42 protein-coding genes, 1 tRNA gene, 1 pseudogene and 1 CRISPR repeat array (1 of these 45 only partly in view) are annotated in these 55,062 nt (G+C 61.2%); of the genes and pseudogenes, 15 read left to right on the top strand and 29 right to left on the bottom strand.

What is annotated here, in order from left to right; genetic code table 11:
• Nucleotides 1-55: 55 nt before the first annotated feature.
• The 3 genes from NUW12_02750 to NUW12_02740 all read right to left on the bottom strand — a co-directional run bounded on the left by NUW12_02750 (nucleotide 56) and on the right by NUW12_02740 (nucleotide 3,410).
• Entirely contained in the window at nucleotides 56-712 is a 657-nt protein-coding gene (locus tag NUW12_02750; GenBank protein ID MCR4401692.1) for a DEAD/DEAH box helicase, read from the bottom strand.
• 101 nt (nucleotides 713-813) lie between these two features.
• Nucleotides 814-2,379, bottom strand: coding sequence for a CRISPR system precrRNA processing endoribonuclease RAMP protein Cas6 (cas6, locus tag NUW12_02745; GenBank protein ID MCR4401691.1), 1,566 nt, complete (start codon nucleotides 2,377-2,379; stop codon nucleotides 814-816).
• Between the two features lie 434 nt (nucleotides 2,380-2,813).
• Nucleotides 2,814-3,410 (bottom strand): Uma2 family endonuclease, encoded by a 597-nt coding sequence (locus tag NUW12_02740; protein MCR4401690.1) that lies wholly within the window; start codon nucleotides 3,408-3,410, stop codon nucleotides 2,814-2,816.
• Between the two features lie 567 nt (nucleotides 3,411-3,977).
• Between NUW12_02740 and NUW12_02735 the strand changes: the two genes are divergently transcribed.
• Nucleotides 3,978-4,460: a hypothetical protein gene (locus NUW12_02735; protein ID MCR4401689.1), complete on the top strand. Its 483-nt coding sequence runs from the start codon at nucleotides 3,978-3,980 to the stop codon at nucleotides 4,458-4,460.
• Nucleotides 4,461-4,533: 73 nt separating this feature from the next.
• On the opposite strand, the pseudogene NUW12_02730 reads toward NUW12_02735, so the two are convergent.
• Nucleotides 4,534-4,736 (bottom strand): annotated as a pseudogene (locus tag NUW12_02730) (hypothetical protein).
• Nucleotides 4,737-5,293: 557 nt separating this feature from the next.
• Here NUW12_02730 and NUW12_02725 point away from each other — a divergent pair.
• A complete protein-coding gene (locus NUW12_02725) occupies nucleotides 5,294-5,977 on the top strand; it encodes a hypothetical protein (protein ID MCR4401688.1) in 684 nt (227 codons plus the stop codon).
• A gap of 141 nt (nucleotides 5,978-6,118) precedes the next feature.
• Here the strand turns inward: NUW12_02725 and NUW12_02720 are convergent, their stop codons facing one another.
• The 7 genes from NUW12_02720 to cas1 form a co-directional block, all read right to left on the bottom strand.
• Nucleotides 6,119-6,838 (bottom strand): hypothetical protein, encoded by a 720-nt coding sequence (locus NUW12_02720; GenBank protein ID MCR4401687.1) that lies wholly within the window; start codon nucleotides 6,836-6,838, stop codon nucleotides 6,119-6,121.
• Nucleotides 6,822-8,045 (bottom strand): WYL domain-containing protein, encoded by a 1,224-nt coding sequence (locus NUW12_02715; GenBank protein MCR4401686.1) that lies wholly within the window; start codon nucleotides 8,043-8,045, stop codon nucleotides 6,822-6,824. Before NUW12_02715 ends, NUW12_02720 begins: the two co-directional genes overlap by 17 nt.
• Before the next feature lie 47 nt (nucleotides 8,046-8,092).
• Nucleotides 8,093-9,502 carry a WYL domain-containing protein gene (locus tag NUW12_02710; GenBank protein MCR4401685.1) on the bottom strand — a complete coding sequence of 470 codons (1,410 nt, stop codon included), beginning with the start codon at nucleotides 9,500-9,502 and terminating at the stop codon, nucleotides 8,093-8,095.
• A gap of 476 nt (nucleotides 9,503-9,978) precedes the next feature.
• Nucleotides 9,979-10,872 (bottom strand): hypothetical protein, encoded by an 894-nt coding sequence (locus NUW12_02705; GenBank protein ID MCR4401684.1) that lies wholly within the window; start codon nucleotides 10,870-10,872, stop codon nucleotides 9,979-9,981.
• 87 nt (nucleotides 10,873-10,959) lie between these two features.
• The gene (locus NUW12_02700; GenBank protein MCR4401683.1) at nucleotides 10,960-11,850 is read right to left on the bottom strand and encodes a hypothetical protein; all 891 of its coding nucleotides are present in this window, start codon (nucleotides 11,848-11,850) and stop codon (nucleotides 10,960-10,962) included.
• Between the two features lie 142 nt (nucleotides 11,851-11,992).
• On the bottom strand, nucleotides 11,993-12,286 hold the full coding sequence (gene cas2, locus NUW12_02695; protein ID MCR4401682.1) for a CRISPR-associated endonuclease Cas2: 294 nt from the start codon (nucleotides 12,284-12,286) through the stop codon (nucleotides 11,993-11,995).
• Between the two features lie 120 nt (nucleotides 12,287-12,406).
• Nucleotides 12,407-14,410 (bottom strand): CRISPR-associated endonuclease Cas1, encoded by a 2,004-nt coding sequence (gene cas1, locus NUW12_02690; protein ID MCR4401681.1) that lies wholly within the window; start codon nucleotides 14,408-14,410, stop codon nucleotides 12,407-12,409.
• Between the two features lie 238 nt (nucleotides 14,411-14,648).
• Between cas1 and NUW12_02685 the strand changes: the two genes are divergently transcribed.
• Nucleotides 14,649-14,777: a hypothetical protein gene (locus tag NUW12_02685; GenBank protein ID MCR4401680.1), complete on the top strand. Its 129-nt coding sequence runs from the start codon at nucleotides 14,649-14,651 to the stop codon at nucleotides 14,775-14,777.
• Between the two features lie 621 nt (nucleotides 14,778-15,398).
• A CRISPR array of direct repeats spans nucleotides 15,399-16,496; the repeat unit is 37 nt; unit sequence GTTTCAATTCCCGATGGGAATTAGACGGAGTTGCTAC.
• A gap of 253 nt (nucleotides 16,497-16,749) precedes the next feature.
• On the opposite strand, the gene cas6 (NUW12_02680) is transcribed toward NUW12_02685, so the two are convergent.
• Entirely contained in the window at nucleotides 16,750-17,628 is an 879-nt protein-coding gene (gene cas6 / locus NUW12_02680; GenBank protein ID MCR4401679.1) for a CRISPR system precrRNA processing endoribonuclease RAMP protein Cas6, read from the bottom strand.
• Between the two features lie 1,020 nt (nucleotides 17,629-18,648).
• Between cas6 (NUW12_02680) and csx2 the strand changes: the two genes are divergently transcribed.
• The 10 genes from csx2 to NUW12_02630 all read left to right on the top strand — a co-directional run bounded on the left by csx2 (nucleotide 18,649) and on the right by NUW12_02630 (nucleotide 34,062).
• Nucleotides 18,649-20,505 carry a TIGR02221 family CRISPR-associated protein gene (gene csx2, locus NUW12_02675; protein MCR4401678.1) on the top strand — a complete coding sequence of 619 codons (1,857 nt, stop codon included), beginning with the start codon at nucleotides 18,649-18,651 and terminating at the stop codon, nucleotides 20,503-20,505.
• A 31-nt stretch (nucleotides 20,506-20,536) separates the two neighbouring features.
• A complete protein-coding gene (locus tag NUW12_02670) occupies nucleotides 20,537-21,763 on the top strand; it encodes a hypothetical protein (GenBank protein MCR4401677.1) in 1,227 nt (408 codons plus the stop codon).
• Nucleotides 21,764-22,020: 257 nt separating this feature from the next.
• A complete protein-coding gene (gene cas10 / locus NUW12_02665; protein ID MCR4401676.1) occupies nucleotides 22,021-23,682 on the top strand; it encodes a type III-B CRISPR-associated protein Cas10/Cmr2 in 1,662 nt (553 codons plus the stop codon).
• A gap of 1,513 nt (nucleotides 23,683-25,195) precedes the next feature.
• Nucleotides 25,196-26,194, top strand: coding sequence for a type III-B CRISPR module RAMP protein Cmr4 (gene cmr4 / locus NUW12_02660; protein ID MCR4401675.1), 999 nt, complete (start codon nucleotides 25,196-25,198; stop codon nucleotides 26,192-26,194).
• A 5-nt stretch (nucleotides 26,195-26,199) separates the two neighbouring features.
• Complete coding sequence (cmr5, locus tag NUW12_02655; GenBank protein MCR4401674.1) at nucleotides 26,200-26,583, top strand: type III-B CRISPR module-associated protein Cmr5; 384 nt, start codon at nucleotides 26,200-26,202, stop codon at nucleotides 26,581-26,583.
• 179 nt (nucleotides 26,584-26,762) lie between these two features.
• Nucleotides 26,763-27,890: a type III-B CRISPR module RAMP protein Cmr6 gene (gene cmr6, locus NUW12_02650; GenBank protein MCR4401673.1), complete on the top strand. Its 1,128-nt coding sequence runs from the start codon at nucleotides 26,763-26,765 to the stop codon at nucleotides 27,888-27,890.
• Between the two features lie 115 nt (nucleotides 27,891-28,005).
• Nucleotides 28,006-29,130: a putative CRISPR-associated protein gene (locus tag NUW12_02645; protein ID MCR4401672.1), complete on the top strand. Its 1,125-nt coding sequence runs from the start codon at nucleotides 28,006-28,008 to the stop codon at nucleotides 29,128-29,130.
• A gap of 61 nt (nucleotides 29,131-29,191) precedes the next feature.
• Complete coding sequence (locus NUW12_02640) at nucleotides 29,192-30,133, top strand: hypothetical protein (protein MCR4401671.1); 942 nt, start codon at nucleotides 29,192-29,194, stop codon at nucleotides 30,131-30,133.
• Nucleotides 30,134-30,272: 139 nt separating this feature from the next.
• A complete protein-coding gene (locus NUW12_02635; protein MCR4401670.1) occupies nucleotides 30,273-32,243 on the top strand; it encodes a dynamin family protein in 1,971 nt (656 codons plus the stop codon).
• Complete coding sequence (locus NUW12_02630) at nucleotides 32,218-34,062, top strand: dynamin family protein (protein ID MCR4401669.1); 1,845 nt, start codon at nucleotides 32,218-32,220, stop codon at nucleotides 34,060-34,062. Before NUW12_02635 ends, NUW12_02630 begins: the two co-directional genes overlap by 26 nt.
• Nucleotides 34,063-34,113: 51 nt before the next feature.
• On the opposite strand, the gene NUW12_02625 is transcribed toward NUW12_02630, so the two are convergent.
• The 11 genes from NUW12_02625 to NUW12_02575 form a co-directional block, all read right to left on the bottom strand.
• Nucleotides 34,114-34,698, bottom strand: coding sequence for a DUF697 domain-containing protein (locus tag NUW12_02625; GenBank protein MCR4401668.1), 585 nt, complete (start codon nucleotides 34,696-34,698; stop codon nucleotides 34,114-34,116).
• Nucleotides 34,695-36,611, bottom strand: a complete 1,917-nt coding sequence (locus NUW12_02620) for a hypothetical protein (GenBank protein ID MCR4401667.1) — start codon at nucleotides 36,609-36,611, stop codon at nucleotides 34,695-34,697. Before NUW12_02620 ends, NUW12_02625 begins: the two co-directional genes overlap by 4 nt.
• Before the next feature lie 1,042 nt (nucleotides 36,612-37,653).
• Nucleotides 37,654-38,121, bottom strand: a complete 468-nt coding sequence (locus tag NUW12_02615; protein ID MCR4401666.1) for a LysM peptidoglycan-binding domain-containing protein — start codon at nucleotides 38,119-38,121, stop codon at nucleotides 37,654-37,656.
• Nucleotides 38,122-38,136: 15 nt separating this feature from the next.
• On the bottom strand, nucleotides 38,137-39,195 hold the full coding sequence (locus tag NUW12_02610) for a hypothetical protein (GenBank protein ID MCR4401665.1): 1,059 nt from the start codon (nucleotides 39,193-39,195) through the stop codon (nucleotides 38,137-38,139).
• On the bottom strand, nucleotides 39,192-40,388 hold the full coding sequence (locus NUW12_02605; GenBank protein ID MCR4401664.1) for a ThiF family adenylyltransferase: 1,197 nt from the start codon (nucleotides 40,386-40,388) through the stop codon (nucleotides 39,192-39,194). The genes NUW12_02610 and NUW12_02605 overlap by 4 nt, the downstream gene beginning before the upstream one ends.
• Before the next feature lie 230 nt (nucleotides 40,389-40,618).
• Nucleotides 40,619-40,888 carry an EsaB/YukD family protein gene (locus NUW12_02600; protein MCR4401663.1) on the bottom strand — a complete coding sequence of 90 codons (270 nt, stop codon included), beginning with the start codon at nucleotides 40,886-40,888 and terminating at the stop codon, nucleotides 40,619-40,621.
• Complete coding sequence (locus NUW12_02595; protein MCR4401662.1) at nucleotides 40,821-42,257, bottom strand: S1C family serine protease; 1,437 nt, start codon at nucleotides 42,255-42,257, stop codon at nucleotides 40,821-40,823. The genes NUW12_02600 and NUW12_02595 overlap by 68 nt, the downstream gene beginning before the upstream one ends.
• 248 nt (nucleotides 42,258-42,505) lie before the next feature.
• Nucleotides 42,506-43,342: a hypothetical protein gene (locus NUW12_02590; GenBank protein MCR4401661.1), complete on the bottom strand. Its 837-nt coding sequence runs from the start codon at nucleotides 43,340-43,342 to the stop codon at nucleotides 42,506-42,508.
• 570 nt (nucleotides 43,343-43,912) lie between these two features.
• On the bottom strand, nucleotides 43,913-44,893 hold the full coding sequence (locus NUW12_02585) for a creatininase family protein (protein ID MCR4401660.1): 981 nt from the start codon (nucleotides 44,891-44,893) through the stop codon (nucleotides 43,913-43,915).
• Between the two features lie 19 nt (nucleotides 44,894-44,912).
• On the bottom strand, nucleotides 44,913-45,209 hold the full coding sequence (locus NUW12_02580; protein ID MCR4401659.1) for a hypothetical protein: 297 nt from the start codon (nucleotides 45,207-45,209) through the stop codon (nucleotides 44,913-44,915).
• On the bottom strand, nucleotides 45,184-45,495 hold the full coding sequence (locus tag NUW12_02575) for a hypothetical protein (protein ID MCR4401658.1): 312 nt from the start codon (nucleotides 45,493-45,495) through the stop codon (nucleotides 45,184-45,186). Before NUW12_02575 ends, NUW12_02580 begins: the two co-directional genes overlap by 26 nt.
• A 390-nt stretch (nucleotides 45,496-45,885) precedes the next feature.
• On the opposite strand from NUW12_02575, the gene NUW12_02570 reads away from it, so the two are divergent.
• Nucleotides 45,886-46,626 carry a superoxide dismutase gene (locus NUW12_02570; protein ID MCR4401657.1) on the top strand — a complete coding sequence of 247 codons (741 nt, stop codon included), beginning with the start codon at nucleotides 45,886-45,888 and terminating at the stop codon, nucleotides 46,624-46,626.
• A 137-nt stretch (nucleotides 46,627-46,763) separates the two neighbouring features.
• Here the strand turns inward: NUW12_02570 and NUW12_02565 are convergent, their stop codons facing one another.
• The gene (locus NUW12_02565) at nucleotides 46,764-48,350 is read right to left on the bottom strand and encodes a P1 family peptidase (protein MCR4401656.1); all 1,587 of its coding nucleotides are present in this window, start codon (nucleotides 48,348-48,350) and stop codon (nucleotides 46,764-46,766) included.
• 662 nt (nucleotides 48,351-49,012) lie between these two features.
• On the opposite strand from NUW12_02565, the gene NUW12_02560 reads away from it, so the two are divergent.
• Nucleotides 49,013-49,088, top strand: a tRNA-Lys gene (locus NUW12_02560).
• 704 nt (nucleotides 49,089-49,792) lie between these two features.
• Here the strand turns inward: NUW12_02560 and NUW12_02555 are convergent.
• From NUW12_02555 to NUW12_02535, 5 genes are all read right to left on the bottom strand, one after another.
• Complete coding sequence (locus NUW12_02555; protein MCR4401655.1) at nucleotides 49,793-50,935, bottom strand: hypothetical protein; 1,143 nt, start codon at nucleotides 50,933-50,935, stop codon at nucleotides 49,793-49,795.
• Between the two features lie 386 nt (nucleotides 50,936-51,321).
• Nucleotides 51,322-52,170, bottom strand: coding sequence for a carbohydrate ABC transporter permease (locus NUW12_02550; protein ID MCR4401654.1), 849 nt, complete (start codon nucleotides 52,168-52,170; stop codon nucleotides 51,322-51,324).
• A gap of 17 nt (nucleotides 52,171-52,187) precedes the next feature.
• Complete coding sequence (locus NUW12_02545) at nucleotides 52,188-53,123, bottom strand: sugar ABC transporter permease (GenBank protein MCR4401653.1); 936 nt, start codon at nucleotides 53,121-53,123, stop codon at nucleotides 52,188-52,190.
• 285 nt (nucleotides 53,124-53,408) lie between these two features.
• On the bottom strand, nucleotides 53,409-54,743 hold the full coding sequence (locus NUW12_02540) for an extracellular solute-binding protein (protein MCR4401652.1): 1,335 nt from the start codon (nucleotides 54,741-54,743) through the stop codon (nucleotides 53,409-53,411).
• A gap of 107 nt (nucleotides 54,744-54,850) precedes the next feature.
• On the bottom strand, nucleotides 54,851-55,062 hold the final stretch of the coding sequence (locus NUW12_02535; GenBank protein ID MCR4401651.1) for a glycoside hydrolase family 3 protein. The gene runs 1,447 nt beyond the window's last position; only the last 212 of its 1,659 coding nucleotides appear in the window; its start codon lies beyond the right edge, outside the window — the gene reads right to left on this strand; the stop codon is at nucleotides 54,851-54,853.

Raw genomic sequence — 55,062 nt, 5'->3', positions numbered from 1 at the left:
CCGTATACCTACTGCGCGTCACCTCTACGCTACCCCCCGCTCCTACTCTACCACCCTAAGGCTCCCCTGTCCAAACCAGTTGGGGGGCTTGTAGGAGGACATGTAGCCTTGGAGATCTGCCTAAGCTACGTCCCAAGAATCTTATACGTTCCCACAGACACTCGAGGTTCCTCAGCATCAGGCCGTTGAAAAGGTGCGCCTCATCCAGCACGAACTCATCTACCTGGCAGAGACCATATATCAGCAGCCCGCTATACTTGACGTTTCTGCGGAAAAACCAGTAAAGCTCATCAGGCGTAGCCAGGATGACGGGCTTCGTAAGCGCCGCTATTAGCTGCGGCCGCGTCATGCCGCCGTGTAGTTCGTCTACCTCCAGTTCCGACAACTTCGCAAGCTCATCGAGCACTCGTCGCTGGTCCTCGAGCAACGCAACTGTAGGGTACATGAAAAGCACACGCCGGATGTCACCCTTTACGAGCTTGGCGAATAGGGGTGCAGCCACGGCAAGTGTTTTCCCCGAGGCCGTCCCTGCAATGAGACGGACCTCTTGTCCTTTCTCGATTAGCTCAAACGCGGCTGCCTGGTGCTCAAAAGGATATACAACTTGCCCGTATTCCTCGGCAGCGTATCTTTGAAATAGCGAAAGAGACCTGGGCGGAGCATGCTCGGCCGACTTAGGCGCCACGTTGGTGACACACAGTGTTAAGAGCATTTGGAATCTCTCCTGTTGGCCTCCCCGCTGATCATATCACCAGATTGCGACATACTGGCGTCCTATGACGCACGACATCGCCCAAGGTCATCTGCCCCCGGCTACCGCGAGTCAAGAGCCACGGTGAAGCGCCCCAGTCCGAAGGTGCATCCCTTCCCCACGTGGACGCACTCTCCCAGGACCAACCACGGCAAGAAGAATGCGGCGAGGCGGGCGTCGTTGAATTCGTATGTCGCGGTGCCCACAAGTCCACCCAGCTTCATCCGGGTATCCTGGCGGCTCGAGTACCTCTCCCAGTCGACCCACCGCGTATTGAGGGCGGCAAGGCGCACTCTCTCGGCCTCGGAGATGAACCCGCGGAAGTCCATGTCGAGCCGCGTCCCGTGATGGAAGTAGAGAAGCGACGAAACCCGCCGAAGCAAGCTACGGGCCAGAACGTGGAACTCGGGCCGGTCCTCGAGACCGCCCTGAAACTTGAGGCGCGTCATGGTGCGAAACGCCACCGTTACTCGTGGGACGAGAGGGCAGCCGGCGCGGCCCACGCGGCCCGTAATTTGGGAAAATGCCAAGGCGCTACCCGAGTCGAGGGCTGCGGAACAGGCGGAAGGACCAGGAGAGTCGCAAGAGGCTGCGCAGGCGGAGCTAGAGAGGGCAGCAGATCCGCGCGCAGCCGATGGTCGGCCACCTTCCGGATCTTGGCCATCTGCCGGGCAAACGCACGCCAGGATTCTAGCCGCGCTTTCCAGGATGTCGTCCCATGTGACAACCGCATCATGCATGTGTACCTTGTTCTCCTTGCCATCGAACACGAGCGCGCGGGCAGCCCGGCTGTCACCGTCCCTCGCACCGGGGGCAGGGGCAGGGTAAGGACTAGAGGCCGGAGTGGAAGCTGTGCCATAGGTAGGAACAGCAGTGGAGGCAGCTGGCGACGACGGTAAGGACGAGCCTGCAACGCCGCGGCCCTTGGAGAGTCCTTCCCGCCCGGGCGGGGTGATGGAAGTCGTAGTGACGGGAGAACGGTCTACGGTGTCATACTGTAGAAGAGAACTCTCGGGCTCTTGCGAGGCGCAAGCCGGAGGCGCTGCCATGCCCCCTGCGATGCCCTCTGCCCCGCCAAGGTGGCCTCGGTAGGGCCCTCTGCTGAACTGCTCTGCACCGGCCGGCTGCGCGCGACGCTCATCCCCACGGGATTCGCCTTGTTCGCGGAAAGCCCCAACCGAAGCATAGACGCTCTTCAAGCGGAACCTCCCGCGGCCGCGTCCGATCCCCATCCTCCCGAATTCCTGGAACGCCACGATGAAGTACGGTAGGAACTCAATCCCCCGGCCTATGAGGACAAGACCCACGGGGAGCTCGTCGCCCGGCGCGAATTCACGCCTTTCGGTGAGAGGCGGTTCGAGCACGAACGGGTGAGGCACGTGCTCGAACTTGGTCAGCGCCTCCGACCCATCCGGGGGCGCGGTCTCGAAGACGTATGCGTATGGGCAGGCGTGTTTCAGCATGCAGTCGCGGCAGTCGGTCCTGCGGGTCGAGCATGCGATGTTCCTGAAAGCCGTCCCGAAGCCGCCCCGAAAGGTGGACCCCTTGTAGGGAGGCAAGAAGAGGTTGTCCACGGCTTCCAAGATGAATTCATAGCGGGCAATGCGGAGTTTCTCGATGCCCCTCACCTGGGTGCCTCCTCTTGCGTGTCTGTGCAGATGCTCAAGCTCGAAGCTGCACCTAGCTCAGCCCGCCATCACGGACCGGACATGGCGTGCAGACACGCGCACTGACTGCACAAGCGACGGCCGCCTCGACCTGGGGGTTGCTCGCGAATGACGGACGCATTGAGGGGCCTTGTGTTCACGCACGCCTCTAGCGCTGCGACCTCGTTTCGCGGGCCCTGCCTGCGACTTGTCGTACGACACCGGTGCGGATGCGAGAAGATCAAAGCGTTTTCGTTAGCGCAGCATATTCGTGGTTCATGTTGCGGCGGTCATCGAGCGGGTATCGACATGTACGGGCGTACCAACGGCGGTGAACTGTTTCCTGCGGTGTCTACGTATATCGGTTGCACACTTCGACACGATGCCCGTTCTTCCTGCCTGTTCCGACCAGAGGGTCAGGGGAAGACCATGTCTACACTCAAGCTAAACCCAGGCAGGATAGGACTTCTCAGCGTCGACCCAGGACCGTACGTGCCCGCGGTTGACAGACTCCCATCTCTGAGTGTTATTACCTCGATGCTTCGGCTTTCGAGATCTGCCAGCCACAGCTCTCGTATCCCGAAGCGAGCGTACGTCTGGAGTTTGATTTTGCGGTCCCATCCGACGGTTCCGGGAGAGAGCACCTCCACCACCAAGTCGGGAGGGCCCAAGATGTTTGCCTCCTTGACGATCTGCATGCGGTCCTTCGACACATAGAGGAGATCTGGCTGTACCACGTCGTATTCGCTGAGAACGACATCGAGAGGTGCAAAGTACACCTTGCCGAGTCCACGGTCCTCGATCCACTCCACGAGGGCCCTGTAGAGCCGCTTCGAGATCTCCTGATGAACCACGCTCGGCGATGGTACCACCCTGAGCGCCCCCCCGATCAGCTCGTACCGCTGCTGCCCAGGTGGAATCTTGCAGTAGTCAGAGTATGTAAGGCGCATAAAAGGCGCAACGGGCGAGACATGGTCCGCCGCGACCTCGCGTACGTTGTCTGGTTTCGCCACGCTTCCCCCTCCAGACGAACCTAGTGGTGTGGCGTCGACCTGGCCCCGGCTTGATTGTATCATGCTGGGGGTTGCGCCGCCATCCCCCGTCTTGGTGATCTCAGCTCCAAGGTCCCGATCCGGACGCAATCGGGACCTTCGAGTGAGATGAAGCAGGGGAAGCGACGCGAGATAGCGAAATCATTGGTTCATCAGGAGTCGCTATAAGGCTAACGGTAAGGCTAACGGTGGATTCGGGTGGTGCGCCACTCACCGTGATGGACGGACGGACGGACGACCGCGCCCGCAACGCCGACGACGCGCCCACACGCACCCCTGGTCAGCTTCGACCCGTAGCTAAGCTCTAGCGGGAGTTCAACCCTTGACAAGGTCTTGTCCCTCTCTCCCCTGTTACGTGCGTCCCGTGAGTCGCGTTCCGGTGCTCATCCGACCGCGCAAGTCTGGCCGCGGCCGCCCTGTCGCGGCCTGTCGCAAGAAAGGGCCGCCTCGTGCGTTCCCTGAGTGAGCCGGCGGGCCTAACCGCAAGGGAGCCGGGGGAGAACCCAGACGGGGCAGGTCCTCGAATGAATGATCCTGTCCGTGAACGACGGCCTCTGCGACAATGCGTGTCGCGAGCCCCATACCAAGTCTCACGGCAAGTCTCGTCGTAAACCCAACCTTCTTGGCATCGACGGCACCCACGTCGGAACGACTCACACCAAGGCCGTGGCGCCCGATGAGATGGGAGTGGAGGCGGTGAGGTGCGTCGCGGGCGCTCCTTCCCTGCCCGGCGACGGACCTGGCCGGGTCGTGTGGGATCCGGACGCGATCTGGGAGACGGCTGACAGCGGTGATCTCGGTCACCCGTGGCGCGGTGGAAATGCTTCATCGCGGGCCCACGAGGTGCTCGGGGCGTCCCTGCGCTTCCGCTGCGGCTCCGGCCTCTGTTTTGGCCTCAAGTTGTGGCGTTACCCGCCGCAATGGGAATCCGCGCGTAGGGGTCGCCCCACAACCGGGGTTGACCGGCTCTGCCGCCGGATGGCCTGCGACGGCCGGCGGCTGGCCAAGTAGGCGGGATCGAGCAACTGTCCGGGCGTCTCCCGCATGAGAGCGGGGTCCGCGACGAACGGACGAACGAGTACCCGTCGGCGAATGCCAGCTTGAGCCCCTCGATGACTACACGCAGTTCCTCCGCTGAAGCGCGCCCCATGGGCGGCATGTCGAAATCTTCTGGTGTCCCGAGGGCGATAAGCCCCACGACGCGATGTGATGCCCTGGCCATTCGGCGGGATGTCCCAGCGGGATCTCCCATATGTCCTAGCCTCGATAGGTGCCGCTGATGGGCTCCGTCTACTGTGCGCGGTACCCCACGCGAATGGGACACCGCTCATAGGCCCGTCCCGCGGGACCTGGTCGTGGCCCGCGCCACGTCCCATGCGGCAAGCCTCCGCCCGCCTTTGTGCCCCCGCCCGTCATCATCGCGCGGGGAGCGGCGGCAACGCGGCCGCGAGGCGACATGGGCGAAGGCGCACTGGCGGATGGACGCAGGCGCACTGGCGCGGGGACCTCTGCTGCAGGGAGACCCCTTGTAGTGCGCCGCAGTGGCAGCCGGAACGGGTCATCGGCCCCACTGGCTCACGGGGGCTCAGGGGTGGCTTGAAAGGAGGATTCACACAGAAGACCTCGAAGTCGTGAGCGATCGGATCGGCAACGGATGACGGCGAGCGGCGCACGGCGCGTCGGCGCTGGACCTCATCGCTCGTCGAGATGGCGAGCGCACGCGAGACACGCGAGACGGCCAAGGGCCGCGTCCGCCGCGTCCTGCCCGTGTCATCCTGCCCTGCGAGCGTCGGCAACCCTGGCGTCGTCAAGCGTCGTCAAGTCTGGAGGGAAGGGATCGGCCGATGGCCAATGCAAACGTGGAAACGGTGACGCGAACGACCGTGTACTTCGGGTGCTGCGGTGAAGCGAACACGGAGAGCGTTGTGCGCCGAGTGCGGGAAGGGTGCCTGGAGCTCGGCATCCGAACCGTCGTGGTCGCCTCGGAAACCGGCAGGAGCGCGCTCGCTGCGCTGGAGGGGCTCCGCGGCACCGGCGCGCAGCTCGTCGTCGTCACTCACTATCCCGCGACAACCTGGGGGCCGAGGGGCGATATACCTATAGGGCTGATGCGCCGCGAGTACTCCGAGATCCGCGAAACCCTTCTGAAGAACGGGGCAAGGATCGTTCAAGGTTCGAGGCCCTTGGCGCCGCCGTCGCGCTCCATAAGGTGGGACTATCCCACACCCGAGGCGATCATGGACAAGACCCTCGAGGTTTTCGGGGCCGGGACCAAGATCGCCATCGAGGCCGCGATCATAGCCACCGATGCCGGTGCGGTGGCCGAGGGTGACGAGATCATCTCCTGTGCCGGCACCTATAAGGGCCTCGACACAGCCCTCGTGGTCAAGACCACATACAGCATGCACTTCTTTACCTCCTTCGAGGTGAGGGAGGCGCTGGCCAAACCCAGGTGCCGCATAGACAGGTTGCCGGAGTACGAGCACGAGAGTTGGAAAGGCGACCTCGAGAAGTACTATAGCCCCTGAGGCTGCCGGTGTCGGCGAGGAAGACGGTGAGGGCGGTGAAGACGACGAGTTGCCGCGGATGGCCTCGCGAACACGGGTGGCTTTCCGGTCAAGGAGCTCCGCGCACTCGTCGAGCCCAAGCTCGCGCGCGCACATCTCGTTTCACCTCAGCACTATGTCAACGTCAGAGTCGCCATCGCGCACGGGGTTAAAGCTGATATCAGGCTCTCTCGGGTAGAGGTCCAGCTTCCCGATGGGAAGGCGGTGCCGGTTGGCCACGGCCCATTGGGCAGCCTGCAGGTTCAGCGCGCTGCGCGGGTTGTAGTCACGGTATTGGATCATATTCCCTATCTTCACTATGACATCGACCAGGGTCTCACCGGCCGCCCAGTGGTCGCCGATGCAGACCCACGAGCCGAAATTCGGGTGGAATATGGGCGTTAGCACCTTACACATCGGCTTCCCGCGAGGATAGTCCGCCCCGAGGTAGATCTCCACTCTGTGGAGGTTTGCGCGAACCGGCCGGCGCAAGAGTCCTTCTGGCCTGAGACCAGGAACGCGGTAGGTCACCTCGTATCGTTCGGGAGGATTGCCGGACACCGGCTTCACCTCGATGTACGGGTGGCCGGTGAAGCTGTCGCGGATTCTCTCGTAGTCTGCAGCCAGCCTCCGCAAGCGTGCGTTCATAGGACTTTGGCGGTGGCCGCCCCTCCCTTCTACAAAGAGTCTCTGGTTGAGCCATTCGGAACCATCGCCGAGGTCGGCCCTGAAGCTGGGCCCGGCGCCGCCCGCAGATGCGCAGATGACCCTGCAACCGAAGAATACACCACAATTGCGACACGACACCGCAGGAACGACACCGCAGTTACGAATCCTCAACATGATCCCATGGCCGGCCGCGACCGTCATAGAGGGAAAGCATGGCCTCTGCCGTCTGCCTCATGGCGTTCCGCAGCTCGAGTGGCTCTAGAACCTCTGCGGAGCTGCCGAATGACCGCAGCCATCGCCTGAACTCGTCGAGGCCAGCGATGACGTCAGTGTACAGATAAGTGCTCTCGGTCTCCTTCTCCAGCCGCGCTTCGGGACGCGAGGCCATGCGGTTCTCGACTTTCTCGATCACGTTGAATTCGTCGTAGAACCTCACCTTGACCGAAACAGGTTCGTCATCTGCACGGACTCCCCAAGCAGGCGAGAAGTACTCCGTCATCCTGAACGTCAGACGTTTGAACGTGGTCTGGAGCGTCTCGAGCGCAGAGACGCGCTCACTCGCCAGCGTCACCACCTGCCTGTCCACGCAGGCCCCTAGGGACTCGGAGCGCTCTGCAAGATAACGCCCGACGAGGTACCAATTGCCCTTGTAGTTCTCGAACACCACGCAAAGTGGTTCGACCACCACAGTCACGGAGGGCCGCGCAGGCGCAAATGTTCGAGTTCCGGCCTCCGTGCCTGTGCCGGTCACGTTCGCGACAGCGCGTCCTATGCTGGTGCGCCTCGGGTGGTAGACTACTCTCACGTGTCGGCAAGTCTTCGCCGCGTCCTCGAAGGCCCTTGTGAATCTCTCGATCTCGGGGGTCGGGTAGAACGAACGCAGCCCCTTGACGAGGCGATACCGTCCCACGTCCGTCCTCTCGCCCGGCGCTTGCCCCCCATCCTCGCCGGCCTCGGAGCCAATGGGAAAGAACGCGTGCCGTACCCGCTCCAGCGCGGCCTTCACCACGGGGTCCCTGGTCCCCTCACACGCCTCCAGAAAGGCCCTAGCTTCCTCGGGCGTGAACCTAAGCGGCGGCACAAGGGGCACCTCACCGCCCGGGGTCAGGGCCCATCGCGCCGCGGGAGACCACATATGCTGCAAGGGCCGGGCACTGGCTGAGGCGATGGCGTCGTCGTCCTCACCATCGGGACGGTAGAGGGGGACCAGCCATTCCTCCAGCTTTGCGAGATCGCGGCAGATAACCTCCTCCGAAACCTCGCACTGCCTGGCAAGCTCGGCGATGGTAAGCCCGTCCCCGTGTTTGCTCAAGAGAAAGAGAACCCGGCCGAGTCGTTCGATGGCTCGTAGCTCAGGAGCTTCCGTCCTCACCCGTGACACCCTGGCTCTCCCCTTCCGCCCTGTCAGCCGCTCTATCAGGCGCTCTGTCAGCCTCCGGCCCCGGCTTCGTCCGCCTCGGACCGCCCGGCGCCAGCGCCGCCAGGTGCGCTATACCGCTCAAGCATCTTCAGCGCGCTCTCGCGCATGGCCGCCCGCAGACGCTCCGGCCCGAGCACTTCGGCCGAAGCCCCGAAGCTCCGCAGCCACATCCGAAAGTCGTCGAACCCAACGATGTCGTCCTCGTAGATCCAGGTTCCATCGGGCTCCTCGCGTAGAACCCTGTTTCGGCGGTGCGCTGTCTCAGCGCGCATCCGGCTCACCACGTTGAAGTCATTGTAGAAGCGCACGCGTACGTGCATCCTGTCGCCGCCCTGGAGCCCCCACCTGTCGGCAAACAACGCGTGGAGGTCAAAGTCCTGCGGGTAAGTAAACGGGATGTCAGTGACCGAGAGAGATTTTATGCGGTCGAGCCTCCATAGCTGCAGGTTCCTGTGGGGCCCCTCGCCGCACGACGGAAGCGGGAGGGCACGCCGCATCCACCTGCTCTCGGAGTCCGCTACGGACACGAGGTACCACGCATCGAGCACCCAGTAGTAGATGATGCCGAGCGGGGACACGATCTCGGGTTCTCCGGCATCGGCCCCGGCGTCGGCGTTGGCGGGGGCGTTGCCGTTGCCGTTGTCGTTGGCGGCGGGGTCGGGCCCCGGCTCCAGCCCGCCAGGCGTGTCCGGCGGCTCCCACCTCACCATGCTCTGCCTCCTCCGAGGCTCGTATACAAAGGACAACTTGCGTCTCTCCCGGATGGCGGTCTCCACGTCTCGCAAGAGCTTCGTCTCCTGAACGTCCATTTGGGGCAGCCGTCCCTGAATGATGCAGTACTCGGATTGGGCCTCCACCATGGACACCAGCTTGTCGTACATGCTCCGGTCGCGGCGAAGCGCCGAGTTCCAATCGATCCTGGCATATGCCGATCGCAGGAACGTGCGGTGCGGGCTCGTTTGCATCCTGACTTCGAGGTACCCCAGAAGACGCGCCAGTTCCTCGCATGACAGGCCGGAATCAGACGCGATGCGCGGGCCCAGCCTGTAGTAAGTCTGGTCCGCGTCCTCCCCGGACTCCTCAAGAATACCCTCCCGCACGAGCCAGTTCAGGTCGCGTTCGATGGTGCGCCGGGAGAGCGTGCCACCCCGGTCTCTCCTCGTTCTGAGACCCAGACTAATGAGCTCTTCTCTGCTCACGACGCCGCGGACCCAGACACGACACATGTAGGTTACGGCCCGCCAGACCTTGTCTGTGGCGCGGCTGGCCTGATCGTCAGCGTCGGAGCGGTAGTAACCCGCCAGCCTTTCGGCTCCTGCAGCGCGACACCCCAAAGAAGACGCCGGGCGCAGGTCCCGGCCTGAGACAGCTGGTCTGATGCTGATTGCGTTCCCAATGCGCTTTCTGGCAGCCTTCACGCGGCGCTGCGCCGTCCGCTGGCTCACCCCGTACTTTACGGCAAGAGCAGCCGTATCCGGCCGCCTTCCACTCCGGAGAAACCACTCACACTCTTCGTCCAGCGACGAAAGGACCGGTTCTTCGGGCCGAGGTACGGTGCTGCGGAATGAGTCGTGGGCGGGATCGGGGGGCATACCATCGGCCTGTGCGTCTTTCGGCGTACGACCCGCGCTTCTCGTACTGAGAGCTCTCCCCTTGCCGGCTCCCCCCTGGTATGAGCCGGTGTCGGCGCGTTCGACACTATCGGCCATTGCCTATTCACCGTCGCTTCGCGCTCGTTCTATTGGGCATGAGGCAGTCATCGGACGATGCAACCCGCGGCTACCCCGTACGGAGATTCGACATATGACGAGGGATACCTTCAGGTTCCGTGGCCGGACTTATGAGAGGGCAGCGATGGGGGGCGGGAGGAGAGCTAGCCTGCGATGTCACTCCTTCACCGCCCTGAAGGTGAGGCCCGGTAGCCGGAAAACAAGGCGCTGACGAGGTGCCGACGGGCCCACGCGAACGCCCGGTCGAGGTCGTCCGCAAGAACGAGGGCGAACACGTCGTGCGCAATCCGGAAGCACCACAGCGCATTGCCCAGGAGCCAAATGTTGTCGTCCACCAGCGTTCCGTCAAGGAGCGAGCCGATCACTGGGAAGATGACGGCCTTGGGTTGGAAGACATCCACGACCAGGTGGATCCCTACGCCGACCGCCGCTGCGCCCAGGAGCCCTCCCGCAACCTTCATGAGCACCCGACGAGCGTGGCTGCGATAAGCGGCGATGGGCTGGCCGGCCATGGGCGGGCCGCTGGGGGCATCAAGTTCCATCTGTCGGTAGTATCGGAGATATAGCTGCTCTAGGCCCCACACCACGAGGCCGCTGTGAAAGAGAAAGAACCTATGGGCGCCGATCCCCACAAGACTGATGTCCAGGTCTGGCATGACGATGCCCTGGGCGAGGCCGACGAGGCCGGCTGGCACGATGAGCGTTGCCTGTCCCACGTCTCGGAAGCGCTGCTGCCACTCGGCCCACTGCGCCTGCACCCGGGAAAGGCTGGACGGATCGGCCGCGAGGTACGTAAGATCCCAGCACGGCTGCACGGACGGGCTGCGGCGGCCGGAGCCTAGCTCGGCCTGTCTCTGTCCCAGTGCCAGTCGCAGTCCCTGTCGCCTGCTTGCAACATATGAACCTGCGCACGTCAACGCCGCCTGCACTTGCTGTGCTCCGGCAGCGACCTGCCTCAGCGCAACGTCTCGAAAGCTTCTGTCGACAAATAGCTGCGCCGGCAGACGGGCCCGCGCCGCCTCCGCTTCGATGATGAGCCTTCTCTCCTGGCTATCCATTGACCTCTCCTCCTCCAGCTCCTGTCTTGTGTGACTCTTCCAACGCGGTTGGCTCGACCGGCTCGCCCTGGCGCGAGACCTCCCGGCTCAGGCTCTTTGAGGGGGCCGCGCACCTTCCTCAACGAGGATGACGATGAGCCACGCCAGCACCCGCTGGCCAAGGGAGCACCTGAGTCGCCAGTATCCCAGGGCGCCGAGCCCGCCGACAACAGCGAGCGCGCCCAAAGGGCACAGCAGAAAGGCCAGCCCCCCGGTCAGGGTCGTGTATGCAACGAACGGCAACGTTACTCCCAGGACCGTCGTGAAGAGGGCGTGCGCAACAGTGGTAGCCGCCAGGTACACTCCGAATCCAGCGGCCGTGGCACCGCCTAGGAGCAAGGTGGCGAGGCCTCCACGGGCGACAAAGGCACGCAGAGTGCGTCCGGTGAGTTCCTGCAGGCCGAGATCTTCCTGAATGGCGCGCCGTTCGGCCTTCGAGAGCGCAAGAAGCCGCCGCTCTATGGCGTCCTCGAGCCCAGCTGCGTCGTTCGGGTGCTGGTTTGCGAGGCTGGTGGTGAGACGGTTGACCATCTCGCGGACAAAGCCCTCATATACGAGACGCTCCAGGGTCTCGACGGGGAGGCGGTCTGCATGGCGCACGCCATAGAGCGGCGCGGCCTTCATAAGGGCCGCCCGGGCAAGGAGGGCATCCTCGCGCCCAGTCGCGAACGCGCGCCCAAGGCCGCTGCGAACGGCGATCTCCTCACGAATGAGGGTACGTAGCTCACGATCCCCGACCGCACACAGGCTTTTTTCCACGTCTACTATCTCGCGCGCGAGCGCCGCATTGAAGCTAGCAGCCGCACCGCCGCCACCGCTGCGCGAAAGCGCCGCCTCAGCGCTTAGGCGAACGAGTTGCGCCGGCTTCAGTACCCTGAGGGTGGCAGCAATCGGGCGCAACCCGCGTGCGTCCATATGGTTCAGATTGGCGATGAACACAATTCTTCCCCCCGCCCCCCAGCGTCCTCACATCATGGTATCGCGCGACGGTATCCTGCCGTGACGGTGGTGGTGCCGGCCGTCTCACCTCTACCTCCTGCACACGGCCGTGTTACGTTACCATGTTACCATGTCGCCGCGATCAGTCCGCGACAACCATGCGAGCCGCTGCAGCAAATGGGTCAAAGGTGTTGCCCACTCGCTTGACCTTCTCGCGGCACCGTTCGCAGAGCGGATAGTAGATGAGACTGTCCTCGGCGGCCAGCTTGCCGGTAAGCTCGAATTGCAGCCGAACGAGCTCTGACGGACGCAGCTGTGCTTCAAAGACGCTGAACTGCACCGGATAGCCATAGGCTTCGAGGGTCTTGTGGACGCGCCTTCGCCGCTTGTCGTCGCGGACATCGTAGCTGATGATGTACAATGCCGGTCCTTCCATGAACCCCAGCCCCTCTCAACCCAACCTTGGGAATGGCGTGGTTACGTCCTCACCCGATGACATGTCGTGTGGCGGCGATGGCGACCCGCCGCTGCGCGCCATGATGCCGCCGTAGGCGAACTATCTGACAAGGAAGGGGTAGTACCGTTCAAGTTCGCCGGATACGTGCTTCGCCAGTAGTCTTGCCTGAAGCTCGATTATGCGACGGTACGAAACGCGATAGTCGAAGATGGGGTGCGTGATCTCCTGCTGCATCCGTGCCTGGTATGCAGCGACGAAGATTGCACGGCCACGTCGAGCAAGATAGCACGCTCCTTGGTCGACGTCGAAATCCTCGCCCGTCACCATCCCCTTATTGACAAGGGTTAGAACGAGTGTATCCACGAGGCATGCACGGAACTCCTCCATCAGGTCGAGGGCGAGACTGGGCCGCGCATACTTCGCGATGTGATAGAACCCGATGTAAGGGTCGAGCCCAACCGCATCGATGGAACACAGGACCGTGTTACAGAGCATTGCGTAGCCGAAGCTGAGCATGGCATTGACCGGATCCCGCGGCGGGCGGCGGTTCCGGCAGGTGAACGTGAAGGCCCTGACCGCGTCCGACACGGGAAGCTTGCGGTCGTCTTGCTGATTGGGCTGATGGGGCGGCCGGAGAAACGCCGCCAGGCCGTGAAAGTAAACACGGGCAGCGTTGCCTTCGACGCCGCGAAGACTATCCAGGGACTCTGCCGCCTCGGCATCGGAACTGGCGTTGCGCAGCCTGTCTATGCATTGATCAACGTCTGCAAGCAGCGCGGCCACAGGTATTGATGCCTGCGTGAATGCTGATGTTGCGGACACGGCCTTATCGGCACCTGCCGTGAACGACTCAGCTCGGGCTACGGCGTGGGGCCCGTCCTTGGTCTCCGCATCGGTCTTCAGGGGTATACGGGGCACCCCGAGGACCGTCCGCGCAGTGGCTTCCCCTTCATGCGGTGCGTCCGGAGCAATAGGTGACCTGCCGACCATCGACCGCCTGTAGCGCATCAGGACGGTTCTCATGTTGGCAATCTTCGCCGCAACGATCTGGCGCGCAAGAGCAAGTTGAACGCGGTCATTGCTGAGGTGCTGGTATTGCGCATACCGCAGAGCACCGTTCTTCGAGAGAGGCGGAACCGTTCGGCCCAGAAGGCGCCCGGTTCTGGTCATGATGGTAATGGGCACACCCCGGCTCAACGCGAGGTGCATGGCGGGCGCAGTCCAGTTCACACGGCCACACATGAGAATCTCGTCTACGTTGATCGCTGGGACTTCTCTCAGGACCTTGTCTCCTGCGCAGACCGCAAACCGCTGACCGTCGCAGCGAAGGTGCGCGCCTGGGACATCTATGTAGAGGATTCTACCGAGATTCCCTGAGGGGACGGGATGAGCCAGGGTCGCCGAGCGGGCGACGTCATCCAGGCGATCCGCTAGGTGATGATCCGCATGGTCCGGCGATGGGGTATCCGGTAACCTGGACCGCCGACTCAGATGCGACGTTTCAAGAGGCAGGCACCGATCTCTCAGGCTGCATCCGTCGCAGCGGGCGCCCGGTGCCGGAAGCGGTATCTCTCTGCTCTCAAGGATGCGGCGTGCGTCTTCGACAGCACGGATGGCCAGGGCACGAAGGTCGTCATCGATGATCACCTCGCGGCGCGTGCGCGACCCGGCATAGTAGACATAGCCGATTGGCACCACGATATCATGCATTTCCTCCAGTGCCATGGCTTGAAGGCACACCTGAATGTCATGCGAAAGGTGGTGACCCATGTTCCCCTTCTTGAACTCCACAGGAGCGATGCGATCGCCCTCGTCAACAGCATCCGCTATCCCCACAAGGCCAAGGCGCCTTGACACCAGGCGGACCGAGCGCACCTGGGTTCGGCCTTCGGCAAGCACCTGGCGACGCCCAGCGCGCTTCTCCTCCTGTAACCTGCCTTCGATGAGAGCAGCATTCTCGTCCACAGCGCCCTGAACCATGCGATAGTAAAAGCTGCGCGGACAGTAGACTAGCTCGGCAACGGCCGAGATCGGCAGGTAGTCAGAAGTGTCTTCCTCGTTGTCGTCAGCGCTTTGCGGCTTCACAGCCTTGTGTCTTGTCACTCTGTCCCTTGTCACTCCGTCACACCGTGACTCGCTTGGCACTGCATGTGCTTCTGTAGGACGTTCGCCTGAGCCGTCCGAGTCCAGTTCCACTACAAGGCGCTGCTTGCCTCGTCCGTCCCCTTTGGTCTCCCCCTCGTGCACCCCCTCCCCCTGCCCTTCACCATCCCCTTCCCCGCCAGGTTCGCATTCGCGCTCTATGTCGCCCAGAATGTCGGCGATTTCGGAGGGATCGACGATGGGCGAGGTACCAGAGACGGACGACGAGGTAGAGGTAGTGTGGGAAGCGGGCGACCGCCCCTTGGACGAAGCCCGACGCGAAGGCTTGCTACCTGTCGCACCCGTGATCGCGGTTGACTCAGCCTGAAGCTCATCGGGGCGCTGGGCTGCTGGGACATTGTTCGCCTGAGTTACACCTGCGGGCAAACCGAGTCGGTCAAGGACCGCGTTTACTGCGGCGGAGACCAGCGCGTAGCCGATCGACCCTGGTACGAACGCACCCGCACGGCTAGCCTCTGTCTCTGGCGTGACGAACGGCGACTTCCGGCTTGCGGACGTAGCCGCGGCTCGCCCGCCTGTGCGCCTTCCTGCCTTCAATTGTGTCGACTCAAGTGTGCGTCTCCGTCGCATCACAATCGCCACCTCAACTCCACGCCAGATCAGCCACGGTCGGTGCGCAGCGATGCTGCCGGGCACTCTGCAGCCCGAGTCGATGCTAGCATACGGGAGCGACATAGCGGAGGGAAGGAGAGGCGACATCGATGCGAATGCGCGGCCGTAACCCTGGCCGGGGCCGGGGCCGGGGCGGGACAATAGCCAAGCAACGTGTTGTGTTCCGGGGTGTAGTCGATAACCCGAAAAACCCACCATGTGGAGCGACAGCCGTCTCTTGCGGAGCCGTTGTCGGAGACAGGCACAGACTCTCTATGGGAATTGCACGGGGTTGGTACCAGCTCGACATCAGGAAGGACCTGGTCTCAGGCAGAAAGTCTCAATTCCTGACGGGAATCAGACGGAGTTGTTACCTTCACCGGGCACCGTCCCGACAAGCTGGGGGCTATGCGTTTCAATTCCCGATGGGAATTAGACGGAGTTGCTACCGCTCGGTCGGTCATCATGGGAGCTGCGGGACATCGGCAGCAGTTTCAATTCCCGATGGGAATTAGACGGAGTTGCTACCCGCAAAGGCGGCTGCCTGCGCACGGAAGGAGGCTCTCTGTTTCAATTCCCGATGGGAATTAGACGGAGTTGCTACGGCCATCGGAGTCCTCGTCGGCACCGTTGCCGTGTCGTTTCAATTCCCGATGGGAATTAGACGGAGTTGCTACACCTGATGTCCGGGCAGCGCTGCTCCTGGCCTGGGGAAAGGGTTTCAATTCCCGATGGGAATTAGACGGAGTTGCTACGGACTCAGGGGCCTCAAGGTAGTCAAGCCCGTGGATGGTTTCAATTCCCGATGGGAATTAGACGGAGTTGCTACGTCAAGATGACGACACAGCTCCTTCTCGAGGAAGGTCCTAAGTTTCAATTCCCGATGGGAATTAGACGGAGTTGCTACCAGGTCGCGGCATATATTACAGCCTCCCCTACTTCCCATGTTTCAATTCCCGATGGGAATTAGACGGAGTTGCTACCCCATATTACCAAGGAGGCAAAGGTGTATAGCCGGTAACACGTTTCAATTCCCGATGGGAATTAGACGGAGTTGCTACTCGGAACCTTGGGACACGGTATGTGGACTCCACTGCTATGTTTCAATTCCCGATGGGAATTAGACGGAGTTGCTACAGGGCGGCAGAGAAGGCCGGCGCGAACAAGCAGTAGTTTCAATTCCCGATGGGAATTAGACGGAGTTGCTACCATATCGAGGAACCGGCAACACCGAGCGCGCTAACCGTGTTTCAATTCCCGATGGGAATTAGACGGAGTTGCTACACAAAGTGTTTCAGTTCTCCTTTTCTGTCTTCAGGGACGTTTCAATTCCCGATGGGAATTAGACGGAGTTGCTACGTGGAAGGAGGTTTACCTCCCGCGCCCGGGCTGCGGGAAGTTTCAATTCCCGATGGGAATTAGACGGAGTTGCTACCCCAGGCCCCGGAAGCCGCTCGTGGCGCGGGGTCTAGACACGAAGATCGCACATCCCTCGATCCCTGAAGACGTGTTACCAGATCCTGTCTCGTCCGCAGGGTCCATTTTCCTGTCTAGCTGCGGATCTGCCTGATCGCGCATCCCCAGGGTTTCTTGCCATTGCACGATGTTCGCGGTCCCTCCTTCACGTATTCTGTCTTTCGCCACCGAGCAAGGATTTCCTCCCTCTCAGATTTCGACTTCTTGATCGTTCATTGCGGTCCGCCCCGTGCCCTGCCCATCCCCATGGTAGTCCGGTACCCGATACCAGCATAGAAAGAGTAGCGACTAAGCGTAGCAAGTGCCCACAGCAACTCTGCTGGCACACCCGGTCTGACGGTGTAGGATACGTCTCCGACGAAACCGAGCAACATGAACTCAGCGAACCTGACCGCCTCGGTACGTAACCGATAGCGGGTAACAAACATGCTCGACTGGAGGTCCGCTTCCCTTACAAGGTCCCGCGGCCACGGCTCCGGCGCGAGGGCGTTCCACCGGGTAAGGAGACTTCCCAGCACCAGCTCAGGTAAGGGAAAGAGCACTTGCTCGCCGCGTCGGCGAAAGCTGGTCGGGGTGACAAACGAGAACGCGATCCTGCGGTTCCACCTCTCGATTGCGTCAGCGGCAAGCTTCATCAGGCGGGCGTAGTCGGTGGTGAGACGAGTATTCTCGCAGGCTGTCGTTCCGTCGAAGCGTGCCATCCCAATCTGCACCGCGCGGCCGGACCATCGTCGCGTGATTTCCTGGAGCGCACGGTACATGGGGTAGGAAAGCGAGAAGACATGGAAGCAGTAGTCCCTGCCCTCCACGAGCGTGTCTGTCCCGAGCCCTATACGCCGTACCTGGTTGCCATCCCTTACCTCCCCGGACAAGTTCGACGCTTCTCCTGCGGTGCTCGCATCCCCATCAGCCAAGCACCGTAGCCAGTCTATGCTGAACGGCTTGATGTGGAACGCGTGCAATTCACCCGCCCACCCTGCGTCGACCTCACGAAGGAGGTCGAAAACGAGCCCGTGCAACTGCTCTCCGCCTGGGCCTGGGAAAACCCCGAACCTCACGCACCGCATCGAAAACTCAAAGCATGCAAGCATCCTGTTATGCCCCGCAAACTAATGGTCAGCCTTCACGCAGTATCTCACACCAGACATGACCTGACAAATGAGCCTCAGTTCAGTAGCCCGCAAGGGCCCGCGTTGGGAACCAAGACCAATCGGGACAGAGTAAAAGTGACGGGACTGAGATGTTGTGTTCGACACCATTTCTCCATAACCTGCACGATCCACCCAACCATTCGCCCGTGACTTCAACACATTGCTTCTTGTACGGGGACGGCGGGTTGCTGCAAGTGCCAGCTCCAGTAGCAACCCGAGGCCCAGCAATCATGCCCAGGACATCCTCTGCATAGCAGGAATTGTCGCTGTATTGTCGAAACGAATCGTGCCGTCTATTTCTCGGGAGGCCCGAGGAAGCCGTCCAAAGCATACAGGTGACACGAATCGACTCCACTTGAACGCAGCGTTCTTTATGCCGGTGGGCGCCTGCGTCATATCGCAAGACTACTCGCACGATGATACACAGCGATTCTCGTCCTACCTACCACACGACTCCACAAGCACTGTTGGTCAAGGCTGTTGAGCCAGTGCTGCACCTGTCAGCCTCCTTTCGTGTAATGGACGTTTCCGAGGACCGGGCTCGACCGGGCTACCAGAGTCTAGCTAGAGTCAGTTGCCCTCTTCTGATCAAGGGACGGATGGCTACATGGCCATCAGCGGCCTAGCTGAGAGGCTTGGACGGGCCGCACGGGAACGAAATGAAGTGTGGGCTACGGGTCTTGGTGCACACGCTGCTGCTTGAAGATTCCCGGTTGGGGCCTCCCGGACGGAATGGTTCAAGCGGTGGGCTACTGGCTCTGACGCCCATAGGGACTCCTGACACACCAGCGATGTCGCTACGGCGAGTTGATGTCGCGGTCGTGAAGTATGATTCACGTAAAGGAGGAATGCCCATCTACTATACCACCCAGAATGTCTCACTGAATGGGCAATGGCCTTGCTCGTGCGGAACAGTAGGTGCACTGGCATGCAGCACCGCACGGGAGGACTTCTCTGGAGGTGGCGCTCTTGAGCGATGTTCTCCTTTTCTCAATCGGAATCGGAGGGTACAACCAAACCCAGTATCGCATCGGTAATGGCCTTTACCAAACCCGTTTTTCGTCGTTAGCCTTATATCAAGCAAAGCGACCAGACGTAGTACTAGTGTTGGCTACAAAACGTGCGTACGAGGAAACGTTTCCGACGCTGTGCCAGTGTGCGTCTGAGATCGGTCTTTCGTTAAGCGACAGCAACCTCGTCCTTATCCCGGATGGCCGAACGGAAGAGGAGATCCAGCAGGTCCTAGATACCATCATTAACTGCATAAGCCCGTGTGACAAGGTTTACCTGGACATAACCAATTCGTTTCGCCATCTTCCCTTTACCTACTTTAGTGCAATTGGTTTCCTAACCAGCTTGAAACAGGTAGATGTGGAAGTCTATTACGCCGCCTTCGAACAAGGGAAACCTGAAGCCCCCGTTCTCAATCTAACCTCTCTTATACAACTAAACGACTGGTACCACGCACTGCGCGATTTACAGGAGGCCGGCGACATTCACCGGTTAGCTGGGAGGATTTGCAGTGAGGCCAGGCACGGACGCCAAACCGCCAGAGAACTGCGCCATTTCGCGGGGCAGTTAGCACAGCTGGATAAGAGCCTCTCTTCGGGCCTTCCCCTCGAGGCTGGGCTCAATGCAGAGGCAGCATTGACTGCCCTGGAGAAAGTCCCTGCCGAGCAGTTGCGCTCGTTCCTGAAGGTAGGCGCAGAAGCTCTCCGCCCGCTTGCTAAAGAGCTCGAGAACTTTGCGATATATCCGGGGGTGTCTCACAAGACCCAGGTAGGGTTGAGCCTATCCGAGCTCGAAAGGGAGCTTGGCATGATTAGATGGTATGTTGAACATGGGCAGGTGGACAATGCCCTTAGGCTAATGCGCGAGTGGGTTGTCAACCGAGTCATGCTCAGCCATCAGGAGGTTGACTGGCTCGATCTCCGTACACGTGACCGTTACGAATGGGCTATCAATGCGCTCCGCAGGCGCCGTACCAAGGGTATGGTCAGTGGCCCTCCCGCCTCTGACAGCTCTCGAGCGTCCGGCCTTTCAGCCTCTCCGACTGATTCTTCGACCCTTGACTCATTGTGGGCTACGCTGGCGAAAGCTCGCAACGCGATTGCCCACTGCGGATTCACGAGAGCCACGGTCAAAGGAAGCAGCGGAGCTGCTGGAAAGACGTTACGCCAGATAATGAAGCACTGGCAGGACGACAGCTTTTGGAGATTGAGACGTCCGCTGAAGTGCGGTCGGATGCTATTGACTCCCCTGGGAACCAGCCCGGGGCAGCTGTACACAGCGATCTTGCGTGTTGAACCGGAGATCCTATTCGTGCTTACGTCGGAGCGTGCTCTACCAGGCCTGCGCGAAGCGCTTCAGGCAGCCGACAGACTTGACCTCCTGCCGGTGGAACTCGGGGGCAGCGAACCCAATCATGTGTTTATCATGGCTGACCCCTATGCAGGCTACCTAGAATGGCGGAAGATTGACAAGGATCCTCGATGGAGTGTCGTTGCGCCATATTCCGAGCGCATTGTCTGCAATGTCACGGGAGGCACCACGGTCCTATGGTGGTGCGCAAACGCACTCGCAGATTCGGCATACCGCCTTGGGGTCCCCGTGCAGAAGATAGCCGTTGTGGATCGGAGATCCCACGACGACCAGCAGCAGGACCCGTTCGTGCTGGGAGAGATGGTTACCCTCAGTGAGCCCCAGACGATAGCGGCCGTGGACGAGTGTGTGGAATGTGAGGAGATGGTATCAGACGAAGACCGGAAAGCCAACAAGAACCCGGGGGAAGAGGATGAGGCAAGGAAGCAAGCATAAGAGACCAAACCTCAATAAAGGTGGGTGAAACATGCCGGCGAGAATCATCCGAGTCAAGCTCCGCGTGGTGACCCCTCTGTTCATGGGCGGGGCCAGCCAGGAAGTCTCGGAGTGGCGGCTATCTAGCATCAAAGGTTTGCTCAGGTACTGGTATCGCGCCTCCCATTACCTCCTATGGGCACGGCCCAAGCGTTCGGTAGATAGTGGGGGGCTGGCGGACGACGCTGACCTCCGCACAGAGGAAGCTCGGATCTTCGGAGGGGTGGACGGGGAGGAGGGGCAGGGCGTATTCCTCTTGCGTACCGGTCGGTACCCCGACCAAGTGATCATCACCTCAAGACTAGAAGACGTTATCGGAAAGCCGGGCCAGCCGCTCAGTTACCTTGCGTACGGACCGATTGACAAAGGGAAGGCGCGCAGTTCAGCGCTCATGGGCGACGCAGAACTGGTTTTCTGCTTCAAACCGGGCGCTGGCTCCAACCAGGATAAGGACATCGAGGCGGTGCTAGGATCCCTGTGGCTGCTGTGCCATTTGGGTGGAATGGGCTCGCGTAGCCGGCGAGGACTAGGCTCGGTGGTGTGGCTCGACATGGAGGGAGACACATCTGCTTTGAGCTTTCGGTTTCCGCGCCAGGCTTCGAGCGTCGATGAACTACGGGAGCACCTCCGCTCGACAATCTCAAGGCTCTGCCCACAATTGCCGCCCGAAGGAACAGAATATACAGCTCTATCGGCCAAGACCCGCATCGTTTTGGGTTCACCCAGGCCGTCGTGGGCCCAGGCATTGCACGATGTCGGACGCGCGTTACAGCTTCACAGAACCTACCGATGTAAGTCGCCCAGGTATCGCGGAGATCATGACCTGGTGCATGACTTCGCCCATACAGGAAGAATAAGCACCGCCCCCAAGCGGGTCGTTTTTGGGCTGCCGCACAACTATTTCTTCAGTCATGACAAGAGCTCCGTCCAGATTGACGCATCGAGCCCCGATAATAGCGTGAATCGGCGTGCCAGCCCTCTCTTCATCCACATCGAAGAGTTAGCAGGAAGGCAGCCATCCTATGTACCCGTAGTGACCCTTTTTCCCGCCCGGTTCTTGCCCCCTAACATCCGCCTCAAGGTCGGGACGACGAGGTGCAGGCAGCCTGTAACCGTACCGGCCCCTACTGCGCCGAGGCCTCCGCTCGACTACACCCCCATCCATGACTTTCTGGACAACTTCCGGCAAGCCACCGGAGGCCGGGAGGTGGTGTTGTGAGTTCGCTTCTGCTTACTTTTGGGCCAGTACAGGGCTTTGTAGCTCAGGCCCGGACCACGCGGGACTTTTGGGCTGGCTCCTATCTCCTGTCCTACCTCGCGGGCTCGGCGATTGCCGCAGCGCTAGACAATGTACAGGCCTCGCAGCTAATAACCCCGTCCGAAAACGACCTTCTGCTGCGGACCATACAGGGGCGATCTTCCCCGTCTGAGCGTGACCAGGCGTCCAGATTTGGGACGCTACCCAACCGCTTTCGAATGGACGGACCGGAGGAAGAATTAAAGGCAGCGGCCGACGCAGCTAGGGAAGGGCTCCAACGCGCGTGGGGACGGCTTGCTGGTGGAGTCTGGTCCTTCCTTTCGGGCTTGCACATTCCTCAATGGGGGACACCCGACCTGCATCACCAATGGAACATACAAGTCGAGCGTCAGTGGGAAATCTCGTGGGTCATATCAGATGATCCAGTCGACCTGGACCGACGCAAGAATTGGCGAGTCTTCAATGGATTTGAAGACCCGGGGTCGCGCTGTTCACAATGCGGCGAACGCTCTGCGCTGTCGAAAAGCCGCGGCGGACGCTACGGTGAGGTCAGAGCCTTCTGGGAAGGTATCGCTGAGCATGCGAACGATGCCGACCGCGGAGTGCTGTTTCAGGAAGGGGAGCGCCTGTGCGCAGTCTGTACGATCAAACGCATCTACCCGCTCTTGCCTGAAACGCTCGGGCACGGCCTCCGGCCACTGACGCACTTTGCGTCAACTCCTACGATAGCAGCGACGGAGTGGGTACAAAGCGTGCTTGAGGCGATCCGCAGTGCAAGCGCATCGTCACCGTCACAGCCGAAGGGATGTAAACTCCGGGACGCGTGGGAACGCCTGCTGACCATAGCTGACCAGGCTGGGGTCCAGTGCCCCGCTTGCCACCCAGACGAGCGCCCGTTCGAATGCGACGGCAACCTGTACTACATAGACGAACTAGTGGGGCAATCTGGGCGGTTCACCCAGGAACGGAGCAGTAAGGGGCTGCCGCTGAAGAAGGAGTCCTTGCGCCCGGAAATCACGAAGGCCGTTCGTGAGTTGAAACGAACACTCGGAAAAGGTCCCATTCCAGTCTACGCCTTGCTAGCCATGGACGGAGACCACATGGGCGCCATTGTGCGATCCGTCAAAGACCCCTCACAACTCTCTCTTGCACTTGCCAACTTCGGCAGTGCTGTGCATGACATTGTAGACGAGCACCATGGACGGCCCGTGTACGTTGGGGGCGACGACGTACTTGCTTTCTTCCCGGCCATGCAGGCCATGAGAGCGGCAGACAGGATCCGCAAGGCGTACCGCGACTGTTTCCGGCAGATTGGCGTAAGCCACGCGACCATCTCGGCAGGAATAGTCTTCGCTGATATGCGCGAGCCGCTCCGAGATGTCATTGCCGCAGCGCACCGCGTACTGGATGACATGGCCAAGGCTCATGCCGGACGCAATGCCTTCGCCATCCTCTTGATGAAACATAGCGGAAGCTCAGCAGTCATGGCAAAGAAATGGGAGGAAGAAAAACAAGACGGGTCGATCATAGAGTGGGTCGACGAGATATACAGCCTTGCCGACGACATTCGACGCGAGGACATATCTACAAGCCTGCTTTATGCACTGAAGAACCTACTCGATGCGTTCGTGCCGGAACGAGGTCTCGCGCCCTCGTGTAACGATGAACACTCGCTTGTGCAGTTCGTTGCCAGCGAGTACCTTCGTAACCGTCTGCTGCCATGGCCCGAGGGAACCACACCTGAAGCGAAGCGGCAGCGGGCCGAGCAACAAGCGCGACGTCTCCTTGCCGTCGCTGCAGTGCCGGGCAGTACGATGCGTCTTAACATGGATGGCCCCATCATTGCTCGATTCCTGAGCGGAAGGCGGGAGGTCTCATAGGCATATGAGTGCACACGCTATGGAAGTATGTAAGTCTCCAGGGAATAGGAACCACGTGGCCACGCATGGGAAAGCGGAGGCGCTGTGGCTATTTGCCCCTCGGGATAGCCTCTTCTTTGGCACGGGCCAGCCGTTCAACGCTGGAGAGGTGGGAACGCAGCGGTCGCACTTCCCTCCAAACCCGGCAACTATGCAAGGAGCTATCCGAGGCATTTTCCTTCAAGCGCATGGTGCAGATTTCGATGCCTTCGCCCGCGGTCGGTGCAGTGTCTGCGACTGTCCGTGGGATCAGTGTCTGGTCACTCGCTCCGTGGGTGCCGCCGATGACCCCGAAAGCATGGAACTCTCCCTGCGCGGACCGTTCGTGGCGGTCCGGACCGAGGCCACATCCAGGGCGTACGACTTGCTCTATCCTACCCCTCTTGACGTGGCCAGCGCCCACCGAAAAGGGACGGGCGCATCCGGCCCAAACGAAATGGTGCGACTGACGCCCTCGTCACGCGCTGTGGCCACTGATCTCGGCTATCAGCACCTTCCCACCGCGCCTGAAGGCTATGAGAACGTCTCTGTCCCAGAGCAGAGTTTCCTCTCGGCACACGATTTCTACAGATATCTGTTGGGCGAGACCCCCCAACCAGAGAGTCTTCTCGACTTCCGTCCCGGATCCGCATCCCAGCATACGCCTGTACTAGAGGAGACGCGTGTAGGCATCGGTCGGAAGTCGAGGACACATACGGTGGAAGAGGGTATGCTCTATGTGACCTGCCACGTGCGGCTTGCCGATAGGTACGTTCTGGCCGAGCGCGTTGCGAACATTCCGGATATCTTGCTTGACACCAAAACATCTGAGCACCAAAAAGGGGTCCCGCTCAACCTTCCACCGGTTGTCCGACTCGGCGGGGAATCGCGGCTGAGCTACCTTGAGATACATCCTTCTTCGCATGAGGGTTCACGTCCACCAGATGGGCTACCGGAAGGTGCGATGTCACAGATCGCAAACACCCTGGATTCTCAGCGCACCCAACATGGCGTGCTCAGATTCCGGCTTGTCTTGCTACAACCTGCTCGCTTCAAGGAAGGGTGGATCCCGGATGGCATTGACCCCCGAGGCTGGTCAGGCACTCTTTGTGGTATTCCCGTGCGACTGGTCTCGGCGTGTATCGGAAAGCCGGTCCTGCTTGGCGGGTGGGATATGGCAAGAAGGCAGCCGAAGCCCACGGCCGCGTATGTGCCCGCTGGAAGCGTGTACTTCTTGGAGAGCACCGATCCTGGCTGTAAAGGCCGACAGGTGGTAGAGGGTCTTCATGACCATAAGATCGGCCTGCAGACAAAGGCTGGCTATGGCCACGTAATGGTTGGTTGTGGGTGGTAAAGATCTGGGGGATCGATGGCCCGGTGCAGGTCGCCCGCCCGAGCTTTAGACCCTGGCGACGGCGCGTGCACACCTTCAGGGCGAAGCATTAGATTCAGGGCGGAGCATTAGAAAGGAGGACGCCAAATGCTGGAGAAACACATGCTTATCCTCTATGCGCAGACCTATCTTCATCCCGGTGCCGGATCTGCTACAGGTGTTGTAGATCTGCCCATCCAGCGCGAGGTGAACACCCAGTTTCCTTACATCGCCGGTAGCGGGATCAAAGGAAGTCTGCGAGACAAGGCCGAAGCGCTGGAGGGAATCTTAGAAGATGTCGACCTTAGCGATGTTGGCGAGGGCGACGATAGTGGCACCGCCCCAGCTTCACACGGGCATGATCAAGAGAGGTCGGGAGCTCAAGAGAGACTACAGAGACTACGTGCCGGACGCGCTCGAGTAAGCGCTGTTTTCGGCCCCGAGCCACGAGCCAGCGATGACTATGCGAGCTGCATCGCAGTCGGGGACGCGAAGATTCTGGCCATGCCGGTGCGATCGCTCACCCGCACGTTCTTTTGGGTCACATCACCTATTGCGCTAGCACGTCTTGAGCGTGACCTTGTGGCAATCGGCGAGCGACCTGGTTGGCACATCCCCGCGCCGCAAAGTGAGACTGCGCGAGTGCCCCAGGGATGCCTGGTCAGCGGCCAATTGATGTTGGAGGAATTGAACTTCAACGTGGAAACCGATGATGGCGTCGGGAGAATCGCCAGGTATATTGCCACGAACCTGCTACCGGAGGGCATCGGACAGACGTTCGTGGACAAGTTCACGAGAGACTTTGCTGTGGTTTCTGATGACGACTTCACACACCTCGTCCGCTTCGGAACACAGGTCTCCGCCCGGATCGCCCTGAACAGCCGAAAGACCACCACGGGAGACGGCGGAAATCTATGGTATGAAGAGACCTTGCCGCCCGAGACGATCCTCTGCAGTCTACTATTTGCAAATACGCCGCGCAATGCAGGTCAGGCCGGCGCGCCATTTGGCAGCGCGGCAGAAGCCATGCGTTACGTGAGAGAAGTGTTGGCCGATGGGTATCTTCAGGTCGGGGGCAACGAGACTTTAGGCCAGGGCTGGTGCCTGGTCAGAGTGAGGTGAACAGCATGCCGCAGTTGCTTGAGCAAAAGAGGGCCGAGTACGCTCTCACGTGTGTCAACCGAGTTAGGGGCAATCCGGACTTGTCGAAGAAGTACAAGATCTACGTGCACAGCCTGCCGGCCATGGTTCAGGTAAACGGCCTCGGACAGGCGCTGGCGCAGATTATGAGCGACTCTCGCAAGGCAGACGATGGTCCGGCAGCCCGCCAGGTCATAAATGATCTGAAGACGTGGCTAGTCGATAAACGGAGGCTGTACGAACCCCCGAGCGACGGGAGTATCCTGCAGGCTCTTGTGACTGGAGATCGCGCTGCATACCTCAGGGCATACGAAGAGACGATTGCCCTGTGTAACTGGCTTAAGAAGCTGACTGACGCTTACGTTACATAGGCTGCCAAGAGACACCGGGGTGGTCCGTGGTCACCTCTCAAAGGTAGATAAGCACCTGTAGACCCCGAGTGCGCACTGGGTCAGGGGTGTCATCATCCACCGCATCATGATGAAGCAACGCACCGATCTGGCCCGATTCCAGCGTTGCCCAACTGGACTGAGACTGGAGGGAAAATAACATGGCCCTTCCGTTGTACCTGGGGGAAAACGCCACCTTGCAGAGCCTGGCAGGCAACCAACCCACGCCTAACCTGGGCCTGGTTTACGAGAAGTTCGTTGATGTCTGGCCTCCTGAATACGATTCGCGGCCTAAAGCCGGAACGCGCGATGGTTTTCTGAGATTCTTCCAGCATCATCAGGCGGACGCAAGTCTCCTGGAAGCTTACTGGAGGCGTGTTGAGACTCTTGTGGCCAGGGTAGGAGGAATTATGCTGGAAGGAGCCACCGCCGAGCGACTTGTGAGCGGACTCGGCAGTCACCATCCTCTCGAGACGGGTTTCATTTGGCACCGGACTCTTGGTGTTCCATATCTACCCGGCTCATCACTCAAAGGGCTTCTCTCAGCCTATGCGAGAGAGAGTCGCGGAGGCTACGGGATGCTGGGAGAAGAGCGTGCGCTCGAGCTGTTTGGAGACCAGGAGCAACACGGAGTGGGCCGTCTGGTGGTATTGGACGTTCTGCCGGTGTCACCGTGTCGTCTGGAGCTAGACATCGTAAACCCACACTTCGGCCCGTACTATCGGGAAGGAGAACCGCCGGCCGACGTGTGGGCGCCTTCTCCTGTGAAGTTCCTGGTCGTTCCCAGAGGAGTCAGATTCCGGTTTGCCGTGTTGGGTCGACATGGCTACGCCGATCCCAGGGATCTGAGTGATGCCGAGAATCTCCTCATTGGCGCGCTCACCTTCCTCGGTATAGGCGCCAAGACTGGAGTAGGCTATGGGTTGTTCAGGGACCTAACCAGAGTTGAGGACATCGCGTGCGGTGCACCAAGACCAGAACAGCCAGGGGAAACGGCACAGGCACCGGAAAGGACGAAAAGAGCGAACGAAGGAGAAGGCCATGCCCGACCGGCCCCGTCGGCGTCCGAACTCAACCATGATGAAGCGATCAAGCTGTTCCAGTCCCTGGATGGCTTGTCTGAAGACGAGCAGGTCAGGGTTGCAATGCGTCTCTACGAGTACTGGAATACGACCGGCGAATGGGCAGAGTGGACCAAGCACAAGGATCGAGATTCGGAAAAACACAAGAAGAAATATCGGCGCGTCGCTAGGGTAACGGAGATTCTGGCAAGAGCTGGCAAGCCGTGACTGCGCGGGCACAGGTTGAGGCGGCCGCCAATAACGATGTTTGGCGGCGGGCAAGTGCCGTCTTGAGTGCCCACATACAGCCGTTGATTCCGGTGAAAGGAGGACATCTGCAACTATGCCCGGGTCTCCGGCGGTACACCTTATATCGACCGTAGGGACGAGCTTGCTCCGCAACCTCGACAACCTCCAACCTGGCGATGAGAAGTCGTCGCGGCTCGTCAACGCGTACAAGGCAGGGGATTGGCATAAGGTTGGGCAGTCGCTGCGCGCGTTCGACCCAGAAGATAAGCTGTGCGGCGCGGAGATCAATTCCGTGGCCAGCCTGCTCCGTCTTGGATGGGTGAAGCCCGGCACTCTATTTCTACTGCATTCCGCAACCGAACAGGGCCGCGCCGTGGCGAAAGTCTTGCAGGCGTACTTCTCGCCTCCGTGGGCCGCGTACGCCCGCGAAGTGCACGGCCTTCAGGACGACCGGCCCAAGGTCTTTCGCACCACCGGGCTTCGCAACCTCGTCAAGGAGATCGCGCGATGTGTCCAGGAGGTCGGCGGACACAACGTCGCCATCGACGCCACCGGGGGCTACAAGGCGCAAATCGCCATCGCCGTTCTGTTCGGACAAGCGAAAGGCATTGACGTGTACTACAAGCACGAGAAGTTCAACGAGATCATCTCCGTGCCGCCAATGCCTGTCGCGTTCGACATGTCTCTGTGGATGCGCCACAGCGCCGCTTTCACGGTCCTGTCCGACGCTGACGCCCCGGTCCGTCAGGACGAACTTGGCGAGGAAATCGACGAGCGTATCGAACCCCTGATAGAACGCACCTCCGGCGCACGCGGTTACCTCATAGAGTTATCACCCGCCGGCGAGGTGTTCCACGAGACCTTCAAAGCCCGGTTCGCCGAGGAGGGGGAGCGCCTGCTTCCGTCTCCTGCTGCCCCCGGCTCGAAGCACAAGGTGAGGCTCAGCGACCATGACTGGGGAGGTGCAAGGGAGAGGATACTGAGCTTCTTTCGCAAGGTGCACGACGTGCCATATGTGACATCTGTCTTCGACACCTACTGGCATCAAGGTGCCCCTGCTATAACCTCGTTCCGGATGTCCCGCGACGAGATCGAGGGCGTGTACTCCGAAGGCAACTGGCATGTCAGGTTCCGCGTGCTGACAACCGCAACCAGGACCGGGCAGAAGGAGGCTGCGATCGCCGATCTGAACCAGCGCTTCGGTCCGAAGCGCAGATAAGATGCTACAATCTAGGCTTGACCGACACGATACGTTGCTAGGCATGGGAGAGGTGGTCTACTTGGCACGTCCTGACAGCGTCTTGAGTGAAGAACAGGTACTCATGGAGGAGTTCGACAGGCTCGTAAGGGAAATCGGAGCATCGGTCGTCGATACATCCATTAAGCCCGTCCTGCTCGGAATTGTCCAGAGATTGGACGCAGCGTTGACACGTGTGTCCGGGGCGGTCGAGACAGGCTCGAAGAACATAGAAGCCCTGATGGCCGATACAGACGTGGCGGCCTCCCTCCGGCAGATGGCAGAATGCGCAGAGGCTCTGAAGGAGGCAAGCGCGGAGGTTGCAAGCGAACACCAGTTGCTGACAGAGACTTTCCGGAAGATACAGACAGAAAGCACAAGGACTGTCGCTGAGATCTCCAGCCGGGTTCCTGACGTAGCGCACCATCTCACGAGCTTGACGGATCTCGTTGCCCGACTTGAGGCGCGTATGAGTAGTCTTTATGAAATGATCAGCACGGGCGTGGAAGCATCGGTCGGCGCGTCTGAGACCGTTCGCACGAGGCTTGATGAGATGGCGAAGCACATCGACGAGCAAGGCAAGTGCCTGCAAACAGCGGTGAGCTCCTTGAACGCTCTCCGTGACACAATTACAGGTACAGCTAATGCAGTCGAGGAGTCAGTAACTGGTCTCATCGCCACGAACATCCAGCCACTTGTGGGCAGGATGACAACACTCGAGGCTCTGACTGCTGCTTTGTCGAAAGCCTTCGTGGACCTTTCAGGCCAGCTTCAACGCTCGACGCAACAGGAGACGGACGATCACTCCCTTTTACTCAGACTTGTTCGGGATATGAGGAGTGATCTCAGCTCAGACCACACCCTCATTGTGGAAACGTTGGCGCTTGGACAGCGCATGTCCAGGAAGCTGAGCTGGACGCTCACGATAATGATCGGTGTGCTTCTCAGCGCCGCCGGGCTGGCTTACTGGTATTTCCTCAGGTAGACAAGCCCTTGCACCGTGCAAGAGAATCAATCCGAGAGTAGACGGGAGGGCTCGCAAACGGAGAATGTCGCCCAACGTTGACCATATGCGGAGGAGTCGCAAGGGTAGGACCGCGTCCTCCCTGGCCGTACAATTCTATATGCAACTCACTCGCTGCGCCGAGCGCCGCAGGTCCCATCTCCTCCGGGAGGCACTGAAGGGCACAGGCAGGGATCTCCTCCATCACACCGTAGACCTTCAGAACGCGGTCGTCAGCCCCGATGGCAAGGTCCAAGGGGCGCGGCTGGCCTTACCAGTAGTGTCGGTCAGCAAGGAAAAGCTTCAGCAGCTCGCGCTCCTTGGTGACGACCTGGGTTCACCGTTTTCTCTTTTTATCGTCGGCATGGGCAAGTTCGGCAAGTCAACCCTTCTGAACGCTCTCGCAGGTTCTCGTCTTGCGGCTATGGACGTCCTGCCGAAGACGTGGAAGATAGACGTATACGAAGCGACCCGGCCTGACGCACCTGTTACCCTCAAATTCCGGGATGGGGTTTCAAGGCAATGGTCCTTCAAGGAAGCCTGCGCTTTCATCGCAGAAGAGGAAAGAAAGCGAGAGGAGAGCGAGGCCCTCATCTACAAAGAGTTCCGTGAAGGCTCGCCTAGGGTCTCAAGCACCGAGGCCAGGGAAGAACTCCTTCTTCATCTCAAGAGCAAGTACCTGTACATCTCCCCTCTATGTGAGGTCCATTGGCAGTGCCCCAGGAGGGGCCTCCTGGCCAACTTCAAATTGGTAGACACACCGGGGCTGTGGCAGGACTACCTTCCGGACGACATGAGGTCGAGCCTGTCCGACTACTATCACAAGGCCGATGGAGTCATCTGGGTCCTCGACGCTCAGAAGGTCTCTGCACGGAAGCCCCGCGAGCTCGTGGATGACCTACAGAGGGCTCTCGAGCGAATCGGCCGGCGCACCGGCAACATAGTGGCTGTGCTGAACCGTATAGACACCGTGATATCGTCCGACCCCGATGCTGCAAGGAGGGTAGTAGACGAGGCCTACCGGCTTTTTGGGGACGTTTTCTCGGAGATCGTACCCATCTCGGCCCTCCATGCCCTGAAGGCAGTCGAGTCGGGAGACCGGGACCTACTCAACCGGAGCGGCCTTGCGGACCTCCTTGTCGTAATAGACAGGCGGTTCAGGAGAAACGCCGTCAGGATTCAGCAAGAAAGCAAGATAGCCGGAGCTGGCCTGATCCTGAGAGACGTCAAGAACGTTGCGTCCTCCTACAGGCACAAACTGGAGGCCGACGACGCTCGTCGTCGTCAGCTCCAGGCGCAATTCGAGGCTGATCTCGCGACCACCCGGCAAGGCATGGCGGACATGATCGAGGCTGCCCTGGCAAGATACTGTGTCGGAGTGCGCAGCCGGATCGAATCGATGTCCGAGAAACTCCTCGACGCTGAAAGCGCCGACCGCCGGGCGGCCATTCTGCAAGCGATTGCTGGGAAGGACGAGTTGGTGATTGCCGTCAAGGACTGCGCTACTCGGATTGCACATACCATGACGCAGTTTGCAGCCCTCTGGGCAGAACGATCGTTCATCAGTGAATTCCAACACCTACCGGTAACATACACGGCTAGCCCCTTGCCGATCTTTTCAATCGCAGACCCGGATATCAAACCATCGTCGTTTGACATATCGGACAGCAAATTCAATATAGGGGCCCTCATGTCGCTGCTTGGACTTGGCGTGCTCGGGCCAGTCGGGTTGTTTGCAGGACCGGTTCTGTCGCTCTTAGGGGTAACCGGGTCCATCGCTAAGGCTTGGCACCTTCCACGAATCAAGAAGGAGCTGACTTCCAAGTTCGGCGCCGCAACCGCTGACGCTCGAGCAGCTTTGGTCGCAGTCCTGAACAAGCACACAGGCGAAGTCAGGGATTACGTGTCTCACATCAGAGAGACATCGTATGTTGCCCTTCATGGCCCGCCCGACAAGGTGGCCACGCTCAGGCAGTGTCTAATGAATATCGAATCCCAACAACCGCCATCACTTGAGCCCGTCGCCACTACCATGCGCAGGCTAATTCTCGAGGGGAGGACGAAAGATGCCGAAACAAGAGGTGGAAGGTAACCGACCCGGAGTAGCAACCGCACTCAGCGAATGGGCGCTCAGTTCGGAAGCCCACATGGCGGCGTCATCGGTTCGCCGCATCTTCGAGGCAGGAGGTAACCCGCCTGTTCGCGTCCCGCAAGAAGTTTTCAGTGAGTTGCTTGAGAACCTCCGTGTGCAAATCAGAAACCTGCGGAAGCCTCTCTGCGTCGTGCTCATGGGCGAGGTCAAGGCGGGCAAATCCACGCTGGTGAACGCCATCGCCGGTGGCGAGATCTCTCCCACCGACGTGCTCGAGGCGACTGCCGCCATCATCGAGGTATTGCATGGGGCGAGTCCCCGGGCAACCGTCAAGTACGCCGACGGCACCGTCACAGAGGACGCGCCTGGCGTCATCTACGAGATCCTTAAGTCGCATAGGGGCGATTCGGAATTCTTTTCAAGGTGCAACCTCGTGCAGATACAATCACCCCTGCCTGGCCTTGCGTCCATCAGGATCGTCGATACTCCCGGGCTCTCGACGCTCACAGAGGCAAACCAGAAGCTTTCACGGGACTTCGCGCGTGAGTCGGACGTAGTGCTCTGGGTGCTCAACGCCAACCATCTCGGCCAGGCCGACGTGAGAGAAGAGATGGCGCGGGTTGCGAGAATGGGAAAACCTCTGGTAGCGATGGTAAACCGCATTGACGAGGTCGATTCGTCGCCTGACCGTCTCGTGCGACATGTGGAACAGGAATTCGCAGCTTACGTAAGGGCCGTGTTCCCGTTGTCCGCACGGAGAGCCTACGACGCGGTGGTCCGCAGCGACGAGGTTGGCATGCGGGAGAGCGGCTTCGCTGACATAATGCACTTCCTTAAGGAGGAGATCAGGGAAGAACGGGACCGGGTAAAGTTCGATAGTGCGAAATCGTCAATCGTCGCTCTTCTCGGACAGGACCGGGTTTACCATGAGTCGTTCCTTCGCCTGCTGGCATTCAGCAAGGAGCAGGTAACGAAGTACAGGAATGAACTGGACCGCAAGCGGATCGTTATTGACGACAGAATGAGCGCCCGCCTGGAATCAAGGATATACAGGGACTTTCTCAGTCGAGAACTCGAGCAGGTCGACGCGCAGCTAAGCCAGGGATGGCTCCCACACATCGACAGCTCCGTGCGGCAGGCCATAACGAATATGTTCTCCGCGGATGCCACCAATGAGTTCCTGCAGCAGTTGATTGACGAGACGCAGAGGGATCTTGAGGCGGCTTGGGAGACATCGCTTACGGAGCTTGACTCGACCTTTGCTCAAGAGATGAAGGCTTTCCTAACCAGGGAGTCGCAGACGGTCCACTCATCCATGGCAGCCATCCTCCCTGACCCGTCCACTGATGTGTTCAGAGCCGCTTTAGAAGGGGCGGCTGTTGCGGGTGGAGCGGGGGTGGGCCTCGCAGCGTACTCCGCGGTTCTGGGCCCGGCAGCGGCGTACATCTCGCTTGGTTCCGCGCTTGTCTCCGTCGTGCCTCCACTGGCCTTGGCTGGGGTGGTCGGTGGGGCCCTGGTGGGTCTTACGGCCCAACTGCGAAAGAAGGACGAACTCAGGGCAACGGTGCGAGACAACGTAGCCAGGCTCCGGGATGCTCTCAAGCACCACTTAGAGGTTGAGGTCTTGCCCAGGCTGCAGGAGCACAGCCGGACCATCGCGGGCCGCCTCGACGACCGTTTCGCCCGGGAGTGCCTTGGCGGCTGGACGGAAGAAGACGTGGACTCCCTCGAACAGGCAGTGCGCAGCTATCTCGACACCACAAGTGTGCTCGTCTCCAGCGCGCCCGCGCCTTCACCTGCGCCCGCTTCCGGAGGCTGACGGGCAGGCCGTTTCCGTTTCAGGGAGTCGCGCGGTCGCGTGCGTCAGTCGTCAGCCCTCCACGCGCTCGGGCCTGAAGGAGCCGGTGCACGTGTCACGCCAATCGCACGAGTTGCACCGCGCGAGGGGCACCACCTGCGGCTTCTTGTAGCAGGAGGGCTTGGTCTTGTATACTTCAGTGGCCCATTGCCTGCCTTGTCTGAAGGCTTCTTTCAAGGCCTTCCTGTCGGCTTTCATGCCGCTCTCGAAGTAGCGGATCGCCACAACGCCGAGTCCCACGGTCACCCCGAACACCCACGGCGCTCCCAGCATCCCGCCGAGCACCGGAATGAACTTGTAGACGGTAAGAAGTCCTTGTTGTGCGAGGTACCCGAGACCGACCACGCCGGCAAGCTCGGCGAAGATCTCCTTGGCGCGGGCCGGTGTGATCTGGTACCCATATCTGCGCCCTATCCACAGGACCATCCCGGCCTGTATCGGGGTGATGATGAAGAAGTCCGCTACTGGTATGGGCACCACTGCCGTCGCAGCTCCGGCTGCAGCGGCGCGAAGGGCATACCTCTTCGCGTCAGCCCGCGCCCTTTCCAGCTCTGCGGGGCTCATTGCCAGCGACACCTGGATGTCATTGGTGCTCATGCTCCGCACCCTTCCATGGCTCGTCCCCTGGTGACCTCCCAGAGGTAACCCGGCTTCTCGAGCAATGCAGTCCTAAACTCCATCACAAGGTCTCTTGTGAGACGCTCGGTGTGCGCCGCACCATTGCGGTATCTGTGGCCCACGCCGTCCTTGAGGAATGCCTTGTAGAAGTCGGCATCTCGGAAGAGTTTCGCCCCGGGGAGCTGTTCCAGATACTCTCTGAACCGCGCCATGAGGGCGCCCGGCGTGAGTCTGGCCTCCGGGAACTTCAGGATGTTCGCCACCTGCACCACAGTGAGGCGATATCGGCTCTTGCACGGTGGACCCGGATGCACCACAGGCATCAGCGCATAGAGGGCTTCGGCAATCAGGAAGTAGTCGTTGCACGCGTGTTTCTCGCGTGCAGGCTCATCCACCAGAGCCGTCCTGCGCCCGGCACGCTCGATGTAAGGCCGCAGGAAGGTCTCGAGCACGCCCCTTCGCTCCAGGTACTCGCCGAAGCCCTTTATGAGCGCCCGGATCTCTGCCTCCAGCGCCTTTGAGTATTCCACGGCTACCGCCGAGCAGTCGGGGCTCGACGGGAGATCCCTCATCACGTCCCACAGGAACTCCCCGACCGCGAGAAACTCCTGCGCCTCGCTGCACAGGCTCGGGAAAAGCGGATACCCGCACTCGAGGCGCCTTTGGACTTCATGAACTTGAACCCGCTGTCTCGTCCCCCTGTCCACAGTCTGGAGGACCAGAGAGTGTGTCCGCTCGGCGAGATCCTCGATGTCTTCCTCAGTAATATCGCGGCCGACCACGACCAGGTGTTGGTGCCAGTCAGCCCGCAGCTTCTCCACGGCCTCCGAAATCCCGGCGCCAAGGTTTCGCAGCTCATCCCTGATGCCGGCAAACGCCTTCTGCGTGTCAAGCATGTCGAGCCTGCGCTGCACAGTGCGTATCGCCACAGTCACTTCCGCGTCGTCAGGCTGCAGCCTCTCGAGCGCCCGCAGCACATCGAGCGCCCGCTCCAGGCCGGCGTTGTCCCCCTCATCCAACAGGCAATAACAGTTTGCAAGGCGGCGGAGGTTCTCGGTGTCATGTGGCTGCACCTTAGCCCAGAGCTCGAATATTCCAATTAGCTCCTCGTTCCACCATGGCGCCTCCCGGCCGTCATCGGGTGTGGTCTCCTCCAGATGGCGCAGGGAGGTCTCGAGAGCTCTGATGGCGTTCGACACGTCGCCCGGGTCGCGCAAGTCCAGAAGGCTGATGTAGGTCTGGAGGACGGCCTGGTTGGAAGGGCAGTACTCGAGGCTCCTGCGGTAGTCTTCGAGCGCTTGCCGCCTCAGCTGGCCGTGCGCACCAGGACTCCAAGCCTGCACCTGGTTGAGCAAGCCGCATGCTGCAAGGTATGCAGCGCCGAGCATCCGTCCTTCCTTGTCTACGTCCTCGCCGCCGAGCTTGCGAAGGTAGTGAAGGAAAAGCTCGTCCTTTCCTCCCTCGAACAGCTCCTCGAAGCATTTCCGGTAGATAGCGATGGCATGGGTGTAGTCACCCCGCTCCACCGCTTTGAGTGCGGCCGCGTGCCTGTTGACGAACAGCTGCGCGGCCTCTTGGACTCCAAGGCCTGACGCTACTCCTAAGGCAATGCCTATCGCCATCCCTATCACGCCGAAGAGAGGCCCCATGGGTGACAGCCCAAGAAGTAACCCGATGATGGCGCCGATTATGGCACTCTGCCTGGACCTCTCGCCCGCGTTGTCCCCGGGACCTCGCACTCGAAAGCTACGGAAAAGCTCTTCCAGCGCCAGCCTCACGTCGCGGGAGGAGTGAATGGGGCACGCAAGTGGACGCTTATCAGGATACAGCGGACGAAGGAACTCAAAGCGCGACCCGGGCCACTCCCGGGGATGGGCTAGGAAATCGTCCATGCCGCGTCACCCTCCTGAGCGGGCGTGAAATGTGTTCTGTCCAGGAGTTGCCGCGAAAGTGCAAGTCCATTGCGCAAGACGATTCTGCTGCGTGGAGACACCTCCATCTTACCATCGGATGGTCCGAGTGCCAATACCCGGTTTGACAATGTGGCCGCATGCAAACGGTTCGGGGGACCTGCGTACAGGACCGGGACGCCAGCGTGCGGTCGGCGAATGTCGCGCCATGCGTTTACAATCTATACAGAACCGGAACGCGCGAGGCCCTTCGTGGCGACTTCAGGGTGGCATCATCGCAGGGTCAAGCGCAGTAGCGCGCTCCTAGGCTGTCATCGATGTCGACCTTCGCTGCCAACATCAATGAGAGCGCAGGCGCTGGTGCTAGTTACCTTTCCTTACTGAAGGAGGCTCAGGAGAAGAATGGCCAAAACTGACAACGGATGCGGAGGATGCTTCCTACCGCTAATTCTGCTCGTAATCGGCGGAGCGATAGCCGGACCTGTGGGGGCATTGATCGGCCTATTCATCGGGCTGGCGCTGTCTGGTGCGTGGTCAGACCCGGGGACATCGCCGACCTCACGCTCGTGTCCTCAACCACCTTGGCGGTCCCCTCTTCTCGCCCCGGCACATTCAAGGGGTAGGAACGTGCCAGTCCAGCCTGGCGCCGGGCGCCCGAGAGTGGCCAGGCCGTCCGAGGTGGGCAAAGTTTGCCCGTACTGCACCACCACGTTAGGCAGGTCGGCGCAAGTTGTTGAGTGCCCGGGTTGCGGGCGGGTCTATCATGCTGACTGCTGGCAGGATAACCACGGCTGCGCCCTCTACGGGTGCCGGGCGCGGGCTTGAAGGACATTGAAGTGAGGTATCGTCAGGATGAGGCATGACTGACGGCCCCGGTCTAGAAAGTCCCCGGGGCCGTCCGCCTTGCGAAGCGTCTCACCCCCGCACCATGGCAAGGCCGAAGTCGTCCTGTGCCAGGGCCGGAGCCTGATATCAGGCCTTTCCTGTGCTCGTTCAGTGGGGTTATAGGGTTGCAGGGCATCCCTCACTCCGAAAGAGGCACGATCAGCACTGTTCCGTAGTAGATGCGGTCCGGATCGGATAGCCCATTCCTCAATGCTAGTTCCCGATACCGAGTGCCCGTTCCGTAGTAGTAAGCACTGATCCCCCATAGAGTGTCGCCTGGCTGGACCCGGTAGCCCATCTCGATAGACAGGTTGTCTGCGACAGCGACCCCATCTTGCCCTGATGGCCCACTTCCCCCAGGTTGCTCCCGCAGCCTCGGTCGCTCCGACCGCCCAGCCGGCGGGCAACGGAGAAACCAGACGAGCGCCGCGACCAAGACAAGCCAGATGGCTATAGCTATCAGTCGCCCCGGCACTGGATCCGGGTAACGGGCGCCCCCAACACATCCTCGCCGGCTCGGGCGGAGCACATCGGGCTGCCCCTGGGCTCGCCGCGTCGGGCCAGACGCGCGGTAATCCACGATTCGCCCGCTCTCCGGGATGGCCACGCGCGACCCGCCCTGCTAACGGCTTCCGCCCTGGCCTGAAGGCCCCTCTCGCTGTAAGTAATCCACGTCCCGCCTGGAGCAGGAGCGCTCCTGCGGGCCTGACGGCCGTCCTCCGGCGTTAGCGTCTCCCGTGACCGGTAACGGAGCTGTACGCGGGGCAGTCCTGGAACCATCAAGGGTACGGGAGCCGGAAGGAGCCTGCACGAGCTCGCCAGCCCAGGGCGCAGGCGCGGGCCGAGACCAAGGCCTGGGCATGATCGCGCCCTCTACATCCCCCCTGGCCCTAGCCCTGACCTTGCATCTAAACGTCGCAAGCGTTCCGTCCCCGCCGAGAATGAGGAAGTCCTCACACGAGACCACCTCTCCGCCTTGCCATCGGAAGAACCCCCGCGACTGGGCCACAGGGTCGATGACGTACGCCACCTGCCACGGCTGGTCGAAGAAATGCTTCTGGATGAACATGTCGTGGCCAGACAGGAACACCCCAAACCCCGGGTGGGTGTGGAACCACCCTACGATCTTTTGTCCCGGATACCGTTGTTCCATGACCTCGTAGATATATCGCCACGTCTCGTGGGTAAACGTCAGGCTTGCTCTCTTGGCCTCGCTGAATCGCGCCTCTATGGCTGCCGCCACGAGGATGCCTGGTTGACGCGACATACCAGCGTCCGCCTCGGCCCGCCTCGACGCCCCCGTGTCGCTCCACGCAGCGGGGCAGGCCTTCGCAGGGCCTGCTGCGGAGCCGATGCCGCCTTCCGTCGCGCACCCACCGGCATCGCCGACGTCTGCATCGGTGCCTACGCCTGCGTCTGTGTCTGTGTCTGCGTCTCTGTCCGGGCCAGCACCTGTGTTTGTGTCCGCATCTACATCTCTATCTGCGTCTGCGTCTACATGGCAGCTACCGCTCTCGCCCCACGCTGCCCATAGCAGCGACGAGACGTCGTTCGAATGCCGGCCGACCAGCACCCCGCCCCGCTCACGCGAGGTATCGCCCCTGGCAAACTGCTCCATGAATCTGAAAGCCTGCTCGCTCACGATGATGACCACGTCGCTCACCCCGCTCGTCCGTGTCATCCCGGGCCTCCCAGTGTCTCCTCTCGGTCCCCTCCCAGCTCGAAGTGAACCATTTTGAGACCGTCCCGGGCGGTCAGGATATCGAAAGGAGGGATTCCCGCATCCTTGAGCGTCATATCGAGGTACGGCTCATTACCCTGTATCGAGTGGGTGAACTCGGGCTGTCGCATCCCGCCGCAGCCCGGGCAGCGCGCGTCGCTCTCCGTAAGCCGTCCGAGTTGGTCTATGCGCCGCGCCGAGGTCCCGCACCGCTCACACGTAAACCCTGTGATCAGTTCCCTCGAGAACTCGAGGACCGCGTCCCGGCCGAGCAGTTCTCGGGCGAGGCTGAGCGCCTGGCCGAGGGTCGTTTCGTGTGCGGAGAGCGGCGTTGTCAGAACCTCGCCGAAGCTATCGTGAGCCGGACAGTCGCTCCGTCTCGCGTAGGAGACCACATAGGAATCGTACGTGAGACCGTTGTATACGAACCCCCGGCCGGATAAGATGGGTAGGTCCGGCCGGCCGTGAATCAGCTTCACAGCCTCCTGCACCTGGATACCGGCGATCACCGAGGCCGTCGTGGGCGTGGTGGGGACCTTCCCTGCCAGCATCTCGCCACGGCTCAGCAAGGTGCAGGACTTCCTCAGATTGAGCAGCCGGTAATCGGTCTCTCCCATGGTACACTCGTAGCACGGGCCGTCGGGCGGGACGAACACCTTGGCAACGCCGATGAGCACCTCGATGGCTCCATCCACCCACGGCGTGCCCGTGCGCCAGCAGCTCTGGTTTATCGCGACCCTCGCCTCCCGGTTGTCCAGCCCCCCGAGCACCACATCCATTGCGCGGAAGACGCCTAGGCCGATATCGGTGATGACGTTGCCGACCACAGCCTTCGCCTGCACGTCGGGGTTTATGTCCCGCACGCGCCTCGCCGCAACCTCGGCCTTGAACTCCCCCTCGTCCTCTGCCCGGTACAGGACCGAACGCGAAAGGTTCGAGTTTTCGATGCGGTCTAGATCCACAATGAGGACGTGCCCCACCCCGAGCAGGGCCAGGCTTTTCAACAGTTCGTTCCCGAGCGCGCCCGCGCCCACCACCATCACCCTGGCCCGCCTGAGCTTCTCTTGGTCCCACCACGGGATGAGACGCAGGCGGCTATATCTATCCTCGGGCGCGTCCAGGTCCACCACGAGCGGCGGCGTATTTGGCACCACAGTAATCCCCCCTTTCCCCCTCTCGGATTCTCTCTACCTCGCCCGGTAGCGTGAGCGCTCCGGCATCGCCGCATCATCACGTCGTGACATGGTTCGCGACCGGCGGCACCGCCGGGCGGCGGGTCGGCGTCTCGCCGCCCTACCGCCCGGCAACCCCTACCGCCAGGCAGCCGGTACCGGGTGCTCGACACCCGGCGCTTAGTGTCGCCTCCCTCCGGACGGCGGCCTTGCTAGCCGGCTGTGATCTCCGGCTGCAGCCTCACCACGTCGCCGTCCTTAACTCCCGCACCGGCAAGCGTGTCCTCGTCAGCGAGCTGCCTGCCCGAGGCCTTGTGATGGAATTTGTAGCTTATGGGCTGGCCGTCGGGGCCTGTCGCGGGCAAGTTCATCATCTCCACCAGCTTCGCTATGATCCTGCGGACAGGAGTGTCGTCAGGAACGGTCGCCTCCTGTTCCTTGCTCCCTGTAGCGTCCATGATCTTCACATTGATCTTCCCCACGGTGTAAACCTCCTCTTATTACGACGATCTCGATGTCGTCCTCTGATGCGGCAGGCGCGGCCTCGGACGTGGACGCCGCCTCGGTCGTAGCCGCCGCCTCGGTCGCGGGCACAGGCGCTGGCGCGGACGCGAGCCCCGGCCCGGGCCCAGACCCGGAACTAGACCCCGAACCGCAGCCGGACCCTGAGCCGGACCCAGGCCCGGACCCAGATGCGGGTGACCGGATGGAACTGGCGAGAGGACCGGGACTAGCGGGACGAGTGACGCTGGCGGGACGAGTGAGACGCACCTCGACTTCGTCCGATTCGCCAGATGCTCGCCTCCTCTCAACGGGTGCGCGTCCGGTGCGCTCGCCCCGCTCGCCACGGGCGCCGGCCGCGCCCGTACGCGTCGTCGCCCGCCTTCTTGCCCTCATCCGCCCCAGCACGACCAGCGCAAAGCCGCCGACGGCCACGAGTGCCGCCGCTACCACAGCCCACCTGAGAGCCTCGATGATCACGTCGGCCGCAGCATTGCCAGGGACATTGCGAGGCGCATCCATCATCAGAACCGATGGCGCACCTTTTGGAACAGCCTGTCGCGCGACCGTGCCCGGACCATCCAGGGTCCATGATGCCCTGACAGCATAAGCCTCGAGCAGCGGAACGACGTCTGCCACCGGGACCGCAAACCCAAAGCCGCTCGCCTGCCTCGCCAAGCGAACGACGATCCCCACGACCTCGCCGGAGGAGTTCACCAGCGGGCCGCCACTCGTCCCCTTGTTGACGCTCGCGTCTGTCTGTATGTAACGGGCCTCACCGATCTCTCGGATCGGCCCGCTCACTATACCCTGCGTGAGACTGTGGTCCAATCCGAACGGGCTTCCGAATACCAGCACCGGGTCCCCCGGCTCAAGGGCATCCGAGTTTCCCAGGCGCGCCACGGGCACGTTCACGGCGTCGGTCTTTATGAGTGCCACATCCGGCACGTCCGACGCTCCCACGACCTCGGCGGCCGCCGTCCTTCCGTCGGCGAGCACCACCCGGATATGCCGGGCACCCGCTACCACATGGCCCGCGGTGAGGACGTAGCCGTTAGGGTTTATGAAGAATCCAGCGCCTATGCCCGTGTCAGTGCGGACCTCAACCACCGTGGGGCCCACCTGGCGCGCCACGAATCGCCACATCGGCGCCGTGCCGCCGGGTGCAGGCGCCGCCGCAGCCGCGGCAGACGACGGGACCGGGACCGGGACCGGGGCCACGTCCCAGCTCATCCAGCCTATCGCGATAACGGGAAAGACCACCGCCGCCACCAGCAGGCCCCTGAGCGACGGCGCCCCGGTAGATCCGGCTCTGCTGTCTGGGACACCAACTGCTCGCCTGAAGTTCATTGCCACACACCTCCGCACGGGTGACTTGTGACGACCCGCGACGACTTGCGCTCGCGGAAGGCCTGAGACGTCCTGTCCTGAGACGCCCTGCAGCACTTTGCAACTCTCTGAGACATCCCGCAGGCTCTGCGGGACTCTAAAGGTAAACAGTGGGCTCTGCAAGTGAACAATACACCATGGCCGCGACACGGAGTCGTGTCGCGCCAGGTCGCGTCACGGCGGGGCACGGCATATCACTGTGCGTCACGTCATGTGCGCCACACCGCGCCACGAACGCGCGGCGAATGGAACAGAACGAGCTTGATCGGCCATGCCGTGCCCAACGTCTGTCCGCTTGCCTGTCTTCTGGACTGAATGCATGATGTAGCAAACGGATGGGGCGAGGCTGAGCGGAGCGAACCGAAGCGGGACGGACGACGGTCGAGTGGAATGGAGCAAGCCGGGCTGCGCGCTGAGCGGGGCCTGCAGAAGGGCAGGTCCGGGTCCCTAACTGGGACCCGACCTGCTGCCACCTGTATCTCCGCAAGCAGCCCCCGACAGCCTACCACCTGTACCCCGTCCTGCCCAATGATCTGCGCCAGGGGAATCGGCACAAGGCCGGCCCGCAGGCCTGGCAGATGAGGTTCCTCGACAAATTCGAACGCATCGGCTTCCGCGGCCAGCAAACACATGTCGTCGTCTTCTGACCTCGCTACCGCTCCGCCACGGCAAGCGGGGTTCCGGAGCATGGTTACCAGGGTGGCCTTAGCGAGAAGGTCCATCGGGATAAAGTAGGTTATCTCCGCCGGCACCATCGTGTAGAGGAGCCCCTGGGTTTCGCGGTCCCATACCCATCCTTCGCCCCCATCAAGCCTCTTCGTTTCCACAAGGATGTCCTGGTAATTCCGACGGCGGAACTTCTCCCTCACGGTTATCACTTTCCCGCTCCGGGTGATGAGCGCCCTGCGTGGGCAGTGCGGGTCCTCGAACTCTATGATGTCCCAGAGGTCGCCCACGATCTTCTCCACCGCCTTCTTGTAAGCGGCTGCCTCGCGGCATGTCCGGTTGAACCTCAGGTTCTCTTCCATGGGACTCGTGTTCCGCATCTCGACCGACCCCCTTGCAGAAAGGTGTCAGCGGCAGGGAGCGCCCTTCTGAGTTTGGACGCGAGTCTGGATGCGAGTCTGCGCACGGACCCGCCCCGTCCGCTGCACCCGTCATAATAGCGCACTCTCGCGACATTGACGCGACGCGACCTTGCGCCACGTGACGCGGCGTGATGCGACTAAACGGCGCGACAACGCGAGCCGCCGCAACGAGGCGAGGCGAGGCGCGCTGTTCCGACGGCGCGCGGCGCTGTGCGCGAGGCTGCACGGGGCTCAGACGGGGTAGCATCATGTATCTGAACGCTTTGTCAGGGCTAGACGCAGGAGGGCAGGCGCCGAAGCTGATGATGCCCTAAGTGAGGGCGCAGAAGTGCTCCCGACTTTCGAGAGGGGTTGCCGGTGACTCGACGAGAGAGTGCAACACCGGCAAAGCGGCAACTGCTGGAAGAGGGGCGAAAACTAACGCGCCCTCACTCAGCACTGGTGATGCTACCCGAGGGGAAGGAAGGATCGCTGGCATCGTCGGTCGCCATGGGTGTTGCAGCCAATGACACCCCGTCGGCGGTGATTCTACTCCGGCAGGCGGCGCAGGAAGCGCACGCCCCACAGCATGGGCGTGATGTGCACAGGCGCGCGCCCGGCGCTCGCGAGAGCACGTTCGAAAAGGTCCACGCCGAGTGCGACGCGAGCGGATAGCATGGCCTCGCCAGCCCCCGCGCTTGCCCTGCCAGGGTCACCCATGTAGGGCTTCATCGCTGGGTCCCCGACCCAGGCGAGGGTGTTCGCGAGATGCTCAAGGTCGCTGCCGATGACGCGCCCGCCCAGGGCCCGGAGCACACGGCCGAGACCGGCCACCAGCGCCACCGCTCCTGTGCGGCGCTGCGGTAAACGAGACGGCGGGACTTCGTGAAAGTCGGTTGACACGCGCGCCGGGTCGCACGCGAGCATGAGCGAGGTCTCGTTGGTGCCCGCATGGTTGTCGGCATCGTCCCCGCACGCCCCGGGGCCCAGACCGGTGCGTCGAAGGAAATCCGGGTCGTGCTGCACCATGAGCCGATAGTCCACGCCGAAAGGATCTATGAGATAGAAGTTGTGCCCGCGCCACAGCGTGCGAGCCGCCGCCTCGACGGCCATCTGGTGGCGCGGGCCGCCGTGGTTGTCCGCCACGAAGAGGTAGCGGAACCCCTGCTTCGCAAGGCCGCGGCCATACGCGACGAGCACGCCCTCCAAGTGCGGCGCCGGGACCGAGAGCGACCCCGGGACGGGGAGCGCGTCGGACCCGCAGTGGAGCGGCGGCAGCTTCACGAAGGTCAGCTCAGGGTGGCGGTCGGCAAGCGCGGCCGCATAGCGGCGTAGAAGCTCCTCGGAGACGAACACGTCGGTGCCCACAGGAAGATGGGGTCCATGGACCTCGATGGGGCTAACGCTCACGAGGAACACCGTCGTAGCTCGGTCAAGCGCCTGCAGGTCGGGTAGCCTCAGCTCCGCATACTCGAGCGCTCGCGGTCTCGCCTCGCTGGAACCCGTCATCGGCTCGCCAGAACTCGTCATCTCGCTCCACCTCCGCCCGTCATGCTCTCTTGCCACCGCGACGCGTAACCGGTTGCCGAGCGCGCCTCGCCACGCCAAACGCGTAATCCTCTTCGCTTATGACCCCCCAGTCCTGAAGGAGATGGAGGGTAGCCTCAAGCGCAGCCTCGTCGCCGAATAGCTGGCGGATGGCGCGCAGGTACTCCATGTTATGTGTGACGTACCTGTGCCGCGGCCCGAGCCTTTCTATTGACTGGTCCATGAGCTTATGGACGAGTGGGTCCGCGTGCCCCAGGAGGACGGCGGCTGCCCTAAGATGCTCTTGTCTCCTGGGCATCCTTCTTCGTTTCCTTGAACAGGCGCTCGAGGTCCGACAGAAGCAGGTCAGGGATCATGGCGCTTCTCTCCATCACATCGCTTGCCTTGGCGACCCACCGCTGCCAGATCACCCTGAGATGCTCGTCGCTCATGGTGGGAGCGGGCGTCTTCCCCTTGCCCTCTCCCTCGACGTAGAATATCTCGGACGGCTTCGTTTCTTTGAGCCATCTCACCACCGACGACAGCGTCTCCAGCGCAGCCAGCCGTCTTTCGTCCATCGCTGCACGTTCTTCTCTGATGTCCATGTGCCGACCTCACCCTCCTCGAATCTTGCTGACTTACCGCCACGCCTCCTATGAGCCACTCTGCCACTTGGTCTTGAGCCACCCTGATACCCGGCCGGCGCTATCCGGCCGACCCGCTGAGCCTCGTGGCCCCCCAGGGACCAGCTGAGACTGGCTGGGACTGTGACCGGCGCGGCACTTCTGGATTCGACACCACTAGACAGAATCCTTCCGCGGCCACAACCCGAGCGGCCGCATAAGATAAGTGTGCGAGACTCAAACCGGCATCTGCTGAAGGAGTTCGACAGTCTCACGGACACCATGCACAGCCGCGTGGCACGAAAACATCGGCCCGCCCAGCGACGCCGGCTGTTCAGGCAATGCGAGGACCCGGCACAAGGGGTGACGATGATGATCCGGGACGACAATCGACCGGAGACTGAAGCCTGGGGAGGGATTCCGAGTGTGCCTCCAGGCGGACACCGGCTTCCGCCGCTTCCGTACGCGTACAACGCGCTTGAACCCTACATCAGCGAGGCTCAGCTTCGGATCCATCACGACCGGCACCATGCCGGCTACGTCGAGGGGCTTAACACCGCCGAGCTAGCGCTCGTGGACGAGAGAGCTCGGATGGATTTCTCTCTGGTCCGATACTGGGAACGAGAGCTTGCATTCAATGGCTCGGGGCACGTACTACACAGTATTTACTGGACCAACATGAGTCCGTCAGGCGGCGGCGATCCCACAGGGCTCGTACGAGACCGCATCGTAGCATATTTCGGGAGCGTACGGACATTTCGTGAACAGTTTTCCCGGGCAGCCCTGGACGTCGAAGGTTCCGGGTGGGGCGTGCTCGTCTGGCAGCCCCAGTGGGGACGGCTCGAGATCCTGACAGCGTGGAGGCACGAGGACTTGACGCAGTGGGGCACGATACCCGTCCTGGTGGTGGACGTCTGGGAGCATGCCTACTATCTGGACTACCAGAACCGACGTGCCGATTACATCAAGGCGTGGTGGAACGTGGTAAACTGGCCTGACGTGGAGAGACGCCTGCGGCTTGCGACGGAAGCGTACGTGCCGCTACACTGGCAGAGCGCGCCTGGCCGCCTGCCCTCGCCCCCGCCCTTTCCGCCACCCTCGCACCCGTCCTAGCCCCCATCCTCGCTCCCATCCTCACCCTCACTCTGACCCTCACCCCGCCCGACCACACCGTTCGAGCCAATGCCGCCGGGGAGCCTGTTCCCGTTCCCAGGTTGAAGCGGCGAGATGGGACCGGACAAGCTCGGTGCTCAACGCGACCTCGAGTTTGCCGGTCCCACACTCTGGCTTCGGCAGTAAGACGACCATCGACAGATCGCCGCCCGCGTATGACATCTCCAGGGTCTGAACCTGATCGTTCTTTGGTGCCCCCACGGTGGGAGTCTTCTGTGCCAGCCGAGGGCATTGTACTTTTTTAGGACAGCGACGACATCATCGATGTCAATAGCCTCCGCGACGTGCCCGTCTCGCCCTACAACCGTCGTAGCTCGAAGTATGGAGTTTACGACCGCTTCCTCGGTGGCCTCGACGGCTGCCAAGAACAACGCGGACATGGCGTCGTTGCTCAACACCGTTAGATCCTGTGCTAACGGCGCCCGGTGGGGAATGCGCCGAGCGGTCGAGAAGGCGATGAAGAAGTCACCAGAGCCGTTGCTGCTGAAAAACCCCGTGCGCGCAAGACCCAGGCCCGCCCTTTTCGCGAGGCGCTCGAGTTGTCTATGGTCAAGCGGCGCGTCGGTTGCAAGCACCACTATCACAGAGCCGCCCAAGTGCTGGATGTCAGCAGAAGGCCCCTCTCCGTCTAGCCGGCGCGTCTCCTCAGTCTGCCTCCGAGGGCCGGGCTGAGGCCCGTAAGGGAAGTCGCCGCTGAAGGCGTACCGTCCGAGTTCGCGTCCAACAGGAGCGCCGTTCACAGTGAGTATTCCGCCGAAATTCGTGAGGACCAAAGCACCGAGCGTGTATCCACCCCGCGCCTCGGGCAGCACCCGTGATGACGTGCCGATGCCGCCCTTCCAGCCCATGCAGCACGCGCCCGTCCCCGCTCCCACGGAGCCCTCAGCGACACAAGCCCCGGCCGCGCCATCCGCCTGGGTATCGCCCACTCGCTCCCGCGCCGATGCGACTGCGGGCGCTGTCTCCTCTGTTCGCACCGCCGCTCCCATCCCGTCCGTCCCCGGCGCTGTCCGTCGTGCTGTCTTGTCCGCCCCCTGCGCCGCCCAGTGGGCTTCGGATGCCGCCCCTTCTGCCGTCTCTTCTCCTACCATCCTCCCTGTCGTCTTCCCTGTTGCGCCACGCGCGTTTTCCACTGCGAGGTCTATTGCCGCAAAGACATGCTCCCTGTGAACATGGCGCCCCTGGATGTCGTTCAGATAGCCGTCATTCACCTCGCCCACTACGGGGTTGACTGTGCTCGTGGAAATCCCGATGTCAGGGTTCCGCGAAATAGCCCACTCGATGAGCGCGTCCGCCACGAGGGGCGCATTCAAAGTGTTGGTGAGGGCTATGGGCGCTTCCAAGTTTCCGAGCTCGTTGAGTTGCTCCAGCCCGATTGCCTTGCCGAACGCATTGAGCGCGAACGCAGCGGCCGGCACCTTCTCCTCGAACAAGTTGTCCTCGTGTGGCGATACAACAGTGACGCCAGTGCGGACCGGCCCTTTGCCCGGGACCAGTTTCCCCTCGCCGCCGGTCAATGTAACGTGACCGACGCCGACTCCCGCCACGTCCGTGATGGCATTGAATTTCCCGGGGAGGAGCACCCCGATGTCGATCCCTATGTCTCTCGCCCTTGGCCTAGCCTTGTGTGTGATTCTCCTCGCCTCCCTTCGGGAGCCTGTCAAGATACACGCCTATGGATAACCAATGCCGATGTCCAAACGATGCCTAGGCGCACTGTGAGCGCACTCCACGTGTATACCGTTCAAACCGGACGCTGTTTCTGAGTTCGAGCTTCGGTATCTATGAGAAGCCGCAACACGCTGGGAGCCCCGGCCTCCAAGAATCGCTCCGGACTTCGCCGCGGGACATCGCCCTTGGTCACAAGAACTTTCCGGTCGTTGTTGCCGTCCCGGTGCCATGACGGCTAGTGGCAGCCCACCATTTAGGCGGCGCGAAGGTTTTCTCACGTCGCTACCATCATTATAGCAAAGACCGTCTGTATCGATTGGCAGTGGGCGGTGGGCTGGAGTGGGCTGGCCCGAGGCCCTGACATCACGACCGTTTCCCCGCCGCAAGAATCGCTACGCGCTCCCGATCCCATTGCAGCCTGCTGCAAACCACACGCGACGGGACCGACGGGACCACGGAACCAGTATGCTTCGTACCGGGTGACCCGACTACCTAGGAGTGCGACTCTCAAACCGAGCGGGACCGCCACGCGGTTCCTGACACGTACTGGCAGCGGTCTGCCCTTGATAGCACAGCTTGGTTGTGGTAGTATTGTAATGTGTCGCACGGGCGTCCGCGCGCTATCACGCGAATTGTATAGCACGATTCTTGAGGTGGGCCATTAGCTCAGTTGGTAGAGCACCGGACTTTTAATCCGGGTGTCCCGGGTTCGAGTCCCGGATGGCTCACCAGTCTTTAAGTGGACCTTCTCTGAGCCACTCGGCCTGCTGGCAAGACGCCCCGCCCAGCGTACGGAGCGCTTGACACGACTGCTGCGAATGCTTGTGCATGGGCCCAACAGCACCGCTGGCGCAAGGATCGCCCACTACGTGCGTGTTCGCCCGAGTGCCACCGTGCTTCCACGGGTCGCCAGGCGTGAAAGCGAAGTGACCGTGGCACCCGGAGTCCCCGGCGTGGACGAGTCCGCTCTTCGCCGCGGTCGTCGGCTGCTAATGCCGCGTCGCCGACCCCGCATCGCCGAGGCCCGGCCGTTCCACATCGACTTAGTGCGGCACAACGAGTGTACACCAAAGTTGACGAAGAACCAACTCATGATTGGCGACATCTCTTCTCTCCGTCCTCAGCCACTAGTGCGCGTTTCTTTCAAGCTCCCACTGGACGACGTGGAATACCTCGATTGGGTTGCGGTCAGGCTCAACACGCTAGGGAGTGATGCTTTGCGACTCGCTATCGCGTGGCTTCGCAGGCAAGCGGGGTGCAACGTGGCGTCGCCGGCGTCGGCGCTTGATCTGGCGGGACTGACATCCTCGCGCAGAAGGGGCGGGTGCTGTCTCACACCCCGCCCCTTGCCCGAGTCCATAGATCCTGTCGGGTTGCCTCGAACGGGAGCCTTCACACTGTTGTTACCGCCGAGAGTATGTAGCTCGCCCGCCCGCTAGAAGGAATACACCAAGCCGACGGTGATGCCTTCCACCGATACGGTTGATGTTGAGCCTGCAGACGCCTCATAATTCCAGAAGACCTCATCAAGATGGAGGATGGCCGGGAGTTCATACCACGTTGACTTCTTGAGCCCCACCGCCGCGAGTAGATTCTCGGTCACCCTGTAGGTCACCGTGGCTTCGAGATCTAGAACCTGCGTTGAAGGCGAGAACACGTGCTCGAATGAGTACGCCTCGCCAGCCTCTCTAGATATGAGGCTTCCCTCAGCGTACGTATCTCTTGCGCTCGTGCGGTCCACCGTCTGCGTGGCGTTTCCCCAGGGGAGGTACGCGTATCCCACTTTGGCCCCGACCCCGAGGTTCCCCTTGCGAAGGTGGCCGGATACAGATACAGCGGGGCCGAACATGGTTGCATTAACGGCCTTGACGATCCGCTGCCAGTTGAACTCGTAATCCTCCGGGTAGGTATCATACGTGCCTCCGAGGTCTGCTGCGGTAAGATCGCTGTCCGCTGACCAGGTCCCTCTCTTTATCCCGACGAAACCCGCAAATGTAGTATCGTGGGAGAGCGCCATTTCCCGCTCAACGCCAAGGTCCAGCGAGGAGAGGCTGACGTTCTTGGAGCTCTCGAAGAAAAGCCCAAGGGATTTCCCGACCCATTCCTCGAGATCGTAGTCATAATGGTCCCAGTTCCAGACTGACACCGAGATATCCTCACCTCCCGAGAAGCCTTCCACGATGTACCTGGGGTCCGTGCTGATCACCATACCATAGTGGTCATCCTCGTCAGTCCACGGCCCAGCGAGCACAACCGGGCCTATCACACCTTCTCCGGAGTGAGACCAGTAGGAACCGCATATGCCCCAGTCGGAACCCATGCGCATAGAACCTGAGAGGATGGGTTGGAGGCTTCCCACCCCTGCTCGGGGCCTTAGCCAGTATGTCGTATCGTGGCGGCTATAGGAAGCCGTAGCGTCGTCATGGAGGCATCCGTACACTATCGCGCCTACCTCGTCCACGCCACTAGTCGAGGGGGACCAGAACGTGAGGTTGAAACTGAAAGCGTTCGCGCTTGCCGTTGTGGTAACGGTCAATAGAAGAGCGAATAAGAATGCCAGGGATACCAGTTTTCTCATTGGTGCCTTCCTCCCTCAATTCAAGTCTGGGTAGGTAACCACCTCTCTACCAAATAGACGTCAACGACCCGGAATATACAACACTCGCCTCTGGCCCTTGGCATTCCAACCCTAGTTCTTTGTATTCAACCGCGCCGGACGCGCCAGAATGCCCCACAAGACGCGTTCCACCCCGAATTCGCGGTGGATATGAGAGTCAAGGAGCTTCCACCGAGCTACACTCCGGATATCATAATGCCACTCGTTCCTGCGTTTTTTGAGTCCCCGGGTGACGTGACACGCAGCCAAAGGCATGGCTCTTCGTCCAAGCGCGAGTCGCCGAGGTCGCGCACGGAGTCGGCAACGCTTTCAGGAACGCTTTCGGCAACGCTTCTCAAGGCCCTCCTTCACCCTTTGACCGCCCCTGCAGACACGCCCTTGGTGATGTGGTTGCGAAAGATGAGGTAAAAGGCAAGCATCGGAAGCATCCCGATGACAAGGGCGGCAAACTGCTTTCCGTAATCGGACGACAGCGTGCCGGAGAACTTCAGGATCCCCACGGGAAGCGACTTCAGGGAGTTCTTTGATACGAGGATGTTTATGAGCATGAACTCGTTCCACACGCTCGTGACGCTGAGTATCGCAAGTGTAGTCGCAACGGGCCTCGCCATGGGCATGACTATCGAGGCGAAGATCCTAAGATAACTGGCGCCATCGATCCTGGCAGACTCGATTATCGAGTCGGGGATGCTCTTGATGTACTCCGTGCACAGGTACACGCCCAACGGAAGCCCTATTCCCACATACGGGATCAGGACCCCAAGGCGAGTGTTGTATAGATGCGTGGCACTGGCCATCAAGAAGAGCGGCACCATTATGGATTGCAACGTCAGCAGAATCCCAATGACGAAGCTGCCGTAGAGGAACGGCGTCGCGCGAGACCTGAGTTTGGCGAAAGCAAATGACGCCGCCAGCGAAATGACTACTATCGCCCCCGTGGATACGCTGGTGTAGAGCAAGCTGTTGAGGAATAGCCCGCCAAAGTCGCCGATACGCCAGGCATTTGGATAGTTCGCGACGGTCCAGTGCTGTGGCAGTCCAAGCCTGTTCACCTGGAACTCCTGAGTAGTCTTGAATGAGTTCAACACGAGCCAGATAATCGGGTACGTCGTCATCGCGGTGAACGCCACCAACACGAGATAGACCAGGATCCGGCCCGCGAGCCCAATCTCTCTCCCCACAAGCCTCTTCGGCACGGCGCACGGCTCCCACATCATTCCCGACCCCCAAACCGTCCCTCGATCGTCTTCGTGACCAAGATCAGGGCAAAACTGATGATCACCATGAACGTCGATATGGCGTTGGCCAGCGGATAGTCCGGCGCGCCACGGAACGCGTTGTCATACATGTAAAGAGAGAGCACGGACGTCCGTCTTGCGGGGTTGCCGCCGGTCATGGCGAAGATCAGGTTGAAGCTCTGCAGCGAGCCTGATATGGCAAGGATAGCCGAGGTCACGACGACCCCGGACAGAGACGGCAGTATAACGTATCGCAGCACCTGGCCTTCGGACGCGCCGTCGATCCGCGCGGCTTCTATGATGTGAGGCTCGATCTTCTGCAGGTTCGCCAGGAAAATGATAAGGTAGGTCCCTGTGTACATCCACAGCATCACGAAAAGCACAGGCAGCATGGCAGTCCTCGGGTTTATGAACAGAGTGTTCTCCCACCCTGGCCTAACCGCCTGCATGAACTCTGAAAACGGCCCGTACGGCGAGAAGAACGACTGCCAGAGGATGCCGACGACTATCGTGGATATGGTGCATGGAAGGTATATCATCGTCTGAAAGAAGCCTGGCATTCTCACGAGCTTCCTGAACAGGATGTAAGCGAGCACGAAACCGAGAGGGATCTGCCCGAAGACAGAGATGAAGACGATCAAGAAGTTGTTCTTCAGCGCGATCCAAAAGTACGGGTCGGAGAACATCCTCGTGTAGTGAGCAAGTCCGACGAAATGGACCGGATTGGCGCTGCTGAAGAGACGCCCACCGTTGTAATCGGTGAGACTCAACGCCACCGAGAACACCGTTGGGAAGGTCATGACCAGCCAGTACACTATGACGGCCGGCAGCACCAGCACGAGGTACGCGCGGCGCTCTTCTGCCACTTTCCACTTCCCCTGCCCTATCATAGGCTGTCTCTGCCTTATCATAGGCTTCCTCCACATGCCTCCACATGGTCGACCAGCTTGCAGGCTCAAGTCGAGCTCACGTCACACGCATGGTAGCCTATCCTGCAGACCCGCATGTAAACCAGAGGGTTCGCGACGGTGCGCGCGCTACCCGGTCTGAGCGCCGCGGAAACCTGTTGCCTCCCGTACCGACCCCGTACCGACGGGCCGCGCCGAGCCGCCGACGGGGCAGCCTCGTAGTCTACGCATCGAGGCCCACCCCGCCGGCCCTCTCCGACGACGAATCCACTCGCTCATCCCCAACGGTTACTTCTGCGTTGCCCTCCAGCTTTCAAGGGCTCTTTGCACCTTCGCCGCCACCTGCTCCGGAGTGGAGATCCCAAGCCCGATCTCCTGGAGACCCACGTTCAGCGGGCCGTACACCTGTGCGTGCAACGCGTTGTCCAGCACATACGTGCCGCTGAACCTCCCGTAGAACTGGGCCCGCTCCTGAGCCAGAGGCTCCAGCTTGTCGCTGGTCACACCCTTCCTCGACGGGAACGCCGCTCCGGTCTCGAGGCGGATCCTTTGGACCTCAGGAGACGTGAGCCACATTATGAGCTTCCATGCGGCTTTCTCCTTCTCAGACCCGGCCGGGATCTCGGCGTTCATCCCGAACCCCACGCCCGGGACAGAGGACGTGGTGCTGTGGTTGATCTCGCCAGGTATCTGCGGGAACACCGTCATGACGTAGTCCCTCTGTTCCGCGGGCGGGATGAGGGCCCTGCCGGTAGAGGGATCGGTGAGGAAGTTGCTCACCTTCCAGTCGCCGTCGATCATGAACGGAGCCTTGCCCGAGGCGAACAGGCCGTTCACCTCGTTGTACGGCGTTTGCAGGATCTTCCTGCTGAGGACTCCGTCCGCGTAGAGCGACTCGTAGAACTTGAGCGCTTTCACGAACGGAGCGTCAGTGAACTTGGCCTTCCCCGCCAACACGTCGTCAATGAACTTGTCGCCGCACAGCCGGCCGGCGATCATGCTGAAGAAGCAGGATTGCATCACCCAATCGTCCTGGGCTCCCATGAGAATGACGTCCTTGCCGGCGGCTTTCAACTTCGGAACCATCGCCTTCAGCTCATCATAGGTCTTGGGAAGCGCGAGTCCCATCTCGCGGAGCATCTTGGCGTTGACATATAGCACGTGAGTCGCGGTAACGCCGATAGGCAGTTCGGCGAGATATCCGCCGGCCTGGGGCACGAGCGCCGCCTCTGAGAACTCCTTCCTCATTTCTCCGAGAAGAGGCGCGAGATCCTTCACCAAACGCTTGGTATGGAGAGTGCTCGACCTTCCCCCCGGCCACATGTACATCACATCGGGCAGCTGTCCCGCAGCTGCATACGCCTCTGTCTTCTGATGGAACGGCTCGTTGAAGAGGTCTTCGCGTTCGATCTTGATATCTGGGTTGTTCTTCTCGAAAGCCTCCCAAACCTCCGTGATCTCACGGTACGCGGAAGGGCTCGTTGCATCCATATAGTTGAGGACCCTCAAGACGATGGGTTTGTCCGCCGCTACGCTCACGTTGCCTCCGAGCCCGCCCGTGACGGCACAGGCCACCAAGACACAGACCAACATCACAAGTGTCTTCCGCTTGCCGGAGAACATGTCGTTCCCTCCTTGCCTTGTATGCCTTGCAGTACCAGACTTTCGAACCGTGGCAACTCGTCCGACTCCCCCGACGGCCCCGAAAACCTGTGGAGAGCATCATTCGTTCACATCTTGACAGGCACCACCCCCTTGGGACTTGCTTTGCCGGCCATCACCCGCGCGAGTGCATTGAGGACGATGTTTTCGGTGCTGTAGGTGAACACGGCGGGAGCTCGCCTTGAAAGTACCGCTTGCAGCATGCGCACTTCGCGAGGATCCCTGATGCCTACCAGCAGCAGGCTCGCAATGGCCTCCAAAGCTCGCGCCAGCGCCGCCT

This window comes from Bacillota bacterium (assembly GCA_024653485.1).
Taxonomy (GTDB): Bacteria; Bacillota; SHA-98; order UBA4971; family UBA4971; genus UBA6256.
The sequence above is the reverse complement of the archived record's forward strand: the minus strand, read 5'-3'. Positions and strand labels throughout refer to the sequence as shown.

What these genes read in the sequence shown, in the direction of transcription:
- NUW12_02625 (MCR4401668.1), bottom strand. Translation starts at nt 34,698, where the DNA reads ATGAGCACCAATGACATCCAGGTGTCGCTGGCAATGAGCCCCGCAGAG.
- NUW12_02735 (MCR4401689.1), top strand. Translation starts at nt 3,978, where the DNA reads ATGATCCTGTCCGTGAACGACGGCCTCTGCGACAATGCGTGTCGCGAG.
- NUW12_02575 (MCR4401658.1), bottom strand. Translation starts at nt 45,495, where the DNA reads ATGGACATCAGAGAAGAACGTGCAGCGATGGACGAAAGACGGCTGGCT.
- NUW12_02630 (MCR4401669.1), top strand. Translation starts at nt 32,218, where the DNA reads ATGCCGAAACAAGAGGTGGAAGGTAACCGACCCGGAGTAGCAACCGCA.
- NUW12_02670 (MCR4401677.1), top strand. Translation starts at nt 20,537, where the DNA reads ATGCCGGCGAGAATCATCCGAGTCAAGCTCCGCGTGGTGACCCCTCTG.
- cmr6 (MCR4401673.1), top strand. Translation starts at nt 26,763, where the DNA reads ATGGCCCTTCCGTTGTACCTGGGGGAAAACGCCACCTTGCAGAGCCTG.
- NUW12_02635 (MCR4401670.1), top strand. Translation starts at nt 30,273, where the DNA reads ATGCAACTCACTCGCTGCGCCGAGCGCCGCAGGTCCCATCTCCTCCGG.
- NUW12_02595 (MCR4401662.1), bottom strand. Translation starts at nt 42,257, where the DNA reads ATGAACTTCAGGCGAGCAGTTGGTGTCCCAGACAGCAGAGCCGGATCT.
- cas2 (MCR4401682.1), bottom strand. Translation starts at nt 12,286, where the DNA reads ATGGAAGGACCGGCATTGTACATCATCAGCTACGATGTCCGCGACGAC.
- NUW12_02645 (MCR4401672.1), top strand. Translation starts at nt 28,006, where the DNA reads ATGCCCGGGTCTCCGGCGGTACACCTTATATCGACCGTAGGGACGAGC.
- NUW12_02555 (MCR4401655.1), bottom strand. Translation starts at nt 50,935, where the DNA reads ATGAGAAAACTGGTATCCCTGGCATTCTTATTCGCTCTTCTATTGACC.
- NUW12_02540 (MCR4401652.1), bottom strand. Translation starts at nt 54,743, where the DNA reads ATGTTCTCCGGCAAGCGGAAGACACTTGTGATGTTGGTCTGTGTCTTG.
- cas10 (MCR4401676.1), top strand. Translation starts at nt 22,021, where the DNA reads ATGGACGGACCGGAGGAAGAATTAAAGGCAGCGGCCGACGCAGCTAGG.
- NUW12_02725 (MCR4401688.1), top strand. Translation starts at nt 5,294, where the DNA reads ATGGCCAATGCAAACGTGGAAACGGTGACGCGAACGACCGTGTACTTC.
- NUW12_02620 (MCR4401667.1), bottom strand. Translation starts at nt 36,611, where the DNA reads ATGGACGATTTCCTAGCCCATCCCCGGGAGTGGCCCGGGTCGCGCTTT.
- cmr5 (MCR4401674.1), top strand. Translation starts at nt 26,200, where the DNA reads ATGCCGCAGTTGCTTGAGCAAAAGAGGGCCGAGTACGCTCTCACGTGT.
- cas6 (MCR4401679.1), bottom strand. Translation starts at nt 17,628, where the DNA reads ATGCTTGCATGCTTTGAGTTTTCGATGCGGTGCGTGAGGTTCGGGGTT.
- NUW12_02685 (MCR4401680.1), top strand. Translation starts at nt 14,649, where the DNA reads ATGGGCGAGGTACCAGAGACGGACGACGAGGTAGAGGTAGTGTGGGAA.
- NUW12_02585 (MCR4401660.1), bottom strand. Translation starts at nt 44,893, where the DNA reads ATGACGAGTTCTGGCGAGCCGATGACGGGTTCCAGCGAGGCGAGACCG.
- NUW12_02705 (MCR4401684.1), bottom strand. Translation starts at nt 10,872, where the DNA reads ATGGATAGCCAGGAGAGAAGGCTCATCATCGAAGCGGAGGCGGCGCGG.
- NUW12_02750 (MCR4401692.1), bottom strand. Translation starts at nt 712, where the DNA reads ATGCTCTTAACACTGTGTGTCACCAACGTGGCGCCTAAGTCGGCCGAG.
- NUW12_02580 (MCR4401659.1), bottom strand. Translation starts at nt 45,209, where the DNA reads ATGCCCAGGAGACAAGAGCATCTTAGGGCAGCCGCCGTCCTCCTGGGG.
- NUW12_02570 (MCR4401657.1), top strand. Translation starts at nt 45,886, where the DNA reads ATGATCCGGGACGACAATCGACCGGAGACTGAAGCCTGGGGAGGGATT.
- NUW12_02545 (MCR4401653.1), bottom strand. Translation starts at nt 53,123, where the DNA reads ATGATAAGGCAGAGACAGCCTATGATAGGGCAGGGGAAGTGGAAAGTG.
- NUW12_02590 (MCR4401661.1), bottom strand. Translation starts at nt 43,342, where the DNA reads ATGCGGAACACGAGTCCCATGGAAGAGAACCTGAGGTTCAACCGGACA.
- NUW12_02610 (MCR4401665.1), bottom strand. Translation starts at nt 39,195, where the DNA reads ATGACACGGACGAGCGGGGTGAGCGACGTGGTCATCATCGTGAGCGAG.
- NUW12_02720 (MCR4401687.1), bottom strand. Translation starts at nt 6,838, where the DNA reads ATGTTGAGGATTCGTAACTGCGGTGTCGTTCCTGCGGTGTCGTGTCGC.
- cmr4 (MCR4401675.1), top strand. Translation starts at nt 25,196, where the DNA reads ATGCTTATCCTCTATGCGCAGACCTATCTTCATCCCGGTGCCGGATCT.